The organism is Salinarimonas sp. NSM (assembly GCF_052380005.1).
Lineage (GTDB): Bacteria > Pseudomonadota > Alphaproteobacteria > Rhizobiales > Beijerinckiaceae > Salinarimonas.
Genome location: NZ_JBQTCJ010000013.1, coordinates 1 through 54,832 on the forward strand (window position 1 = coordinate 1; position 54,832 = coordinate 54,832).

Consider the following 54,832-nt stretch of genomic DNA (forward strand, 5'->3'; position numbering starts at 1 on the left):
ACAAGCCCGCCAAGATGTACGCCGCAGCCGGCCTCGACGCCCGCGGCATCGTCGCAAAGGTGTTCGAGGCGCTCGGCGGAGCGGAGGCGGGCGGCGCCGTCCTCGGCCGGCGCGCCTGAGCCGAGAAAGCGTCAGGCACACAGCGCCGGGGGCGCGGCCTCCACCCCGTCGGCGAGGTGCTCGGCCGGCAGGGCACGGGCGAAGTGCCAGCCCTGCGCGGACCCGATCCCCAAATCCGCCACGAGCGCGCGCTGGCCGCCGGTCTCGACTCCTTCCGCCACCACGTCGAGGCCGTAGCTCCGCGCGAGGCGGACGAGAGCTTCGAGCGCCACCCGCTCGCGCGGGTCGTGCGCGCGGCGTACGAGCGCGCCGTCGATCTTGATCGCGTCGATGGGCAGCCGCCCGATCTCCATCAACGGCGTGCGTCCGGTGCCGAAATCGTCGAGCGCGATGCGCACCCCGGCCGCACGTAGACTGGCGAGTGGCCCCGCGAGCGCGCCACGGCGCGCGTCGAACGCCTCCTCCGCGATCTCGAGCGTGAGCTCGCCGCCGCCGGAGAGGCCCTCGCGGGCGATGCCGGCTAGGACCCGCTCGGGGAACCCCGGGGCGCAGACCGTGGCAGCACCCATGTTGACCGAAAGCGCGCCGGCGTGCACGCCCTCGCGGCGCCAGCGCCCCGCCTGCGCGAGCGCGGCGTCGAGCACCCATTCGTCGAGGCGCCGGGCGAGGTCCGGGTCGCGCAGCGCCGCCGCGAAGCTCGCCGCGTCCGCGAGCGTCCCGTCCGCCCGGCGCCGGCGCAGCAGCGCCTCGAAGCCGCGCACCCGTCCGTCGAGGAGATCGACGATCGGCTGGTACACGAGGGCGAGGCGTCCTTCGTCGTGCGCCGCCGCCACTTCCGCGATGGTCTGCGACCGGGCGGTCCCGTCGACCCGCATCGTCGATTCGAAGCGTACGACGCGATCCTTGCCCGCGGCCTTCGCGGCATAGAGCGCGAGATCGGCCTCGCCCTGGAGGTCCGCGCAGGAGAGGCGGTCGGGCCCCGCACAGACCGCGATCCCCACCGAGGCGCCGATCTCGTAGGATCGGCCCGCGTGCCGGATCGGCTCGCGCGCGGCCGCGACGATGCGACGGCCGAGATCGCCGGCCGCGTCCTCCACCGCCGCACGGTCGCGCCCGTCGAGGAGGATCGCGAACTCGTCCCCGCCGATCCGCGCGACGAGCGCGGCCGTCGCGCAGGCGGCGCGCAGGCGCTCGGCGACCGCGACGAGACAGGCGTCGCCGGCGCCGTGGCCGAACGTGTCGTTGACGTCCTTGAAGCCGTCGAGATCGACGAGGAGCAGCGCCCGCGCGGCACCCGCCACGAGGGGCGCCGCGAGCGCGGCCTGGAAGCGGCTGCGGTTGGCGAGCCCCGTGAGGACGTCGCACTCGGCGAGGAAGCGCGTGCGGTCCTGGAGCGTCTTCTCCTCGGTGATGTCCTGCTTCATCCCGAAGATCCGCACGGGCACGCCGTCCTCGCGCTCGACCGTGGCGGTGATGCGCATCCAGCGCCGGGTCCCGCGCGCCGTCGTGATCCGCGCGTCGAGGGTGAAGCCGATCCCCTCGCGGATCGCCCGGCTGCGCAGGCGGTCGAGCTCTGCGAGGCAATCGGGATCGTAGTGGGTCACGGTTTGAGCGCGCGTCACCACCATGCCGCGCGGCAGCTCGAAGATGTCGTAGACGCCGTCGGTCCAGCTCAGCCGCTCGTCCGGAAGCGAGCACTCCCAGACGCCGATCTTCGCAACCTCGCAGGAGCGCGCGAAGATCTTGGCGCCGTGGGCCAGCGCAGCCTCCTGCGCGGCGACGAGCCGGTCCCGCTCGGCCAGCATCTCGCGAAGCCGCGCGACCTCGCTCTCCTGAACACCCACGCTCACGCCGCCCCGCTCCACTCCCGCTTCCCGGCCGAGGCCCGGGCTCGTTCGCCATGCTAGCGGGGCGACCCTTAAGCGAGCGTATGCGCGATGCGAGGCGCGGCGCGCGTCACCGCGTGCGCTCGATGACGGCGCAGGCGACGCGCCCCTCGGCACCGCCGATCGGCTGCGTGACGTGGTCGTCGGGGCTCTCGTGGATCACCAGCGCCGAGCCGTCGTCGTCGAGGAGCGCGGGATCGCCGTCGAAGGTCACGAGCGTGGTCGCGAACTCCGCCACCGCCGCGCCGCCCTCGCCGACGTGGAAGTTGGCGAGATCGCCGCCCTCGGGACCGTCGGGATGGAGGTGGCCGTGCATCGCGCCCTGCGACGTGATGTGGCCCTGCGACGCCTGGAACTCGGGCGCGTCGGAGCAGTCGCCGACGCTGTGGAAATGCGCCGCGTGCCAGCCGGTGGCGAGGCGGCCCTGGTCGATGGTGAGCTGCGCGACGACGCCGTTCTCGCCGCCGCGCAGCACGAGGAGGCCGATCTCGTCGCCCTCCGTGCCGACGACGGGAGTCTCGAGCGTCTCGATGTCCTGCTGATCCTGCGCCGTGGCGGAACCCGCGGCGACGCCACCGGCGAGGAGCGCGGCGAAGGCGAGCGACGTGCTGCGGCTCGTGGACGGTCTCATGTGCGGGCCTCGTCGGTCGGGGGTTGGGTCAGTCCCCGAAACGGCGTGCCCGCACATGCGTTCCGGAGCCATTCTCCCGCGCCCTCACGGATCGCGCGTGACCTCGAAGATCTCCTGCGCGCCGTCACCGTCGACGCGGAAGGTGCGCCGGCCCGCTTGCGGGTTCCGGTCCTCCGACCAGTTCTGCAGCCCGAGCGCCAGCTGGAGCGAGGTGTCCATCGACACGAACCGGTCCATCCCCACGCCGCACCGACCATCGGGTCCGGGCTCGTCTCCGAACGCCTCGCCGGGCTCGAGGTTGCGGAACCAGCAGGCCACCTGAGCCGGCGTCGCGCCGAACGGCGGAAGCACGCGCGCGCCGGCCGGATATTGCGCGGTCTGATGGCACGACAGGCATGCGGAATCGGGGTTGTCGACCGGGCCGTTCATGCGCCCGCCTCGACCGAAATCGCGGTCGAACCCCGCCTTCGACAGGATGATGCTCTCCAGGGGCTTTCGCTCCCCGGCCGCGCCGTCCGTAGAGCCCGGATCGTTCCCCCACATCAGGCCGATGGGGCGCAGGCGCCGCCAGGGGTCGGCATCCGGCATGCTCCCGTCGTAGACGAAGGTGCCGTAGACCCAGCCGGTCGGCGTGCCGTCCCGCGGGATCGTCGGATCGTCCGTCTCGGGGACCCTCACGGCGACGTCGAACTGCAGCAGCCGGAGCGTCTGCGGCGCGCGTACCGTTCCGAACGGGGGGCATTCCGTGGAGCCCGCCACGGGGACGTGGATGTTGGCGGTCCACTCCGGCGCTCCCACGAGCAGGGCGAGCTCGTCGGCGGGAGCCTCCGTGAACAAGAGCTTGACGAAGGTGGCACCGACGGGGAACCGCGCGGCCTGCGGCCGAGGGTCTCGCGTGCCGTCGCCCCAGACCCGACCGAACACCCATCCCGCGGCGGGGTCGGCGAGGCTCACGGCCCAGTTCTGGTAGCACCGGGACTGCAGCTCGCCCAGCTCGTTCGGCTCCCCCGGGTCGCCGAGGCGCGAGCTGCGCTCGCGGGTGAGGCCGCGCACGAACTCGCGTCCCTTCCTGCCCGTGTGGAGCCACGGTGCGTGGTACCACCGGCGGACCTCGTTGGTTGCTCCGTCCCACGTCTCCCGGTCCATCCCGTCGTAGGCGTAGTCGAGAACGGCCTGGAGGAAGGCCTCCGGCTGCTCGCGGAACGAGATCCGATCCCAGGGGCGCGTCGTGTCGGCCGGCGCCTGCGCCGGGAAGTCGAAGCTCGGATCGAAGACCGGCCCCGACCAGTCCGGCGGGACGGGGTCCTGGGTGACCGGAAACGGCTCGTCGGCCGATGCGGCCCCCGCGACGGTCAGGAGTACGGCTGCCAGAACTGCTCTCATCATCGTCTCCTCCAAGCTCGGATCGCCGCCTCGACCCGCCGCCCGATCGACGCGGCGATCGCGCCGGCACGACGGCGGGCGAGGCGGGGCCACGCAGCGCGCGCGGCCCCGCCTCCGGATCAGCTCGCCTTGCGCATCCCCTTGCGCTTCTGCGAGCGGAGCGGCACGGCGGCGGCGCCGGGGACCGGCTGGTAGCCGAGCTCGGCATCGACGAACTCGTGGCGCAGCGGCGAGCCGTCCGCGAGCGTCGTCGTCAGCACGCGGTAGCCGTTCACCACCTCGTCGGTGATCTGCAGCGGCAGGCCGCCCTCCAGCCAGCCGCCGTACCGGCTGCCGTTCGCGCCGTCCCGCAGCACGATCTCGAAGAAGGGCGCGTCGACCATCTGGAGGATCAGGTCGAGGTCCTCCTCGCGCTTCTGGGCGTTCTCGCCGGCGCGGAGCCACTGGGCGCCGAACTTGGCGCCGGCGAGGTTCCCGATGCCGTAGCCCCACGCGCCCTGGATGAAGTCGACGACGGCCAGGACCTCCACCGCCTTCTCGAAGTCCCTGACCTGGGAGCCGAAGTCGATGTAGACCCGGTTGAAGTTCGCGTTCCCGCTCATGACACGTCTCCGATCTGCGCGCCGGGTGTTCGACGCACGCGATCCATAGCGGCCCGGCGGGAACGCAGCGTGATCGGGCCGTGATCGTCGCGTCAACGCGGCGTCAAATCACGCGTGCGACCCCGTCCCGCTAGCCGGCACCGTCCAGGGCGGCCACGATCGCGTCGGCGACGTGGTCGGCGTGCGCGACGGTGTGGCGGTCGTGGAAGCGCAGCCCCAACGAGCTCTCGATCCACGCCTCGGCCTCGGGACAGGCCGCCGCCGCGTAGTCGTAGTGCCCCTCCGGCAGATCGGGATGCAGGTGGTGCGCGACCAGCTCCGCAGGCCAGATCCAGGCGGATCCTTCCCCGCCTGCCGCGACGGGGAAGAACCGCTTCTCGGCGAAGACCCTGGAGCGATAGAGCGGCTCGGGCACGTAAGGCCCCCAGGCGCTCATGCCGACGTCGGACGCCGCCTCGCGCATGGCGGCGAACACGGCCGCCTTCCTGGCCAGCGCGGCCTCCTCCAGCCGGAACATCTGGAAGAAGTACGTCGGGACCGCCTGCGGATGATGGCGCTGCGGCGCGACCCCGGGTATCGCGGCGAGACGCGCGTCCAGGTGCCGCCCCACCGCCGTGTACCCCGCGGCGACCGCGCGCAGCTTGGGGAGCTGCGAGAGGATCATGGCCAGCTCCAGGTCGCTGAGCCGGTAGTTGAGCCCGGAACCGGCGTAGCTCGCATGCTCGCCGTCCTCCCCCACGTAGCCCGTTCTGTTGCGGTGCTTGTCGGAGAAGCTCAGGCAGCGCTCGTACTCCTCCCGGCTCCGCACGAGGACGAACCCGCCTTCGCCGCAGGTGATGTGCTTCTGGGCGTTGAGGCTGAAGCAGCCGGCATCGCCGAGCGTCCCCAGCGGCCTGCCCCGATAGGTCGCGCCGAGCCCCTGAGCAGCGTCCTCGATCACCTTCACGCCGCGCGCGCGACACAGCGCGAGGATGGGGTCCATGTCCGCGGCCGACCCGGCGAGGTGGACGACGACGACCGCCGAGGTGCGCTCGGTCAGGGCGGCCGCGATGGTCTGCGCGGTCATCAGGCCGGTGTGCCGGTCGACGTCCGCGAAGACCGGGATCGCATTCTGGAAGATCACCGGCATCACGGTGCCCATGTCCGTGATCGGCGGGACGACCACCTCCGATCCCGCCGGAATGCGCAGGCCGCCGAGCGCCACGTGGATCGCCGCGGTCCCGGAGCTCGCCGGAACCGCCCAGAGCGGGTCGTGGGGAGACGCGCCGAAGCCGCGCTCGAGCGCCGCTCGTGCCTCCTCCCACAAGTTGCGCGCAGGGCTCCCTCCGCGTGAATAGGGCCACAGCTCCTGCCCGGCGAGCGCCGCGACCACCTGGGCCGCGTCGTTCAGGTCGAAGCGTATCGGTGTGGGCTTCTCGTCCATGCTTCCCTCCCACCGCCTCGCGCAGGCGGACGCCTCAATGCACGGCGTCGATCAGGGGCAGCCGACGCATCGTCGTCGCCGGGTAGTCCGGGTCCAGCAGCGCGGCGGGCCGGAAGCCCGGCTCGGACGCGCGCATCGCCCCGATCGCGGCGTGCAGTTCCGCGGCATCGCCGCGCTGCATCGCGAGCGCGACCTGATAGCGTCGGGTGGACACGAAATCGGGGCGATAGCGCAGCGCCATGCGGGCGTGCGTGGTCGCGGCGTCGTAGTCCAGGAGCGCGGTCGCCGCCATGCAGGCGAAATGCTCGAAGAAGAAGCATGTCCGTGCGCGCGTCGTGAGATCGACCGCCTTCCTCGCCGAGCGATACCCTTCGATCGCATCCCCGTTCGCCACCTGCACGTTGGAGAGCATCGCCCATCCGAGCGGGTCGCCGCCGTCGATCTCGACACTGCGTCGCACCATCCGGAGCGCGGTGCGCAGGTCGCCCTCGCGGACGTACTCGAGATGCGCCGCGATCGAGAGGACGAGCGGGTCCGCGGGTGCCGCCCTGACCGCCTCGGACAAGAGCTGCGGAGTCTCGAGGTCGCGGCGGAGGAACCCGTCGTCTCGGTGAACGAAGAAGGCGAGGTTGCGAATGAACGCGCACCAGGCCAGGTACTGGCCCCGCGGCTCCAGATCGTGGGCGCGGATCAGCCTGCGCTCCGCCTCGATCAGGCTCGCGCGGTCCAGCTCGAACGTCAGGCCGCGCGCGGAGCGGGCGAGAAGCCAGGCGCGCGGCCCGGCGTCCTGGTCGGCGTCCGCGTCGGACACGCATCGAAGCAGCTCGTCGACGGCCACGCTCGTCAGCCGCGACAGCTCCGAGGACGCCCGCAGCGCCTCCGGATGAACGGCCGTGACGACGCTGTCGGACCAGACCCAGCGCCCGCTGGCGGGCCGGTCGACGTGGCAGGAGGTGAAGACCTCGTTGTCGGATGCGATGGCCTTGATCCGCAAGCGGGCATGCTCGATCGGCGACGCCCCCCCGGCCGACGCGCCCGTCCCGTCCAGGAGGACCTCGATACCGCCGACGTCCCTCAGCGCGGCGCACACCCGATCCTGGAGCAGCGACGCCGCGACGGCGGAAAAGGGTGCGCCCCCGATTTCCTGCTCGATCACGACGACGCTGCGCCGGCTCGCCGCCCGCCGCGCGGTCGATACGCGCGGCGGGCCGGCCTTGCGGGATCGCTCCCGCACGCGCACCCTGAGGTCACGAATGTAGTCCTCGAATGCGGGATCGTTGACCTCGATGCCTTCGAACGGCTCGACGTCCTGCTCGTCGGTCCCGGCGGGCCAATCGTAGCGCACCTGAAGGCGGCCGCCGTCCAGGCAGACGTCGGTACGCGTCGCCGAGAGGACGTCGCGGTGTTCTCCCAAGGCGCATCGGATCTCGGAGAGGGCGCTGCGAAGGCTGCCGGCGGCCTGCGCCGGTGCGCGATCGCTCCAGAGCTTCGCCTGCAGCCACGCCCGAGTCCTCTTCAGCCCGGGCGCGACGCAGAGCAGGACCAGCAGCGCGCGGGCCTTCATGCCGCGCGGAGCCACGTCGCGACCGCGCGGGTCGAGCAGCATGAACGGACCGATCGCGTCGACACGCAGAGTCACGAGCGCTCTCCCCACATGTCTCACGCACCGCACGCACCGCGGCCTCGAATGCCGCGATCATTCATCGTGAGGGATCGCTGAATACTACATCGGAAAACCAGAGATTTCTAGTGAGAGATCAACTCTTCTGTCACCCTCGGTAGCGCACCGCGTCTCGATTGACGCTATTGGCTCACGACCAACTCTCGGATGATATCTCGCCCGCGCCGGTGATGTCCTCGCCGCATGCGCGGAGCCCCCCGGCCGCGGCCGACGGTCCTCGCCGCGCGGCGCCCGCCGTGATATCGGTTCAGCCCGAGGTCGGACGACGTCGGGCGACGCGGATCCGATGCGCAATGAGATCGCGAACCCGATGACCAGAGTTCGAGCCGACACGCTGCTCGTCGCGCGCGGCCTGTTCGAGAGCCGCGCCAAGGCGCAGGCGGCGATCGCCGCCGGGCTCGTCGTCGCCGACGGCGTCCGCGTGCGCAAGGCCTCCGAGACGCTGGTCGAGACGGCCGATATCGCGGCACAGGCGCCGCACCCCTGGGTGTCGCGCGGAGGCGTGAAGCTCGAGGCGGGCCTCGACGCCTTCGGCATCGACCCCACCGGCCTCGGCTGCCTCGACGTCGGCGCCTCCACCGGCGGCTTCACCGACGTGCTGCTGACGCGCGGCGCCGCGCGGGTCGCGGCCATCGACGTCGGGCGCGACCAACTCCACCCGCGGCTGCGGGCGGATCCCCGGGTGCTCTCGCGGGAAGGCTGCGACGCGCGCCGCCTCGATCTCGCGGCCCTGCCCTTCCCGGTCTCGCTGATCGTCGCCGACGTGAGCTTCGTGTCGCTCGCGGTGGCGCTCGCGCCCGTGCTCGACCAGGCGGCGCCCGGCACGCGGCTGGTGGCGCTCGTCAAGCCGCAGTTCGAGGCCGGCCGCGCCGCCCTCGACAAGCACGGCGTCGTGCGCGACGAGGCCATCCGCGCGCGGGTGACCGCGGACGTCGCCGCCTGGGTCGAGGGCCGCGGCTGGCGGGTCCTCGGCCGGGTCCCCTCCCCGATCGCCGGCGGCGACGGCAACCGCGAGAGCCTGATCGGAGCCGTGCGTGAGTGATCGAAACCAGCGCGAGCCGCACCCCGGCGAGACCGACCTCGTCACGGTCGAGATCGCGCGCCTCGGCGCGCGGGGCGACGGCGTCGTCGAGACGCCCCGCGGGCCGCTCTACGTGCCCTACGCGCTTCCCGGCGAGCGGGTGCGCGTCGCGCTCGGCGCCGGCGAGCGCGCGCGCCTCGTCGCGGTGGAGACGCCCTCGCCGGAGCGCGTGGCGCCCTTCTGTCCCCATTTCGGCCGTTGCGGCGGCTGCCTGACGCAGCACCTCGCCGCCGAGCCGGAGCGGGCCTGGAAGGCGGACATCGTCGCCGGAGCCCTCGCCGCCACGGGTGTCGCGGCGGGCGAGATCGCGCCGACGGTCGCGGCGCACGGCGCCGGACGCCGGCGGCTGACCTTCCATGCGCGCGCCGGCGACGGCGCCGCCCGCGTGGGCTTCATGGCGGCGCGCTCGCACGATCTCGTGGCGATCGACGCCTGCCCGGTGGCGGAGCCCGGCCTCGCCGGCGCGCCGAGGGCCGCGCATGGGCTCGCGCACCTCCTGCGCGGCTCGGGCAAGCCGCTCGACATCCAGGTCACGCTCACCGAGGCGGGGCTCGACGTCGACATCCGCGGCCACGGCCCGGTGGATGCGGGGCTTCGGGCCAAGCTCGTCGGCGCGGCGGGGCTCCTCGACCTCGCCCGTCTCTCGCTGCACGGCGAGATCCTCGTCGAGCGGCGCCCGCCGCTCGTGCGGATGGGCCGCGCCGCGGTCGCGATCCCGCCCGGCGGCTTCCTCCAGGCGACGGGCGCGGGCGAGGCGGCGCTCGCGGCGCTGGTTCTGGAGGCGGTGGGCAAGGCGCGGCGCGTCCTCGACCTCTTCGCCGGCGCGGGCCCCTTCGCCCTGCGGCTCGCGGAGCGCGCGCAGGTCCACGCGGTGGAGAGCGACGCGGCCGCGCTCGCCGCTCTCGACCGCGCCGCGCGGGGAACGCCGGGGCTTCGCCCCGTGAGCGTCGAGGCGCGCGATCTGTTCCGCCGCCCGCTCCTCTCCACCGAGCTCGCCCGGATCGACGCCGTGGTGCTCGACCCGCCGCGGGCGGGCGCGCAGGCGCAGGCCGTGCGCCTCGCCGAGACGCGGGTCGCGACGATCGCCTACGTCTCCTGCGACCCCGCGACCTTCGCGCGGGACGCGGCGATCCTCGTCGGCGCGGGCTACGACCTCGAGCGCGTGACGCCGGTCGACCAGTTCGCCCACGCGCCTCACGTGGAGCTCGTCGGCGTGTTCCGGGGACCGCGGGCGCGGCGCTGAGGCGGCTCAGGCTCAGGCGCCGGCCCCGGCGCGCGCGAGGGTCGCGTCCGCGCGCGTCTCGTCGTCGGCGGACGCGCCGCCGGCATCCCGCGGGCGGGGCTCGCCGAAATCGAGCTCGCCCTGCAGCTCCAGGAACTGCGCCTGTTCCGCCTGGACGACGGCGGCCTCGATCGCCTCCATCGTCTCGGCGGCGTGGGTGTGGGAGACGGTCGGCGAGACCTCCACCGTCTCCTCGCCGCGCGGATCGAGCGGCGCCGCGACGGGCGTCGTGCGCGGCAGGCTCTGGAAGCGCATCTGCTGGTCCGCCGGCACCGAGGGACGCGCGCGCAGGCGCCAGACCGCGAAGCCGATCGAGACGACGCCGATGACGCCCGAGAACACGAAGAGGCCCGAGGGGCCGAGCGCCCCCATCACCGCCGCCGCGATGGGCGGGCCGACCGTGGCGCCGGCGGAATAGGTGAGGACGAGGCCGCCGGAGGCGCCCACGCGCTCCTCGCGCTCGAGGTGGTCGTTGGTGTGGGCGACGCAGAGCGGATAGATCGCGAAGCCGATGCCACCGTAGAGCGCGCCGACGAGCAGCATCGCCCAGAAGCCGAGCCCGGGCGTCGGCAGCATCGCGAAGGAGACGACCGCGCCCGCCGCCATCGTGCCGACGATGACGAGGCGGCGGTCGTAGCGGTCGGACAGCCGCCCGAGCGGCCATTGCAGCAGCACGCCGCCGAAGATGATCGCCGACATGAAGGTCGCCGTGTCGGAGAGGTCGAGCCCCTGCCCCGAGGCGTAGACCGGGGCGAGCGAGTAGATCGCGCCGAGCACGAGCCCCGACGAGATGCACCCGAAGATGCCGAGCGGCGAGGCGATCCACAGCCGCTTGAAGCTGAGCGACGAGACGTTGGGAATCATCGGCGGCGCGCGCGGCGTCATGGCCACGGGCACCACGGCGAGAATGATCACCATCGCGATGAGGCTGAAGATCAGGTAGCCGCTCTCGTCGGGCACCGTCAGCACGAATTGTCCGCCTCCTTGCGCGAAATAGAGGCACGTCATGTAGACGGCGAGGATCGTCCCGCGGTTCTCCGGCGTCGCCGAATCGTTGAGCCAGCTCTCGATGCACACGAACAGGCCCGCGGCGCAGAAGCCCTGGGTGATGCGGTAGAGCGCCCAGAGCGGCTCGTCGACCACGACGGGATAGGCCAGCGTCGCCGCCGCCATGATCGCGGCGAAGGCCGCGAAGGCGCGCACGTGCCCCACCCGCGTGACGACGTGGAAGGCGAACAGGGCGCCGAGCGTCAGGCCGAGGAAGTTCGCCGCCATGACGAGGCCGATCACCAGGGTCGAGGCGTCGGTCTCGCCCAGCCGCACGCTGACCACGGTGCCCAGCGGCCCGGACCCCGCCATCAGCAGGACGACGGCGAGGAGCAGCGCGAGTACGGGCCGAACTGTGCGGGCCATGAGAACGTCCGGTGGGTGGTGGGCGGGAGCCTCGCCGCGCGGGCGCGCCCCCTGTGCGACGGGTCGCCGCGCGCTAGCTCTCGAATGCGGCGATGGCGCGGCGCCGGCGAGGCTCCCCGCGCCACTGCCGGAGTGGGTACGCGTCTTGCTTCCTTGTGGCGCGCGCGGCCCCGACGGGGGTACGCGCGCCGCAGGCCGCGACCAGTTCACCGCATCCGGCGCAGCGCGGATAGGCGCGCCGTCCCGGCTCCGTCACACTGGACTTCGGCACGACACGACGACGCGTGCGCCGGGTACCGATTCGAGGGACGAGCCGCCATGTGAGAGCCACGTGCGACCCGATGCCCGTCTATTCGCCGACGCATTCTCCCGGCAACCTTCGACAAGGCTCGGGGGTTGAAGTCAAGATGATGCCATGATGGGGCGAGCGATCATGTATCCGAACGACGACCTGTTCACCTCATTCGCGCAGATGTACGACCAGCGGCGCGAGACCGAGATGCCCCTGATGGACTATCTCGAGGGCTGCAAGTCGGATCCGATGATGTACGCGAGCGCGCCCGAGCGCATCCTCGCGGCCATCGGCGAGCCGCAGATGGTGGACACGGCGAAGGATTCGCGGCTCGGCCGCATCTTCATGAACCGCACCATCCGGGTCTACCCGGCCTTCGAGGAGTTCTACGGCATGGAGGAGACGATCGAGCGGATCGTCTCCTTCTTCCGTCACGCGGCCCAGGGGCTGGAGGAGCGCAAGCAGATCCTCTACCTGCTCGGCCCCGTCGGCGGCGGCAAGTCCTCGCTGGCCGAGCGCCTCAAGGCGCTGATGGAGGTGCACCCGATCTACGTGCTCAAGGCCGGGGGCGAGATGAGCCCGGTCTTCGAGAGCCCGCTCGGGCTGTTCGATCCCGAGCGCATGGGCGAGATGATCGAGGACCGCTACGGCGTCCCGCGCCGGCGCCTCACGGGCCTGCTCAGCCCCTGGGCGCTCAAGCGGCTCGACGAGTTCGGCGGCGACATCTCGCGCTTCAAGGTCGTGAAGGTGAACCCCTCGCGGCTGCGCCAGATCGGCATCGCCAAGACCGAGCCCGGCGACGAGAACAACCAGGACATCTCCTCGCTCGTCGGCAAGGTCGACATCCGCAAGCTCGAGACCCTCTCGCAGAACGATCCCGACGCCTACTCCTATTCCGGCGGCCTCAACCGCGCCAACCAGGGCGTGCTCGAGTTCGTCGAGATGTTCAAGGCGCCGATCAAGATGCTCCACCCGCTCCTGACGGCGACGCAGGAGGGCAACTACACCGGCACCGAGAACATCGGCGCGATCCCCTACCAGGGGATCATACTCGCGCACTCGAACGAGGCGGAATGGCAGTCCTTCCGCTCCAACAAGAACAATGAGGCGTTCATCGACCGCATCTACGTGATCAAGGTGCCGTACTGCCTGCGGGTCACGGAGGAGCAGCGGATCTACGACAAGCTGATCCGCACGTCCGAGCTCGCCGACGCGCCCTGCGCGCCCGGAACGCTCGACATGCTGGCGCGCTTCGCGGTGCTCTCGCGCCTGCGCGAGCACGAGAACTCGAACCTCTATTCGAAGATGCGCGTCTACGACGGCGAGAGCCTCAAGGAGGTCGACCCGCGGGCGCGCTCGATCCAGGAGTACCGGGACGCGGCCGGCGTCGACGAGGGCATGGACGGGATCTCGACCCGCTTCGCCTTCAAGGTGCTCGCCGCCACGTTCAACCACGACACGATCGAGATCGCGGCCGATCCCGTTCACCTGATGTACGTGCTCGAGCAGACGGTGCGCCGCGAGCAGCTGCCCGACGAGACCGAGAAGCGCTACGTCGAGTTCATCAAGGCGGAGCTCGCCCCGCGCTACGCCGAGTTCATCGGCAACGAGATCCAGAAGGCCTATCTCGAGAGCTACCACGACTACGGCCAGAACCTCTTCGACCGCTACGTGGACTACGCGGACGCCTGGATCGAGGACCAGGACTTCAAGGACCCCGACACCGGCCAGCTCCTCAACCGCGAGCTCCTCAACCAGGAGCTGACGAAGATCGAGAAGCCCGCCGGCATCGCCAACCCCAAGGACTTCCGCAACGAGGTCGTCAAGTTCTCGCTGCGGGCGCGGGCGAGCCACGGCGGCAAGAACCCGAGCTGGACCTCCTACGAGAAGATCCGCGAGGTCATCGAGCGGCGCATGTTCTCCCAGGTGGAGGAGCTCCTGCCGGTGATCAGCTTCGGCTCGAAGAAGGACTCCGACACCGAGAAGAAGCACTCCGATTTCGTGGACCGGATGACCGAACGGGGCTATACCGAGCGGCAGGTGCGACGTCTGGTAGAGTGGTACATGCGCGTGAAGCAGGCGGGCTGAGCCCAGCCCGCGCGAAAGAGGCGCCTTGATGCATATCGTCGACCGCCGGCTGAACCCGGGTGGCAAGAGCCTCGCGAACCGACAGCGCTTCCTGCGCCGGGCGAAGGCGTTGGTGAAGCGTGCCGTGCGCGACTCGTCCAAGGAGCGCTCGATCAAGGACCTGGAGGCCGGCGGCGAGGTCTCGATACCGCTCGACGGGGTGCGCGAGCCGCGGCTGCGGCGCTCCTCCGAGGGCGGCGTGCGGGACTACCTCCTGCCCGGCAACAAGGACTACGTCGAGGGCGAGCGCATCCCGCGCCCGCCCCGCGGCGGCGGGGGCGGCGGCTCGCAGGGCTCGCCCGGCGGCGAGGGCGAGGACGACTTCCGCTTCGCCCTCACGCACGAGGAATTCGTCGACCTCTTCCTCGAGGACCTGGAGCTGCCCGACCTCGCCAAGCGCAAGCTCGCGACGACCGAGCAGCTGAGCTGGCGGCGCGCCGGGTTCTCGGTGACGGGATCGCCGGCGAACCTGGCGCTCACCCGCACGATGCGCAACTCGCTGTCGCGTCGCATCGCCCTGCGCCGCCCGCGGCCGGACGCTATGGCGGCGCTCGAGGAGGAGATCGCCGAGCTCGAGCGCACGCACGACGACCCGATCCGGCTGGAGGAAGCGCGCGAGGAGCTCGCGCGCATGAGGAAGCGCACCCGGGCGATCCCGTGGATCGATCCGATCGACTTGCGCTACCGTCGGTCGGAATCGACGCCGCGGCCGGTGGCGCAGGCGGTGATGTTCTGCCTCATGGACGTCTCCGGCTCGATGACGGAGCACATGAAGGACCTCGCAAAGCGCTTCTTCACGCTGCTCTACCTGTTCCTCAAGCGCCGCTACAAGCACGTGGAGATCGTCTTCATCCGCCACACGCACGAGGCGTCCGAGGTCGACGAGGAGACGTTCTTCTACTCCCCGGAGACCGGCGGAACGGTGGTCTCCACCGCGCTCGAGGAGATGATCCGCGTCATGCGCGAGCGCTACCGGCCGGAGGACTGGAACATCTACGCCGCCCAGGCCTCGGACGGCGACAACACCTCCTCGGACAACGCCAAGACATCGGCGCTCCTGACCGAGGAGATCCTGCCGGCATGCCAGTACTTCGCCTACCTGGAGGTGGGGCGCGAGGACGACAGCCCGATGGGCTTCGGCTACCGGCAGAGCGACCTGTGGCGCACCTACGACCTCGCCCGCACGGCGGGCGCGCAGATCGCCATGCGCAAGGTCCGCCACCGCCGCGACATCTATCCCGTCTTCCGCGAGCTCTTCGCCAAGAAGGGCGAGCGGGCGACGGCCTGACCCGTCACGACAGCAAGGATGCGGGGGAGACGCGCATGAGCCTCGCCGAACCGACGACCCCCAAGCCCGCGCTTCGCCGCGGCGACCTGCCCGACGGCCTCCTCTTCGAGGGGGCGGACTGGGATTTCGACACCATCCAGCGCGTGTTCGACGCCTGCGAGGACGTGGCGGTGAACGAGCTGGGGCTCGACGTCTACCCCAACCAGGTCGAGGTGATCACCGCCGAGCAGATGCTCGACGCCTATTCGTCGATCGGGATGCCGCTGTTCTACAAGCACTGGTCCTTCGGCAAGCACTTCGCCGCGCAGGAGGCGAGCTATCGCAAGGGCATGCGCGGGCTGGCCTACGAGATCGTCATCAACTCCAACCCGTGCATCTCCTACATCATGGAGGAGAACACGGCGACGATGCAGACTCTCGTGATCGCGCACGCGGCGTTCGGCCACAATCATTTCTTCAAGAACAACTACCTGTTCAAGCAGTGGACAGACGCCGACGGCATCCTCGATTATCTCGAATTCGCCAAGGGCTTCATCTCGGACTGCGAGGAGCGCTACGGCCACGGGCCGGTGGAGATGATGCTCGACGCCGCGCACGCGCTGATGAGCCAGGCGGTGCATCGCTACCCGCGCAAGGTCCGCCCGGACCTGCGCACCGAGGAGAAGCGCGAGCGCGAGCGCCGGCTCCACGAGGAGCGGATGTACAATGACCTGTGGCGCACCGTCCCCACCAAGGACAAGGGCACGCCCGACGACGCCGAGCTCCTGCGCCGCCACGCGCTGCTTCAGCTGCCGCAGGAGAACATCCTCTACTTCCTGGAGAAGACGGCGCCCAAGCTCGCCCCGTGGCAGCGCGAAGCGCTGCGCATCGTGCGGCTGATCGCGCAGTACTTCTATCCCCAGGGCCAGACCAAGGTCATGAACGAGGGCTGCGCCACCTACGTCCACTACAAGATCATGAACCGGCTGCACGAGACCGGACGCATCTCGGACGGCGCGATGCTGGAGTTCCTGCGCTCGCACACGAACGTGGTCTACCAGCCGCAGTTCGACGAGCCGCATTACGGCGGCATCAATCCCTACGCGCTCGGCTTCGCCATGATGCAGGACATCGAGCGCATCTGCGAGACTCCGACGGACGAGGATCGGGAGTGGTTCCCCGACATCGCCGGCCGCGGCGACCACATGGCGGTGCTGCGCGACGTGTGGGCGAACTACCGCGACGAGAGCTTCATCCTCCAGTTTCTCTCGCCGCACCTCATGCGCAAGCTGAAGATGTTCCACGTCGTCGACGACGAGGACGAGCCCGATCTCGAGGTGCGGGCCATCCACGACGAGCGTGGCTACCGCAAGCTGCGCCGGTCGCTGGCCATGCAGTACGACGTGGCGCATACCGACCCCGACATCCAGATCGTCGACGTCGACCTCGCCGGCGACCGGCGGCTCATCCTCCAGCATACGATGCTCAATCGCGTCGGGCTCGAGGAGAGCGACACCCGCCGCACGCTCCAGCACCTCGCCGACCTGTGGGGCTACGACGTGCTCCTGCGCGAGGTCGATCCGGAGACCGAGATGGTCGTCAAGGAGCACACGGCCAGCGCCCGCCGCCGCCTGGTGTAGCGCCACCTCCCCGGAGGGTGAGCAGGGCGGCTGGCCGGCTCTCCAGGCTGTTCGAACGGCCCCACCGCCCGCGCTCCGCGCGGACTCCTACCCTCCCGGGAGGAAGCGGGGCGGCGCTCGTCGCCGGCCCCGCGCCCTACTCCGCAGCCGGGCGCTCCGCTCCCTCTTCCCCGTCCTCCTCCACGAACACCCGCGCCTCCTCGTTGAGCGCGCGACCCTTGCGCGAGGGCGGGCGCAGGGGCTCGGGGCGCATGGTCTTCTGGTGGAGGATGTCCTTGCCGGCCTCGATCCCGGCCAGCTTCTGCGCCTCGAGCCGCTCGAGGTCGCGCCGGCGCACGTCCTCCTCCACGACCGCCGCGCGGTCGGGCGAGACGCCGAGCGCGACGAGAACCTCGCGCCCCGCCCGCACCGCGCTCTCGAACGTGTCGCGCACCGAGAGCGCGATCCCCGCCTCGTCGAGGGCGATCGTGTGGGTGCGGTCGTAGGCGCGCGCGTAGATGGTGAGGAGCGGATATTCCTCCCGCAGCCGCCGGCAGATCGCGAGCGAGGTGTCCGGGTCCTTGATGCACACGAAGACGAGCCGCGCCTGCTCGACGCCGGCGGCGCGCAGCACGTCGAGGCGGTTGCCGTCGCCGAAATAGACCTTGAAGCCGAAGCGCGCCGCATTGCGCACGCGGTCCGGCGCGCGGTCGATCAGCGTCGTCTCGACGCCCTCCGCGAGCAGCATCTGCGAGGCGATCTGGCCGAAGCGGCCGAAGCCGATCAGGATGGCGGAGCCGCCGGCCCCCTCGAAATCCTCCTCCATCCGCTCCCGCGGCGCGGTTGCCGCGAGGAGTCGCTGGCCGGCCGCCGCCAGCGGCGGGCAGGCGACCATGGAAAGCGCCGCGAGCGCGATCATCAGACCGACGTCCTCCGCCGAGACGAGGCCGAGCGCGCCCGCCAGCGGTGCCAGCACGAAGGCGAACTCGCCCGCCGCCGACAGCACGAGCCCGATCTTGATCGCCTCGCGCGTGGTCGAGCCGGAGAGCCGCGCGACGAGGGCGGTCGCGGCGATCTTGACGGCGAGGTACAGCGCGAGGAGTCCGAGCACGAGATCGATGCGGGCCGCGAGGTCGCCGAGGTCGATCAGCATGCCCACCGACATGAAGAACAGCGCGAGCAGGAGCCCGCGGAAGGGCTCGACGTCGGCCTGGAGCTGGTGGCGGTAGGAGGAGCCCGCGAGCATCACCCCCGCGAGGAAGGCGCCGAGCGCCATCGACAGTCCCGCCGTTCGGGCCGCGAGCGCGGCGGCGAGCACGACGAGAAGCGCCGCGGCCGTCATCACCTCCCGCGCCCCGGCGGAGGCGACGATGCGGAAGAGGTGATCGAGGACGTAGCGTCCCGCGAGCACGATGCCGGCGACGACGCCGAGCGCCAGCGCCGCGTCGCCCCAGGCCGAGCCCGTGGCGCTCGCGCCCATCGCGCCCGCCCCGAGCAGGATCGGCGCGAGCGCCAGAACGGGCACCGTCAGCACGTCCTGCGTCAGCAGCGCGGCGAAGCTGCGCCGGCCGTAGGGGCAGCCGAGCGCGGCGCGCTTCTCGAGGATCTGCAGCGCGATGGCGGTGCCCGAGAGCGCGAAGGCGAAGCCGACGAGTGCCGACGCGGCGGGCGCGAGGCCGAGCCCCCAGGCGATCGCCCCGAGCAGGGCGCCGGCGACGGCGACCTGCCCCAGCCCGAGCCCGAGCATGTCGGCCTTCATGGCGACGAGCCGCGACAGGCGCGTGTCGAGCCCGATGACGAAGAGCAGCAGCACGACGCCCAGCTGCGAGATCCCCATCACGGCGTCGGCATCGTCGAACACGGCGAGCACGGAAGGCCCGATCACCACCCCCGCCACGAGATACCCCACCGCCGTCCCGAGCCCCAGCCGCTCGAACAGCGGCGGGGCGAGTATGGCGCCGAGGAGGAAGGCGAAGGCCTGGGGGAGGTAGGCGTCCATGGGGGCTCCGGGGGCCGCGGGGAACGCTCAAGGTCGGACGGCGGGAAGCGTGGTGCAAGGGGACACCGTCGAGCGCCGCGCGATGTGGAAGCGGATCAGCCTCGCCTCATCGGCCCGGGACGAGGTGTCGGCGCAGGACGGTGCGCGCTTTGATGGATACCACCCCCTCGATGCACGCAATCTGCTCGTAGGTGTCCTCCAGTTCCAGCCGTGTAGACGCGCGCGCGAGTACCAGGAACTCGCTCGTGTCGGAAAGCGCCCAGACGCCGACGACATGGGCTGAACGACGAATTCTGTTCCAGACCTTGGACCGCGATCTCTCGTCCACGGCCGCGAAGAAGAAGATCTCCTCGCCCGGTGCCTCGAGACCGTCGTCGGCGGCCCCGTTGACGATCGTGAAACCGCCGATCACGCCGCATTCGCACATCATCTCGATGCGTTCCTTCACGGTCATGCGCGACGCGGAGACCTCGCGTGCGATGCCCGTGATCGACATGCGGGCATCCTTGGTGAGCAGCGACAGGATGTCCCTGTCCCGCGGCGTCAGCTTCATCCCTGGGCTCCGTCATGCACGATCTTCTCGAACGCATTCTAAGATTGCTCATCCCGTGTGACCGTTTCGCCGAATCGACGCCGGAATGCAAGCTTGAATTGATCGATTTGGGGGTGCATTCCGATCCGAAACGTTCTTGGGAGGGAAGCCATGCAACTCTACAGCGCCGAGGAGGCGACGCGGGAGTTCGCCCCCGACGACTGGCGACGGCACGCGTTCGTGGATTTCGCACAGCGGATGACCGCGAGCGATCTGCCGTTCCCCTGCATCTACGGCGTGTCCGCCTTCGCGGCCGACGAGCTGCGGTTCGTCTTCTGCGAGGAGATGACGGCGGATGCGCTGACCGACGCGCTGGGCGCCTTCGTTCCCCGCGCGCGCTCGTTCGGCAGGCACACGTCGCTCGTCGCGTTCTCGCGGCCGTGCGAGAGCCTCGGCGTGGCGCAGTACCGGCAGCGCTTCTGGTCGCTGCTGGCGGGCATCGCCGCGCGCGATCGGGCACCGTGGCCGGCCGGCGTGCCGCGGGAGCTCGACGATCCCGACTGGGAGTTCTGCTTCGCCGGCGAGCCCCTGTTCGTCGTGTGCAACACGCCGGATCATCGAGCGCGGCGCAGCCGCTACTCGCCCGCCCTGACGCTCACGTTCCAGCCGCGCTGGGTCTTCGACGGCATCCTCGGGACAGACGACCAGGCGAGGCGCGCCTTCGCCGCGGTGCGCGCGCGCCTGCAGCGCTACGACGACACGCCCGTGGCCGCGGTGCTCGGACGCTACGGCGACCCCGGCAACCGCGAGTTCGCGCAGTACTTCCTGGACGACGGGGCAGGCGACGATCGGCGCTGCCCGTTCCACACCCTGCCGATCGAGGAGAGCGTGACATGACGACGATCGAGATCCTGAGGGAGAAGGTCGACCCCGCGCGCGCATGGAGCCTGATCTCGGCCGCTCTGCCCGAGCAGGGTTGCGTCGAGGTGCAGCGCGACCAGGCGGGCAAGGAGCACGCCTGGCACATGCACGGAACGGACGAGACGATCGTCGTGCTCGACGGCTCGCTGCGCTTCTACTGGGAAGACGGCGAGGAGATCTGCGGCCCCGGGGACGTGATCCGGCTGCCCTCGGGCGCGCGGCACGGCTCGATAGCTCTTGACACGGGCGCAATATACATGATTGCGATGCGTGACGTCGAACTCTGACCGACTCGGCGCTGCGCTGCGATGCGAACGAAGGGGCCTCTTGCCATGCCGCGATCCGAGGCACGTACCGACCTGCGCCGCACCCTCGGCGTGCTGCGCGGGACGTCCGTGCTGCTGACGATCGTGATCGGCGCGGGGCTGCTCACGCTGCCGGGGCTCGCGGTCGGCGCGGCGGGCGATCATGCGCTCGTCGCCTGGCTCGCCTGCGCGGTCCTGGCGCTGCCGCTGCTGGCGATCTTCATCCTCCTCGGGCGGCGATATCCGGAAGCCGGCGGCATCGCGGCCTATGCGGACCGGGCCTTCGGGCGGGCCGGGCGCGAGATCGCCGGCATCCTCTTCCTCGGCGCGGTGGCCTTCGGCCTGCCCTCGATCGCACTCGTGGGGGGCCACTACGCGGCGTCCGCCCTCGGCGGCGCGCCGCATCCGTGGGCAGCCGCACTGATCGTCGGCGCGCTCGTGCCGCACCTGATGCCGGGCGACGGCGCGGCGCGCGCGATGAGCGTCGTGGCGTCCGCCGTGCTCGGCGTGATCCTGCTGTTCCTCGCCGTCGGCTTCCTCGGCACGGAGCCCTCGCCCGCCGGCTTCGCGCCGTGGCCGGCGCAGATCGAGGCCGCGCGGCTGATCGCGCCGATGATGATGATCTTCTTCGCCTTCACCGGCTGGGAGGTCGGCGCCGGCATCGCGGAGGAGTTCCGCGACCCGCGCCGGGACTACGCGCGCGCGATGCTCGCGTCCTTCGCGATCGCCGTGGCGCTCTACGCCGCCATCGCCTGGCTCGCGCAGACGCGGGACCTCGCCGGGCTTCACGAGGCACCCTTCGTCGCCATACTCCGGCCGATGCTGGGGGACGCCGGTGCGATCGCGGTGGCCGCGACGGCGGTGCTGATCGTGCTCGCGAACCTCACCGGCGCGGTCTGGGGCGTGTCACGGATGGTCTTCGGCCTCGCCCGCGAGGGGACGCTGCCCGCTGGCCTCGCGGCGACGAAGGGCGGGCGGCCGCTCGTCGCGGTCGCCGCGACGGTGGCGACGCTGCTCGCCGTGCTCGCGGCGGATGCGATCGGCGCCTTCGGCCTCGATCGCCTTCTCGCGCTCGCGGGCCAGAACTTCGTCGTCCTGTTCGCGATCGCCGCCGCCTGCCTCGTGGTGATCGCCGATCGCCCGGCCGAGCGCGTCCTCGGCGCGGCCGTGGTCGTGATCGTCGGCGCGCTCCTCGCGCTCCAGGGCGCCGCCCTCGCCTACCCCGCCGCGCTCGCGCTCCTCGCGGTCGGAGCGGCGATGCTGCGGCGCAGGCGCCGCCGGCACGGAGCGTGACCGGGTCAGGCCGCCGCGACCCGCTCCAGGAAGCGATCGATCGTCTGCGAGAGCCGGCGCGTCTCCTCCGCGGCGGCGCGGGAGGCCTCGTCGACCGCGTCGGCGGAGCCGGTGGCGCGGGCCGTCGAGGCCTGGACGGTGCCGATGTTGCGCGCCGCCGCCTCGCTGGTGCGCGCCGCCGCCTCGACGTTGCGGGAGATCTCGCTCGTGGAGGCGCCCTGCTCCTCCACCGCCGCGGCGATCGCGGTGGTGTGCACGTCGACCTCCTTCATGATCGACGCGATGCGCTCGATCGAGGAGACCGCCTCACCGGTCTCGGCCTGGATGCCGGCGATCTGCTGGCCGATCTCGGCGGTGGCCCTGGCGGTCTGGTCGGCGAGCGACTTCACCTCGCCCGCCACGACCGCGAAGCCCTTGCCCGCCTCGCCCGCGCGCGCCGCCTCGATGGTGGCGTTGAGCGCCAGCAGGTTCGTCTGCTCGGCGATCGAGCGGATCAGCTCGACGACGTCGCCGATGCGGCGGGCGGCCTCGGCGAGACCGGCGACGCGCCCGCTCGTCTCGTCTGCGGTGCGGGTCGCGCGGGAGACGACCTCGGTCGTCTCGCCCACGGTGCGGGCGATCTCGTCGATCGCCGCCGCGAGGCTCGCGGCCGCCTCCGCCGCGACGGTGGCGGTCTGGGCGCTCTCGCGGCTCTCGGTCGCCGTCTCGTCCGTCGTGCGGGCGGTGGCGGCGGCGATGGCGCTGAGCGTGCCCGCCGTCTCGCGCATGCGCTCCATCTGGTCGGACACGCGGGCGAGCAGCGAGCCGACCTCGCCGCGGAACTCGCCCACCAGCGTCTCGACCGCGCGCTGGCGCGCCGCGCGCGCCTGCGCCTCCGCCTCGGTCTCCCCCGCGAGGCGGGCGCGCTCGATGGCGTTCCTGCGGAAGATCTCCACCGCCGCGGCCATGGCGCCGATCTCGTCGCGGCGGTCGCGGCCGGGGACCTCGACGGTCGTGTCGCCGTGGGCGAGCCGGTTCATCGCGTCCGTCATGGCGGAGACGGGCTTTGCGATCGAGCGGCCGATCAGCACGGCGATGGCGATGCCGAGCACCGCGAGGCCCGCCGACGTCGCGAGCGTCAGGCCCACCGTGGTCGCGGCGGACGCCGTCGTCCCCTCCCCGATCGCCGCCGCCTCGCGGGCGGCGTCCGCGGCGATGGCGGCGGAGGCCTCGCCGACGGCGCGCTCGGCGGCGCCGAGCACCTCGAGGCGCAGCGCGGCCTGCGCGTCCGAGAGCGCCACCGCCTGCTGCATGCCGCGGCGGAAGGTCTCCATCTGCCCGAGCACCTCGCCGAGCTGCGCCTTGCGCCCCGCGTGAGACACGCCGGCGTACAGGCCGCCGGCGCGATCGAAGGCGAGGTCGATGCTGGTGACGGCGAGCTGCGGATCGTCGCTCGTGCCCGACAGGTAGCGCCCGAGCGCCACCTGCGCGGTGAGCAGGTCCTTCATGGCGATGGAGAGCCCGGTCGAGGCCTGCATGTCCTGGTCCATCGATGCCGTGTAGATCGCGAGGTTCATCGTGCCGATGGCGCTCTCGACCGCCGGGTCGATCACGTCGGCGACGACGGCGTCGAGCGCTGCGCTGTCGGCGAAGAGCCGGTCGAGCCCCTCGGAGAAGGCGGTGAAGCGGGCGGCGATGTCCTCCACCAGGGCGCGCCGGCGCGGATCGGCGGTGGCGGCGAGCGCATCGCCGATCATCGCGTCGAGAGCGGCCCTGCGGGCAGCGATCCCGGCGAGGGCCTCTTCATCGCCGCTCACCAGCGCGTCGCGCGCGGCGAGAGAGATCTCCACGAGGGCGAGGTTGATCGCCTGCGCCCGCTCGCTCTCCGAGACGACCTCGGCATAGGTGTCGAAGTCGCGCGTGAGGCTCGACACGTTCCAGGCCGCGAACAGCGCGACGCCGAGCGCCAGCACGAGCAGCGCCGCGAAGCCGGCGGCGATGCGGATGCGGATGCCGCCGCGGGACGCGGTCTCGTCGGTGGCGGCGGATCGGATCTCGTGCGTCTCGGTCGATGCGTTCACGGCGTGCGGTCTCCGTCGATACGGGCATGTTCCGTTTCGTAAATCGGAAACCTGAATGGAGGGTTGATCGGCGCCGGCTCCGCGCCGGAGGGGAGCGAACGCCCCGAAGAGCCACTTGGGCCTGTGCTACACCCGCCGCCGCGCGACGAGGCGCGCCAGGTGGGGGCGCAGGGGCAGGAAGCCGCGATAGGCCAGCTCCAGGAGCCACCCTACCCCCGGCAGGCGCGCGACCGCGGCGGCCGGGCGCCAAGCCGGGAGAACGCGCCAGAGCCGGGCGAAGCCCTCGGCCCCCGACACGAGGCCTCCCTGCGCGTCGCGCACGTGGAAGCGCGCGAGCGCCGCCTCGCGGGGCAGGTCCGGCCCGGGATCGGCAGCGGCGTCGGAGACGTCGACGAAGGCGATGCGCTCCGCGCCGCGGCAGCGGGAATAATGCCCGATCTCGGTCCGGCAGAGCGGACAGGCGCCGTCGTAGTAGACGGTGAGCTCGGGGGCCCGCCCCGGGGCCGTCGTATCCTCGTTCCGGCTCATCGGCTCGCCTCCCCCAGAACCGCGCGGGCGAGCGCGCGACCGCTGTCGTAGGCCGCCTCGACGCGCCCGCCGAGGCACCAGTCGCCCGCCGCACCGAGGCCGCTCTCGGCATCCCACAGGCAGGCACGCCCGACCGGCTCCTCCACGAGGGCGTAGCGCCACCGATGCGCGACCGCGTGGAGCGGCGCGGCGCTGGCCGCGAGCAGCGGCGCGGCCTCGGCGAGGAGCGCCTGCGCGATCGCCTCGGGCGTCTCCTCCAGGTGCGCGCGCGACCAGGCCGGCGTCGCGTGCACGACGATGCGGCGCGGCGCCCCCGTGGCGCGTCCGGGCTTCGACGCCTCCTCGGCCATCCAGGCGATCGCGCCATGGTCCGGGCGCTGCGCCGGGACCGGCGCATCCGCGAGCGCGTCGGGCGGGTAGGCGAGCATCAGGGCGAGGCAGGGCGCGTAGCGCACGCCACCCGCGGCCTCGGCGAGCGCGGGGGCGACGGGAGCGAGGAGCGTCGCCGCCTGCGGCGCGGGCGCGGTGACGAGCACCGCCGCGACGGGGCCGAGCCGCCCGCCATCCGCGAGCGTGAGCTCCCAGCGTCCGGGCGCGCCCGTGATCGCGCCGACGGCGCTGCCGACCGCGAGGGGCAGGCCGGCGACGAGCGCCTTCACCGGGACGTTCATCGCCGGGGCGCCGACGAAGCGACCATCCGCGCCCCAGGGCGCCGCGAGGCCGCGGGCCGCCCACGCCGCGATCTCGGCCCCGAAGTCGGGACCGTGCGCACGGAAGAACTGCGCGCCGTGGTCGAAGGAGAGGCCTTCCGGCGTCCTGCGGGTCGCCATGCGCCCACCCGCGCCGCGGCTCTTCTCGACAATGTGAACGCGCCGCCCCGCCGCCGCGAGATCGCGCGCGACGATCCCGCCCGCGAGCCCCGCGCCGATCACCGCGATGCCCGGTTTTCCTTGCTCCGCCACGCCTTCTCCGCTCCTCACCCGACCCGTCGACATGCCCTCGCCTACGCGCGCGCGCTCCCCGCGGACCTGCGACGCGGCGTCGCTCGCACGCCAGAACGGAGCCGATCGCGCTTGGCGGACGGTGCGACGCGGTCCACACTCGCGAAGACGGGTCGTGCGCCGCGCGCGTCGGCTCAACGAAGGACGACACCCATGCAGACCCGACAGAAGGCTCGCCGCTTGCTCGATCTCGCCCGCGTCATGGTCAAGCAGGCTCGCATCCTGCGCGACGAGGGCTTCACCGCCCGCGCCACGGAGGTCGCGCGCCGCGCCATCGCGCTCGATCGGCTGGGCTGGACGCTGATGCGTCCGCAGCCCGCGCCCGTACGAATCGTGGCGAGCCGCCGCCTCCACTGAGTGCGGCCCGGCCGAGGGGTGACGACGACCCCGCGCCGCGGTCAGATCAGCTTGAGCCCCTTGAGGCTCGCATGCCCGTCGCGGCCCACGATGATGTGGTCGTGCACGACCACGCCGAGCGGACGCGCGGCATCCGCGATCTCGCGCGTCATGCGGACGTCGGCGGAGGACGGTGTCGGGTCGCCTGACGGGTGATTGTGCACGAGGATGATCGCCGTCGCGGAGACCTCGAGCGCGCGCTTCACCACCTCGCGCACGTAGACCGGCGTATGATCGACCGTCCCCGATTGCTGCACCTCGTCGGCGATGAGCGCGTTCTTCTTGTCGAGGAACAGGATGCGGAACTGCTCGCGCTCGGAAAAGGCCATCGCGGTTCGGCAATATTCCAGCACCGCCGCCCAGGACGACAGCACCGGCCGCTTGGCGATCGCCCCGCGCGCGAGCCGGCGGCTCGCCGCCTCGACGATCTTCAGGTCCAGGATCGTCGCCTCCCCGAGCCCGCCGACCTCCGACAGGCGCCCGCGCGAGGCGCCGAGCACCTCCGCGAAGCCGCCGAAGCGGCGGATCAGCTCCTTGGCCAGCGGCTTCACGTCCCGCCGCGGGATCGAGCGGAAGAGCACGAGCTCCAGCAGCTCGTAGTCGGGCAGCGAATCGCCGCCCACGTCGACGAACCGCGCGCGCAGGCGGTCGCGATGGCCGTGAAAATGCGGCGGGTCGTCGTCGAGCATCGAATCGCGTCGCGGGAAAGAGGGTCGGCGGCTCGACGTTAGCCGTTTCCTGCCGGATGCATCAACAGCCATGAGTCGCTGCGCCCGGCGCGGCGCGCGCGCGGCGTGCCGGAGGGCGCGGCGACGCCGCGTCTGACGCTGCGGCATGCGTAAACTCCACGAGACATCGGAAACCATCGGGCGACAACGTCCTGGACGGCACGCCGCGAGACGCTATCCTTACGGTCACGGAAATCGAGGAGGTGGCCATGGGCTACACCGTCACCTGGCGCGTGGTGGGACCCGACGGGCGGACCGTCGAGAGCGACGCGTTCCCCGACGCGTTCGGGCGGCACGAGGACGCCGTCGCCTTCATCCTCGACAAGCTCTCCGCCTTTCCCAGCCTCGGCTACGAGAAGGGCCGCGGGTTCTGGGGGCGTACCGCGCCGGACCGGCGGATCGAGACCCGATTCGCGGTCGAACGCGTGCCGGCCTACTCGGACGCGGTGCCGCCCACCTGATTTTACAGCATAGGAAGTAGTGAGCGGGCCATTTCCACGGTCGCGACGTGGTCGATCTTGCCCGATCCGAGCACAGGAACGGCGGCGACGACCAGCACGGCGCGCGGCGCCCACAGCTCCGGGAAGCCCCGCTCGCGCGCGTGCGCGAGCACCGCGTCGCGGTCGGCCTCCGGCTTGTCGGACACGAGGACGAGCTGCTCGCCCTTGCGGGCGTCCGGCAGGGCGACGACGACGTGGTTGTACTCGGGCCAGAGCTCCTGGACCATCGTCTCCACCGCCGCGAGGGAGATCATCTCGCCCCCGATCTTGGCGAAGCGCTTGGCGCGCCCGCGGATCGTCACGAACCCGTCCTCCACGGATACGATGTCGCCGGTGTCGTACCAGCCGTCCACGGGCCGATCGATGCGCCCCGACCCGTCGGGCGCGAGATAGCCGGCCATGACGTTGGGCCCGCGCACCAAGAGCCGACCCGCCTGCCGGATGCCCTCGACCGGCTCGAGCTTCCATTCCATAGCGGGCAGGAACGGACCGACGGAGCCGTGGCGGTTGCGGTCGGGCAGGTTGCAGGCGAGCACCGGCGCGCACTCGGTGGCGCCGTAGCCTTCGAGGATCTCCGCCCCCGTCCCGGCGTAGAGCCGGCGCGTCTCCTCCTTGATCCGCTCGGCGCCGGCGATGACGTAGCGCAGGCTCGCGAGATCGCCCTCCCCCGCCGCCCGGGCATAGCCCTGCAGGAACGTGTCGGTGGCCAGCAGGAACGTCGCCTTCGTCCCCGCGATCAGCTTGGGGATCAGGCGGTAGTGCAGCGGGCTCGGGTAGAGCACGACCTTGTAGCCGTTGAGCAGCCCGAGCACGAGGCCGGCCGTGAGCCCGAAGGAGTGGAAGATGGGCAGCGGGGAGAAGATCGTGTCCGCCGGCGTCAGCGCGTCGCCCGCGTGCTCGGCGATCTGCACGGCGTTCGCGATGACGTTCGCGTTGGTCAGGCATACGGCCTTGGGCGCGCCCTCCGCCCCGGAGGTGAACAGGATCACAGCGGGATCGTCGGGGCTGCCGGAGCGCTTCGCGATGGCCTTGGCGCGAAACAGCGCGTCGATGAGGGCGCGGATCTTGTCGAGGCTCGTGATCCCGGCGCGCACGTCCTCCAGGTAGACGACCCGGCGCCCTTCGGCGATCGCCGCGAGCGGCTCGTCGAGCCCGCCGTCCTGGATGAACTTGCGCGAGGTGACGATGGTCGAGATGCCCGCCGTCTCGCAGGCGGCGCGCAGGTTTCGCGCGCCGGCGGTGAAGTTGAGCATCGCCGCCGCGCGGCCCATGGCGTTGAGCCCGAAGAGTGCGACCGCGGCCGCCTGCACGCTCGGCATCATGAGCGCCACGCGCTCGCCGGGCCGCGTGCCGACTGCGAGCTTGCGACCCAGAAGCAGCGCGCCCAGCACGAGGCGCTGGTACGTCAGCGGCTGGCGCTGCTGGTCCTCCAGGATGACGAAGGTCTTGCCGAACCGCCCGCGCGCGGCGACGAGCGCGCCGAACAGGGTGCGGCGAAGGCGGTCGGGGCGGCGGAGCGGGTCTGTCTGCGGCATGATCCCATCTTATGGCGACGGTCCGCTGCGACAACCACCAAAGCGGAACCGTCGTTCCGCCGCCGACCGTGCAGCCGATCGGGGCGGCGGCGTACCGCCGCCCCGTCGCGTTCCGACGGACCGATCAGGCGGCCCGGCGCCGGCGCGCGGAAGCCTCCGCGCCGGCGTCGTCCGAGGCGACCGCGCCGAGGAAATCCTCGACCGCTTCGGAGAGCTCCGCGGCGACGGCGGAAAGCCGGTCGGAGACGTCGCGCACGTCCCCCGCGCGGCCGGACGTCTCGTGGATCGCCGTCGTCACGGTCTCGACGTTCGTCGTGGCGTCTCCGGAGCCCCTGGACGCGACGGCGATCGAGCGCGAGATCTCCTTCGTCGCCCCGTCCTGCTCCTGCACGGCCCCGGCGATCGCCTGCATGAAGCTCTCGATCTCGTGGACGGCGCCGGCGATCTCACGGATCGCGTCGACGCTCTCGCGGGTCGAGCCCTGGACCGCCGTGATCTGCTCGGCGATCTGGTCCGTCGCCTTCGCCGTCTGCGAGGCGAGCTGCTTCACCTCGGCGGCGACGACGGCGAAGCCCTTGCCGGCCTCCCCGGCCCGGGCGGCCTCGATCGTCGCGTTGAGTGCCAGGAGGTTCGTCTGCTCGGCGATGGTGCGGATCATGTCGACGACGGCGCCGATGCGCTCGGCCGCCTCCGCGAGGCTGGCGACCTTGCCGTTGGTGCGCTGCGCGGTGCTCGTCGCGCGCGACACGACGTCGGAGGCGCGCCCCGCCTGGTTCGCGATCTCGCGGATCGAGGCGGAGAGCTGCTCGGCGGCGCTCGCCACCGCCTGGACCTCGGACGCCGCCGTGGTGGAGGCGTCGCGCGCGGCGTTCGCCTTCCCGGCGGCGGTGCCGGCGACATCGCTCAACGCGACCGCCGTCGTGCGCATCGTGCGCGTGCCGTCGTCGACGCTCGCGAGCGTGCGCTGGACCACCTCGCGGAAGCGCGCGATGAGCGCCTCGAGCTGCGCCTGGCGGTCGCGCGCGCGGACCCGCTCGGCATCGGCGGCGCTCTGGAGGCGGGCGCGCTCGAGCGCGTTGTCGCGGAATACGACCACGCTGCGGGCCATCTCGCCGATCTCGTCACGGCGCGCCTCGCCGGGGATCTCCACTGCGTTCTCGCCGGCGGCGAGGCGTCGCATGACCTCGGTGAGGCGTGCGACGGGAACGGTGATCGAGCGGCCGACGAGGGTCGCCGCCGCGATCGCGAGCGCGGCCGCGACGAGGAGCGCGACGAGGGCGGTCGTCTGGAAGCCGCTGGCGGACTCGCTCACCCGCGCGCCGATGCGCTGGCTCTGGGCCTCCTGGAAATCGATGAAGCGGTTGATCGCCGCGAGCCAGTCCGTGAACAGGCCGCTGACCTCCCCGAGCAGGATGGCGCGGGCCTCTTCCCCGTTGCCCGCCTGCTGCAGCCGGACGATCTCCGCGACGAGCGGGTTCGTGCGCGCCTGGATCGCCGCGATGTCGTCGAGGATCGCCCGCTCCTGCGCGGAGGCGTCGACCTCGGAAACCAGCGCAGCCATGGCCCGCTCGTTCTCGGCATAGGTCGCGGCGAGGGCGGCGATGAGGTCGATCGCCGCGCGCCGGTCGCCAGCCTCCTCGACGAGGACGACGTCGCGGATGGCGATGGCGCGGTCGTGCACCGAGCCGCGGAAGTTGATGGCGTAGCGCTGCAGGACGCTGTTGACGTCGTTGATCTGTGCGAGGTTGCGGTCGAGACGGTTGATCTCGGTGACGGAGCTCCAGGTCAGCAGGCCCATCAGGACCAGCAGGAACCCGAAGCCCAAAGCCAGGCGCGCGGCGATGCCGCGGCGGTTCATCGACATGTCGTTCAGCCCCTAATTTCGGATCGCAACCGGTCGGCGCTCGTCTACCACCGCGGGCCGGCCGCGCCGTCATTAGGGTCTCATCGGATTAACTGGTGGTGAATTTCGGTGGCCGCGGATACGCGACCGCCGCGCGAGAGCGATGAATTCGTTCCGAAAGATCAACGAATAACGCTGTCGTCGAGACCGCGTGCTCGTCACCCGGCCGCGCCGTCGCGGATCGGCGGCTGGAACGCGTAGCCGAGATCCCAGGGGAAGTAGATCCAGGTGTCCTGGCTCACCTCGGTGATGAACGTGTCGACGAGCGGGCGACCGGCGGGCTTGGCGTAGACGGTGGCGAAATGCGCATTCGGCAGCATGTCGCGCACGACGCGGGCGGTCTTGCCGGTGTCGACGAGATCGTCGATCACGAGCACGCCCTTGCCCTGCCCGTCGCCGAGCGCACGCACGGCCGGCGCGATCTCCTTGAGGACCTGGAGCCCGCCCTGGCTCTTGTAGTCGTGGTAGCTCGCGATGCAGACGCTCTCGATCATGCGGATCTCGAGCTCCCGCGCCACGATCGCCGCCGGCACGAGCCCGCCGCGGGTGATGCACACGATCGCCTCGAACGGACCGCTCTCGGCGAGGCGCCAGGCGAGCGCGCGGGCGTCGCGGTGAAACTGGTCCCAGGAGACGGGGAAGGCCTTGGGGGTGGGAGGCGTCATGGCGGCGGGCTTTCTCTCTCGGGCGGGCGGTGGCGGTTCCGGGTCAGATGGGTGCGTTGTCCGACGTGAGGCGGGAGAGGAGCGCGCGCACGTCCGCGGCCGCCGCCTCCACCGCCCCCGCCTCGCGCCCGCGCAGGACGATCTGGTTGCGGAAGCCCCCGCCCGTGAAGGACGGATAGGAGCCGATCGAGACCCCCGGATGCGACGCCGCCAGCGCTCCGAGCGCCTCGGCGTAGCTCCCCTCGGCGAGGCCGCCGGCGTCGAGCGTCTCGACGACCATGCGCGCGCCGGTGCGCAGCCGCGGCGCGACGGCGTCGAGCATCGCCTGCATGATCGAGGGCACGCCCGCCATCACGATGACGTTGTCGACCATGAAGCCCGGCGCCTTCGAGATCGGGTTCTCGATCAGCTCGGCGCCCTGCGGGATGCGCGCCATGCGCAGGCGCGCGGCGTTGAGCTCGCCCTCGGCGTAGCGCTCGCGCATCATGGCGACCGCCCGCGGATCGACGTCGATCGACCGCCCGAGCGCCTTCGCGACGCTGTCGGCGGTGATGTCGTCGTGGGTCGGGCCGATGCCCCCGGTGGTGAAGAGGTAGGTGTAGCGGGCGCGCAGCGCGTTCACGGCCGCCACGATCTCGTCCTCGACGTCGGGGACGACGCGCACCTCGCGCAGGTCGATGCCGAGCGCGGTCAGGTACTCGGCGATGTGGCCGATGTTCTTGTCCTTGGTCCGCCCGGACAGGATCTCGTCGCCGATCACCAGGATCGCCGCGTTGACGCTCTCGCCGACGCTCTCGCTCATGCTTGGCACCTCGTGGAGAGGCTTTAGCGCCGGGCGCGGCGGGCGGCAAGGGCGCGCAGCGGCCTCCTGGCCGAGCCCCCCTCCGGGGAGGATCCGGGTCGGCGGATGATGCGACGTGCGCGGACGCGCTCCGACCGCCACCTCCCCGGAGGGGAGGACGGAGGCCGAAGGCCGGAGGGTGGGGAGGATGGCGACGCCGCTCGCCAGGATATCGAGCGGCCCCACCGCCCGCGCTGCGCACGGACTCCTCCCCTCCGGGGAGGAAGCGGGTCGGCGGTTCCATTGCTCTCCCCCACCTCACCGCGCTACCACTGCGCCCATGCGCTTTCCCGCCCCCCTCGTCGAAGCCCGCCTGATCCGCCGCTACAAGCGCTTCCTCGCCGACGTCGCCCTCCCCGACGGCTCCGAGGCGACCGCGCACGTCGCCAATCCGGGGTCGATGCTCGGGCTCGCCGAGCCGGGCGCGCGGGTGTGGCTGTCGGCGTCGACGAACCCCAAGCGCAAGCTCGCCTGGTCCTGGGAGATCGTCGAGGCCGCGCCCATGAAGGGCGGCGCGGCGCGGCTCGTCGGCGTCAACACGGGCACCCCCAACCGCCTCGTCGCCGAGGCGCTGGCGGCCGGCGCGCTGGCGCCCTTCCGGGACTATGCCCGCGTGAGGCCGGAAGTGGCCTACGGCGCGCGCAGCCGCGTGGACTTCCTGCTCGACGGGGACGGCCTCCCGCCGCTCTATCTCGAGGTGAAGAACTGCCACCTGATGCGCGAGGACGGCCTCGCCGAGTTCCCCGACTGCATCGCCGCCCGCTCCGCCCGCCATCTCGACGAGCTCGCCGCCATGGTCCGCGCCGGCGCCCGCGCCGCCCTCGTCACCATCGTGCAGATGGAGGCCGACCGATTCACCCCCGCCGCCGACATCGACCCCGCCTACGCCGCCGCGTATGCGCGGGCGCGGGAGGCCGGCGTCGAGACCCACGCCTTCGTCTGCCGTGTGACGCCGCAGGAGATCGTGGTGGAGCGGGAGATCCCCGTCGTCATGCCGCTCACCCCCGCCGGCTCACCCGCATCGGCATCCCCTCGCGGGGCCTGAGCGTGACGCGCTGGACCGGCTCGACGCGGGCCTCGGGGGCGAGGTCGAGGCGGGCGACGCGGACGATCTCGGCCAGCGCCAGCACCGCCTCCTGGAGCGCGAACGTGTTGCCGATGCACACCCGCGGGCCGGCGCCGAAGGGCAGGTAGGCGTATCGGTCGATCCGCGCGCGGGCCGCGCCGAGGAAGCGGTCGGGATCGAACGCGGCGGGGTCGTCCCAGAGCAGCGCGTGGCGGTGCAGCACCCAGGGCGCGATCATCACGATCGTGCCCGCCGGCAGGCGGATGCCGGCGACGCGGTCCTGCGCGATGGCCTCGCGGCTCATGAAGGCGGCGGGCGGATAGAGCCGCATCGTCTCCTCGACCACCGCCCTGACGTAGGGCAGCGCCGCCGCGTGCTCGGCCGCGACGGGAGCGTCGCCCGCGACCGCATCGACCTCGGCCTCGAGCCGCGCACGCACGTCGGGAGCCTGGGAGATCAGGTAGAGCGCCCAGGTGAGCGCGTTCGCCGTCGTCTCGTGGCCGGCGCCGATGAAGGTGACGATGTTGGCGCGCACATCGAGGTCGTCGAGCCCCTTCCCGGTCTCGGGGTCGCGCGCCTCGAGCAGCAGCGTCAGCAGGTCGCGCGGCGCAGGCGCGCCGCTCTCGACGAGCGCACGGCGCCCGCCGATCAGCGCGTCGACGACGCGGGCGAAGAAGTCGATCGCCGGGCGCGCCCGGACGCGCCCGATCCGCGGCAGCCATTCGGGCAGGCCGAGCACGTCGAGCGGGTCGACCGGGCCGATCGCGGCGAAGAGCTGCGTGATCGCCCGCCCCAGCGCGTCCGGGTCCTGCTTCAGGCCGTGGGTGAAGATCGTGCGCTCGAGCACGTCGAGCGTCAGCCGCGTCGTCTCGACCGCGACGTCGACGGTGCGTCCCTCGCGGCGCACGAGCCGGCGGCCGAGCACGTGGGCGGCCTGCGCCATCGGCCCGCCGAAGGAGGCGACGTGGCGAGGCGAGAACATCGGCGCGAGCGTGCGGCGCAGCATGCGCCAGTCTTCGCCCTCCGCCGTGAACAGGCCCTGGCCGAGGCCCGGCGCCAGCACGCGGCGGGTGAGCTGGTCCTTCTTGTAGTTCTGCGCGTTCTCGACGAGCACGTGGCGGATCGCGCGCGGCTCGCTCACGACCATGACGCGCCCGAGCACGCCCTTGCCGTAGACGACGGGCTTCTCGAAATGCTCCTTCGTCCAGGTGGCGAGGGGATTGTCGCGGGCCTGGCGCAGGAAGGCGAACAGGTCGGGCGGCGCGCGCCCGGGCGTTGGCGCCGGCGGGCGGAAGCGGGGTCTCGCGAGGATCGGCTCGTCCATGCGCTCTCCGTGGGCGGATCGGCGGCTCCGGGGGGTGCCGCGCGGGCCCGTCCCGGGTTACATGTGGGGCTTCGATCGGCCGAGAGGAGACCGCGCCATGTCGTCTGGGATGGGTCGAGAGGACGCGGGGGCGAGCCCCGCGACGCGCACGGAGACCGACACGTTCGGGCCGATCGCCGTGCCCGCCCACCGCTATTGGGGCGCGCAGACGCAGCGCTCGCTCGAGAACTTCCGCATCGGCGAGGAGCGCATGCCCGCCCCGCTGGTGCGGGCGCTCGGCCTCGTCAAGCAGGCCGCCGCCATGGCTAACAAGGAGCTCGGCGAGCTGCCCGCCGAGATCGCCGACGCCATCGCCGACGCCGCCGCCGACGTCGCGCAGGGCAAGCTCGACGACGAGTTCCCCCTCGTCGTCTGGCAGACGGGCTCGGGCACGCAGTCGAACATGAACGCGAACGAGGTGATCGCCAACCGCGCCAACGAGGCGCTCGGCCACCCGCGCGGCGGCAAGGCGCCGGTCCATCCCAACGACCACGTCAACCGCGGGCAGTCCTCGAACGACACGTTCCCCACCGCGATGCACGTCGCCGCCGTGCTTGAGATCACGAACCGGCTGATCCCGGCGCTCCAGCACCTCCACGACGCGCTCACCGCCAAGGCGGACGACTTCGCGGAGGTGGTGAAGATCGGGCGCACGCACATGCAGGACGCCACGCCCGTGACGCTGGGCCAGGAGCTCGGGGGCTGGGCGGCGCAGGTGCACCTCGGCATCGCGCGCATCGAGGCCACCCTGCCCTCGCTCCTCGACCTCGCCCAGGGCGGCACGGCGGTGGGGACGGGGCTCAACGCCCATCCCGAGTTCGCCGAGCGCTTCGCCATGACGATCGCCGATCTCACCGGCCTGCCCTTCCTCTCGGCGGCGAACAAGTTCGAGGCGCTCGCCTCCCACGACGCGCTCGTCTTCGCCCACGGGGCGCTGACCGCCATGGCGGCGGGCCTGTTCAAGATCGCCAACGACGTGCGCCTGCTCGGCTCCGGCCCGCGCTCGGGGCTCGGCGAGATCGCGCTGCCGGAGAACGAGCCCGGCTCGTCCATCATGCCGGGCAAGGTCAACCCGACGCAGGCGGAGGCGCTCACCATGGTCTGCGCCCAGGTGACCGGCAACAACGCCACGATCGCCCTCGCCGGCACGCAGGGGCACCTCGAGCTCAACGTCTTCAAGCCGGTGATCGCGCACGCCTTCCTGCAGAGCGTGCGCCTCCTCTCGGACGCGGCGATCTCGTTCACCGACAAGTGCGTGGTGGGCATCGAGCCGCGGCGCGAGCGCATCGCCGACCTGCTCGAGCGCTCGCTCATGCTGGTGACGGCGCTCGCGCCGCGGATCGGCTACGACGCGGCGGCGAAGATCGCCAAGGCCGCGCACGCGAACGGCACCACCCTGCGCGAGGAGGCGCTCGCCTCGGGCGCCGTGACGGAGGCGGAGTTCGACGCGCTGGTGCGCCCCGAGACGATGATCGGGCGCAGCCGGGACGGGGGATGAGCATGAGCGCCGAGATCGTCAACCTGCGCCGGGCGCGCAAGGCCAAGGCCCGCACGGCGGCGGAGGCCGCCGCGGCGGAGAATCGCGTCCTGTTCGGGCGCACGAAGGCGCAGCGCACCGCCGAGGCCGCGCGCGACGAGCAGGATCGCCGCCGGCTCGAAGGCCACCGCCGCGAGACGGAGGGCGGCGCGCCCCCGCCGGACGAGACGCCGTGACGACGCCGCCCGGCCCGGTCGAGAAGCGCTCGCTCGCCATCGCCGGCCACCGCACCAGCGTCTCGCTCGAGGCGCCCTTCTGGGAGGCGCTCGTCGCGCTCGCGGCGGCACGCGGCGTCTCCGTTCAGCGCCTCGTGGGCGAGATCGACGCGGCGCGCGGGGAGGCGAACCTCTCCTCGGCGATCCGCGTCGCGCTCCTCGACGCGGCGCGCCGCGGCGCCCTGCCGCTCGACGCGCGGGAGCGTCCCGAAACGGAGCGAACCGCCCCCGGCGCATGAGGCCGCTCTTAACGATTCGGTGGCAGGTTGGGCGCGATTGGGTGCGCGAATCGATCGCGCGGCCCGTGGGTGCGCGTTCGAGGACCATGGCGGACATCGCGGGGCAGGACGACAGGCGCGAGACGGAGAGCGTCGCCGGGGAGGTCAAGCACCGCCGGCGCGTCGCGCAGGACGTGCGCGCCGCGCGCGAGAAGCTGACCTCGTCCTCGGGCCTGGAACGCGCCTTCGAGACCGAGCTCGTCCGGCTGTTCGCGCAGTACCGCGTGGGGGCCGCGATCCCGCTCTACGTGCTCGCCGCGGCGATCGCGGGCGCGGCCACGACCTGGCTGCCGATGCCGGCGGTGATGATCTGGCTGGCGCTGACGCTGCTCGCCATGACGATCATGAACGTGCTCGCCCGCAACCATCTGCGCGCGAGCGAGGACGACGAGCGCACGCTCGGAGTCTGGCGCCGCGTCTTCGCCTGCGGCGAGATGCTGCACGGCGCCGCCTGGTGCTATCTCATCCAGCTGCTCTCGCAGGTCCCCTCCGAGGACATGCGGATCTTCGTCCTGTTCTGCGCCGTCATGATCACGGCCGTCATCGCCACGCTGTCCGCGACGATTCCCGCCGCGGTCTACGCCGGGCTGGCGCCGCTGCTGCTGGTGGTCGGCCTCGCGACGATCGGGGCGGCGGCGCCCCAGGCGCTCACGCTCACGGTGATGATCGTCTCCGCGCAGGTGTTCTTCGTGCTCCTGGCCCGCCACCTCTACGCGAGCGCCGTCTCGACGCTGCTGTCACGGGCGGAGAAGGACGCGCTGTTCGTCGAGCTCGAGCAGGCCAAGGCCAATTCCGACGAGGCGCGCCGGCGCGCGGAGGAGGCGAACCTCGCCAAGTCGCGCTTCCTCGCCACCATGTCCCACGAGCTGCGCACGCCGCTCAACGCCATCCTCGGCTTCTCCGAGGTGATGAAGGGGGAGGTCTTCGGCCCCCACGCCTCCGAGAGCTACAAGGAGTATTCCTCCGACATCCACGCGTCCGGCCAGCACCTGCTCAACCTGATCAACGAGATCCTAGACCTCTCGCGCATCGAGGCCGGGCGCTACGAGCTCAACGAGGAGGCGATCGCCCTCGCCCACGTCATCGACGATTGCGCGCACATGATGAACCTGCGCGCCAAGGCCAAGGGCCAGGCGATCCGCAGCCACGTCGACGAATCGCTTCCGCGGATCTGGGCGGACGAGCGCGCGATCCGCCAGGTCGTGCTCAACGTGCTCTCGAACGCGATCAAGTTCACGCCGCAGGGCGGCGAGATCGTCATCAAGGTCGGCTGGACCTCCTCGGGCGGGCAGTACGTCTCGATCAAGGACACGGGGCCGGGCATCCCCGAGGAGGAGATCCCCGTCGTGATGTCGAGTTTCGGCCGCGGCACCTGGGCGATCAAGACCGCCGAGCAGGGCTCGGGCCTGGGACTGCCCATCGTGAAGGGCCTCGTCGACCTCCACGGCGGCGGCTTCCAGCTGCGCTCCAAGCCCCGCGAGGGCACCGAGGTGATCGTCACGCTCCCCGCCTCGCGCGTGATGAACGCGCTGCCGCCGGTGGCGCAGGAGAAGAAGAGCGCGGCGTGAGGGTGAGGGGTCTCGATGGCGTGAGACCCGGGCCCGGCCTACCTCTGCTCGGGCGAGCCGCGCCTCCGTCCTCCCCACCCTCCCGCGTGCGGCCTCCGTCCTCTCCTCCGGGGAGGTGGCGGTCGGCGCGTGTCGACGACGTTCGCGACATCGCAGCCTCCCCGGAGGCGAGGAGTCCGCGCGGCACGCGCGGGCGGCGGCGCCGTTCGACGAGGAAGGCGCGGCAGCGCGGGGAGCCCACCCGGTTGCGCCGCGGTCGGGCCGCTCAGTTCCGGAAGAGCTTCTGGACGATGCGGCCGATTGGGCCCGTCAGCGTCAACGGCGCGTCGGTGACGGCGAAGCAGAAGCAGTCCGCGTCGGGGTCCGCGACCGGCTGGTGGTCGACGTCCATGTCGGCGATGGCGATGTCGCCGCGCCGGTAGTGGCCGTGAATGTCGGAGAACGCACCCTTGAGCACGAGCGTGTATTCCGAGCCCTCGTGCGTGTGCGACGGGATCTTGCGGCCGCCGCGGATCCAGTAGAGCGTCGCCTCGCCGTCCTCGTTGTCGCTGACGCGATACTCCTTCACGCCCGGCAGCAGGGTGCGCCAGGGCGTGTCGGCGAGGCTCGCGCCGAGAAAGCGCGCGAGCGGATAGGGCACGACGTCGTCGCCCGCGAAGCCGCGCGCGACGGCGCGGATCGGCTCCTCGCCGGCCGCGAAGATCGCCGCGAGCCGCGCGTCCCGGTCGTCCAGCGGAGCGGGATCGAGCCGCTCGATCTCGCCGGCGCTCGCGGTCTCGAGCAGCGAGACGAAGCGTCGGCTCTCGGGGCGGATGGCGAGATGCGTCGCCACGAGCGTGTGCAGCGGCGCGCTCAGCACGCCGCGCGCATAGCCGGCGAGGAGCGTGTCGAGCGGTTGTTCGTGCGTCTGCCCGGTGGGAGTCACTGCAGTCACCTCGAGCGGCCGAGACACCAGAAGGCCGCGTCCTCCGATGTACGCGACCGACCCGCGCCCGGATCAACGCGGCGATCGAACTTTCACCATCGGCGACAATGAATTACCGCCCGTCGGGGCGGAATACGTAGATTATCGGAAGGATTCGCGCAAGCACGCGTGCGCCGCGGCGAGCCGGCTTGCGGACGCGGCCGATCCGTGATTTGCGACGGCGGCTCACGAGAGAGGACCCGTCACCTTGGGCGACATCGCCGTGCTCGCGGCCCTCGCGCTCTCCGCCTTCACCTCGGCGACGCTGCTGCCGGGAACCTCCGAGGCCGCGCTCGTGGGCGTGCTCGCGCTCGGCGAGGCGGCGGCGTGGCTCGCGGTCGCCGTCGCGACGATCGCCAACGTCGCCGGCTCGCTGGTGAACTGGGGCATCGGCCGCTTCCTCGTTCGCTTGCGTCACCATCCGCGGTTCCCCGTCTCACCGGAGCGCTTCGCGCGCACCGAGGCGCTCTACCGGCGCTGGGGCGTCGCCTCGCTGCTCCTGTCGTGGACGCCGATCGTCGGCGACCCGCTCACCGTGATCGCGGGCGTGATGCGCACGCCGCTCCTCGTCTTCCTGCCGCTCGTCGTCCTGGCGAAGGGGGCGCGCTACGTGGTGGTGGCGCTGGTGGCGCTCGGGCTCATGTGAGACCGGCGTGCGCGGGCGTGGCGCGAGGCCCGCCGCTCCGCTACAGATCGCGGCGACAGACGCCCGACCCCCGTGACACCCCAGACAGGCACCCCAGAGGCTCGCCGATGACCTTCGTCTTCCCCGCCCCCGAGACCCCGGCGATCCCCGTCGCCGGCGCGAGCGCGCTGTTTCCCGTGCGCCGGGTCTACTGCGTCGGGCGCAACTACGCCGCCCATGCCCGCGAGATGGGCCACGACCCGGACCGCGAGCCGCCCTTCTTCTTCATGAAGCCCGCGGACGCGCTCCAGCCCGTGCCGGCGGACGCGATCGCCGAGCACGCCTACCCGCAGATGACGCAGAACTACCACTTCGAGGTGGAGCTCGTCTGCGCGCTCTCGCGCGGCGGGCGCGACGTGACGACGGAGGAGGCGCTCGGCCTCGTCTACGGCTACGCGGTCGGCCTCGACATGACCCGGCGCGACCTGCAGGACGAGGCGAAGAGCCTGCGCCGGCCCTGGGCGCTCGCGAAGGGCGCGGACTTCTCCGGGCCGATCGGCCCGATCCACCCGGTCTCCCAGGTGGGCCACGTCGCCCAGGGAGAGATCCGGCTCGAGGTGGACGGCGCGCCGCGCCAGTCGGGCGACCTCGGCGACATGATCTGGTCGGTCGCCGAGCAGATCACCTACCTGTCGCGCTACAACGAGCTCTTCCCCGGCGACGTGATCTTCACCGGCACGCCCGACGGCGTCGGCGCGGTCTCCCGAGGGGAGACGATGCGCGCGACGATCGCCGGGCTCGGGGCGATCACGCTCCGGGTCGTGTGAGCCTCACGACTGCATCGCGCCCGCCGCGCGGCGCATGACGACCCGCGGCAGGAAGCGGTTGAGCTCCATGACGAGCTTGTTGCGCGTGCCGGGCGTCGAGACCGCGTGGCCGGCGCGGTAGGCCTCGACGCCGATGCGCGCCACCTTCTGCGCGTCCATCCGCCCGCTGCGGAACAGGCGCGAGCCCTCCATGCCGGCGCGCGCGCCGAACTCGCTCTCGGTGGCGCCGGGGCACAGCGCGGTGACCGTCACGCCGAAGGGCTTGGCCTCCTCGTGCAGCGCCTCCGACAGCGAGAGCACGTAGGCCTTGGTGGCGTAGTAGACCGCCATGTGCGGCCCCGCCTGGAAGGCGGCGAGCGAGGAGACGTTGAGGATCCCGCCCTGCCCGCGCTTGATCAGGTCGGGCAGGAACAGCCGCGAGAGCCGCGTCAGCGACGAGACGTTGAGCTCGATCATCGCCATCTGCTCCTCGAGCCCGAGGTCGACGAAGTCGCCGCGCAGGCCGAAGCCCGCGTTGTTGACGAGCGTGTGGATCGGCAGCCCCTTCTCTCCCACCGCCGCGTGCAGTTCCGCCGGCGCCTCGGGCCGGGCGAGGTCGAGCTCGATCACCTCGACGGCGCCGCGGTCGGCCGTGGTCAGCTCGGCGGCGAGCGCCTCGAGCTTCTCGCGCCGGCGTGCCACGAGGACGAGGTTGTGCCCGATCGCCGAGAACTGGCGCGCGATCTCGGCGCCGATTCCGCTCGAGGCTCCCGTGACGATGGTCCAGCGCGTGTACGGCATCGGCTCGCATCTCCCTCTTTCCCGCGGTGCAATGACGAAACGTAGAGCCTCGCGGCGCGCCTGCCAATGCGACGGGTGTCGAGCGGTTCCGATATCGTCGCTGCAACGCCGCCCCTTCGCCGGCTCCGCGACCCTTCCCACCGCGCGGTGCTTGGTCTATAGACCCCCACACATCGCGATCCTGGCCGCTCCGCGCGGCCGGGCCGCTCGGCACGAGGCTCACGCGTTCGCGCGCGGGCCTCTTTTCATGACGACCGGGTCATGACGCGCGGGCGGCCCCTTCGAGCACGAGACCGTCATGCCCAAACGCACCGATATCTCCTCGATCCTCATCATCGGCGCGGGGCCGATCATCATCGGCCAGGCCTGCGAGTTCGACTATTCGGGCACGCAGGCGGTCAAGGCCCTCAAGGAGGAGGGCTACCGGATCGTGCTGGTGAACTCGAACCCGGCGACGATCATGACCGATCCGGAGCTGGCGGACCGCACCTACGTCGAGCCGATCACGCCCGAGATCGTCGCCAAGATCATCGAGAAGGAGCGGCCCGACGCGCTGCTCCCCACGATGGGCGGCCAGACCGCGCTCAACTGCGCGCTCTCGCTGCAGCAGATCGGCGTGCTCGACAAGTTCGGGGTGGAGATGATCGGCGCCAAGGCCGAGGCCATCGACATGGCCGAGGACCGCCAGCTCTTCCGCGAGGCCATGGCGCGAATCGGGCTCGCGACGCCCGCCTCGCGACTCGCCAACGCCTCCGCGCTGAAGAAGAAGTACAAGGACCAGCACCGCGCCGAGATCGCGCGCATCGAGGCCATGGCCATCGACGCCGACGAGAAGGCCCGCCTCGTGGCCGAGTTCGAGCGCGGCTGGGCCGCCGGCGACATCGAGCGGCGTAAGCGCACCATCGAGTACGCGCTCGGCGAGGCGCTGATGGCGCTCGCCGAGATCGGCCTGCCGGCGATCATCCGCCCGTCCTTCACGCTCGGCGGCACCGGCGGCGGCATCGCCTACAACCGCGAGGAGTTCCTCGACATCGTCGAGCGCGGGCTCGACGCCTCGCCGACCGGCGAGGTGCTGATCGAGGAGAGCGTGCTCGGCTGGAAGGAGTACGAGATGGAGGTCGTCCGCGACAAGGCGGACAACTGCATCATCATCTGCTCGATCGAGAACATCGACCCGATGGGCGTGCACACGGGCGATTCGATCACGGTGGCGCCGGCGCTGACGCTGACCGACAAGGAATACCAGATCATGCGCGACGCCTCGATCGCGGTGCTCCGCGAGATCGGCGTCGAGACCGGCGGGTCGAACGTGCAGTTCGCCATCAACCCGGCGAACGGCCGCATGGTCGTGATCGAGATGAACCCGCGCGTGTCGCGCTCCTCCGCGCTCGCCTCGAAGGCGACGGGATTCCCCATCGCCAAGGTCGCGGCGAAGCTCGCCGTGGGCTACACGCTCGACGAGATCGCCAACGACATCACGGGCGGCGCGACGCCGGCCTCCTTCGAGCCGACGATCGACTACGTCGTCACCAAGATCCCGCGCTTCGCCTTCGAGAAGTTCCCCGGCGCCGAGCCGACGCTCACCACCGCGATGAAGTCGGTTGGCGAGGCGATGGCGATCGGCCGCTCCTTCCCCGAGAGCCTGCAGAAGGCGCTGCGCTCGCTCGAGACCGGGCTCACGGGTCTCGACGAGATCGAGATCGAGGGCATCGGCAAGGGCGACGACGAGAACGCCATCAAGGCGGCGCTGGGCACGCCCACGCCCGACCGCCTGCTCAAGGTCGCCCAGGCGCTGCGGCTGGGGACGTCGATCGAGGACGTGCACGCCTCGTGCATGATCGACCCGTGGTTCCTCGAGCACCTGAAGGACATCGTCGACACCGAGGCGAAGGTCCGTACCCTCGGCCTGCCGACGACGCCCGGCGCGCTGCGCCGCCTCAAGGCGATGGGCTTCTCGGACGCGCGCCTCGCGGTGCTCGCGAACCTGGAGGAGGCGGAGGTGACGGCGAAGCGCCGGGCGCTCGGCGTGCGGCCGGTGTTCAAGCGCATCGACACCTGCGCGGCCGAGTTCGCCTCCCCCACCGCCTACATGTACTCGACCTACGAGGCGCCCTTCGGGGCCGCTCCGGCCGACGAGGCGCAGCCGAGCGACCGGAACAAGGTCGTGATCCTCGGGGGCGGGCCCAACCGCATCGGGCAGGGCATCGAGTTCGACTATTGCTGCTGCCACGCCTGCTTCGCGCTCGGCGACGCCGGGTACGAGACGATCATGATCAACTGCAACCCGGAGACCGTCTCGACGGACTACGACACGTCCGACCGGCTCTACTTCGAGCCGCTCACCGCCGAGGACGTGCTCGAGATCCTCGAGACGGAGCGCGGGGCGGGGCGGCTGCACGGCGTCATCGTGCAGTTCGGCGGGCAGACGCCGCTCAAGCTCGCCCGCGCGCTCGAGGACGCCGACGTGCCGATCCTCGGCACCTCGCCCGACATGATCGACCTCGCGGAGGACCGCGACCGCTTCAAGCGCCTGCTCGACAAGCTCGGCCTCAAGCAGCCCAAGAACGGCATCGCCTACTCGGTCGAGCAGTCGCGCCTGATCGTGCAGGACCTCGGCCTGCCCTTCGTGGTTCGCCCCTCCTACGTGCTCGGCGGGCGCGCGATGGCGATCATCCGCGACGAGAGCCAGTTCGAGGACTACCTGCTGGGCACCCTGCCCTCGCTGATCCCCTCCGACGTCAAGGCGCGCTACCCCAACGACAAGACGGGGCAGATCAACACGGTTCTGGGCAAGAACCCGCTCCTGTTCGACCGCTACCTGACCGACGCGACCGAGATCGACGTCGACGCCGTCTGCGACGGCGCGGACGTCTTCATCGCGGGCATCATGGAGCACATCGAGGAGGCGGGCATCCATTCGGGCGATTCGGCCTGCTCGCTCCCGCCCCGCACCCTGTCCGCCGAGACCGTGGCCGAGCTCGAGCGCCAGACCAGGGCGCTCGCGCTGGCGCTCGACGTCGGTGGGCTGATGAACGTGCAGTACGCCATCAAGGACGGCACGATCTACGTCCTCGAGGTCAACCCGCGCGCCTCGCGCACGGTGCCGTTCGTCGCCAAGGTGATCGGCGAGCCGATCGCCAAGATCGCCTCGCGCATCATGGCCGGCGAGTCGCTCGAGAGCTTCGGGCTCGGCGAGCGCGCACCCGCGCGAGAGCACATCGCGGTCAAGGAGGCCGTGTTCCCCTTCGCCCGCTTCCCCGGCGTCGACGTGCTGCTCGGGCCGGAGATGCGCTCGACGGGCGAGGTGATCGGCCTCGACCGCTCGTTCGGCATCGCCTTCCTCAAGAGCCAGCTCGGCTCGGGCACCATGCTGCCGAAGGCCGGCACCGTGTTCGTCTCGGTGCGCGACGAGGACAAGCCGGGAATCCTTCCTGCGGTGCGCATGCTCGCGGATCACGGCTTCACCATCCTCGCGACGACGGGCACGCAGCGCTTCCTCGCCGCGCAGGGCGTGAAGGCCAAGCGCGTCAACAAGGTGCTGGAGGGGCGCCCCCACATCGTCGATTCGATCAAGAACGGCGACGTCCACCTCGTGTTCAACACGAGCGCGGGCGCGGGTGCCCTCTCCGACTCGCGCTCCCTGCGCCGGGCGGCCCTCTTGCATAAGGTGCCGTACTACACCACTCTCGCAGGAGCGATCGCGTCCGCGGCAGGCATCGAGGCCTATCTCGGCGGCGATCTCGAAGTGCGGGCGCTCCAGGACTATTTCACCTGAAGCGCACCCCGCGCCCGGTGCACCGGCGCGCGGCTCCCGCCACATCCCCAACCGCCACAGCGCGGAGCGCCCGGTTCGGCCGCTCCGCGCTACGGCTTTTTCGCGTCGGTGAGACAAGACATGGACAAGGTCCCGATCACGGCCCCGGGCTACAGGAAGCTCGAGGAGGAGCTCAAGCAGCGCCAGCAGGTCGAGCGCCAGCGGATCATCCAGGCGATCTCCGAGGCGCGCGCGCTCGGCGATCTCTCCGAGAACGCGGAATACCACGCGGCCAAGGAAGCGCAGTCCCACAACGAGGGCCGCATCCTGGAGCTCGAGAGCCTGATCTCGCGCGCCGAGGTGATCGAGCCGGCGAAGCTCGGCGGCGATCGCGTCAAGTTCGGCGCGACGGTGAAGCTGATCGACGAGGACACCGAGGAGGAGAAGGTCTACCAGATCGTCGGCGAGCCGGAGGCGGACGTGCATTCCGGCCGCGTCTCGATCGGCTCGCCGATCGCCCGCGCGCTCATCGGCAAGACCGTGGGCGACACCGTCGAGGTCCACACTCCCGGCGGCGGAAAGTCCTACGAGGTGATGAGCGTCGAGTTCCGCTGATCGCCTGCGCCTCCGAGGCGTCGATCCGGCCCGAACCCCGCGCGCGGCGCGGGGTTGAGCCTCCCGAGCAACGCCGCGCGCGTGCCCCGCACGCGCCCGGCGCCACCAGGAGGAAGACGCCATGCCCGCCCGCCCCTTTCCCGTGGCCCGCCCCTTTCCCGTGGCCCTCCCTCGGCTCGTGCTGCAGGCGCTCGCCGCGCTCGCCCTCGCTTTCGGCGTGCTCGCCGGCCAGGCCACGGCGCAGCCGGCCGCGCTGATCGGCGAGATCCGGGTCGACGTGTCGCCGCTGCGGGCGAAGGGTGTCGGCAACTACGCCGACCTGCTCCAGACGAGCCTCGAACGCGCGCTGGAAGAGCGCTTCGCCGGCCGGCTCGGCGCGGGCGGCTCGCGGCTCACCGTCGTGCTCGAGCGCTTCGAGCTGCGGGGCTACGGCTCCGGAGAGAGCGACGACGGGCCGCTCGGCTTCGGCATGCCCGGCGGCGGCTCGCTCGCCGCCGACGAGCTCGTCGGCACCGCGACGCTCAGCGAGGGTGGCCGCGTGCTCGCCCGCGAGCCGCTGCGCGTCGCCCTCCCGCCCGGCCAGTCCGGCCCCTGGCAGACGCCCGATTTCGAGCAGCGCCGCGCGGTCGCGCTCGCCGAGAGCTTCGCCGGCTGGCTGGCCCGGCGGCTGTGACCGCTCAGCCCGGTCGTCGCAGGCGCAGGAGCGGGTGCGGCCGGCCCTGGTCGTCCGTCTCGCGCCGTCCCGCCTCGACGAAGCCGAGCCGCGCGTAGAAGGCGCGCGCACCCGCATTCGCCTCGTAGACCTCGACGTCGAGCGCACCCTTGCGCTCGGCGGCGTGGAGAACGAGCGCTCGGCCGATCCCGCTCCCGTGATGCGCCGGATCGACGAACAGGCCGCCGACGACCGCGTCGAGCAGCGCCACGAATCCCACGAGTCGCCCCTCCTCCTCCGCGACCGCGATCTCGGCCTTCGGCAGGTAGACGTCGCGCACGAGGACGGCGTCGGCCGCGAGCGCGGTCTCGCCGAGGAACGGATGCCCGGACCGTGAGGCGGCGCGCCAGACGGCGAGGCAGGCGTCGGCGTCGCGCACGGCGTCGTAGGGTCGGATCGTCATGGTGCTATGCATCTCTCGTCTCGATGCCGCGCAGGATGAGCGCGATGCCGTCACGGAAGGCCTCGTCGACGTCGCCCCCGAGGCGAAACAGCCCCGCATTCTCGATCGAGACGAATCCGTGCAGGTAGGCGGTGAGCGTCCGCGCGGCGGGGAGCGCCCTATCCGCGCCGACCAGCCCGGCGAGGGCCTCCATCGCGGGAGCGACGGCAGCCCGCCGGGCCGCGTCGACCTCCACGCCGCGTGCCGCCTCCGGCGCGTAGATCTGCGCGTAGGCGTGCGGGTTGTCGCGCGCGAAGCGCCGGAAGGCGTGGGCCTGCGCCTCCAGCGCGGCGAGCGGCGCGCGCCCGCGGGCGGCCTCCCGCAGCAACGCCCCCAGGCGCGCGAGCGTGTCGGCCTCCAGGGCAGCGAGCAGCGCCTCACGGCGCTCGAACCGCTTGTAGAGCGACGGCGGGCGCACCCCGACCGCCTCCGCCACGGCCTGCATCGTCAGCGCGCCGAGCCCGTGCGCCTCGAGGATCCGGCGCGCGGCCACGAGAATCGCGGCGTCGCTCGTCTTGGCGGGCGCGGGCATCGGTCACGCCCGCGGCGCGCGGCCGGCGCGCCCGATCCGGCCCAGATGCGTGTCGGCGAAGCCACTCGCATGCTTGAGGCCGTAGCCGAGCGCCCGGTCGAAGCCGATGTGCGCCGCCCAGACGGCCGCCGCCGCGACGAGGGCCGGGCCGGACTGGAGGTCGACGTGGAGGCCGACGAGGCCGAGGGCCACCGGCCCGAGATAGGTGTGGGCGAGGTTGTAGCCGAGGGCGCCGACGCGGGCATTCGCCAGATACGCGAGCATGGCCACGTCCGGCAGCAGGAACCCGGCCGCGAACGCCCACCACGGCGCATCGAGCCAGGCGTAGAGCGCGACCGCCGCGCACAGCGCGGCGAGCCCCTCCGCACGCAGAAGAATCCGCATCGCATGCTCCGGAGCCACTGCCACCCTCCCTCACCGATGGCGAAGGCTAATATACATACCCTTCGTCTCCGTCAAGAGTCGTGCAGCCGCTCGCTCGAGGAACGCGCGCGGGCCGGGCGTCCGGCCCACGCGTCGCCCTCACTTCCCCGTGTCGTCCCGCCGCCCGGACCATCCCGCCGCCGCGCGCTCGACCGCCGCGTCCGCGGAGCCCTCGCGGCCGGCTTCCTCCGGCCTGGCGCCGAAATGCAGCGCGCCCTCCTCGCGGGAGGGGCGCTTCAGGGCCTCGTCGAGCGCCTCGAGGTCGCCGTGCCCGGGCGCGGGTGCGCGCCGGCCCTCGGCCTCGTCCGCCTGGCCCCGCTTCGCGCCGACGCCCGACGGGTCGGTCGCGTCCTCGCCCGCGGCGGCGGGATCGGCGCGGTTCTGCGGCGTGAGGCGCGGGCGCGCGACGTCGTCGACGGGCTTCGTCGCGTCCTGCTCGATCGCCTGCGCAGCCGCGCGCCGCGCGGCGTCCTCGGATGTCCGTTCGGCCATGATGCTCGCCTCCTCGGTTGGAAACGGGCGAACGCGGGCGCGTGCGCGGGGTTCGACTGCGCTCCCCCGGGGGCCGGCTCAGAACCGCAGGGCGACGCCGGCGCTGACGGTGTGGGCGCTCGCCTCCTCCTGGAAGGCGCCGTCGTAGGCCACGAAGCCGGAGAGCCGGTCGCCGGGCGCGGCGAGCCGCAATGCGCCGCCGACACGGAGCCGGTCCGCGCCGACCTCCATCGTCCGGCCGGTGATCCGCCGACCGAGCAGGGTGACCTCCGTCTCGTGCGCGAGATCGCCGGTGAGGCGCTCGTAGGCGACGTCGGCCTCGAGCCGCAGGGTGGCGCCGCCGGCGCCGAGGGCGAGCGGCGCCGAGGCGAAGCGGACGCCCGGGCCGAACGACAGCTGCTCGGCGCTCTGCGACGGGCCGCGCAGCGCGAAGATGCCCGCGCCCGTCTCCTGGAAGGCGTCGGACTCCTGCCAGCGCGCGGCGAAGGCGGCGTAGGGCGTGACCTGCGCACCGTCGGCGACCTCGAAGGTGTAGCCGAGCCGGACGTCGCCCTCGAACGCCGTCGTGTCCGTGGAGCTACGCCCGATCGGCGCGCGCGCCGTGCCGGCCGCGCCGGCGATGTCCCGTCGCGTCAGCGTCTGGTCGATGAAGGCCAGTTGAGCCGTCCCCTGCAGGCTCCAGGCGCCGAAGGTGGAGGAGCCGTAGAGGCCGACATGGACGCTGTCCGCCTCGCCGCCGTCGGCGGACCCCTTCACGTCGAGATCCGTGCGCGCGAAGCCGCCGGCGATGCCGAAGCGCAGGTCCGTGCGGTCGACGAGGTCGAGGCCGACCATGAGCCCGGCGGTCTCGCTCGTCACGCCCCGCGTCGTCGGGCCGGCGCCGATCGAGGCGCGGCCGTAGAACGGGCTCGCCCACAGGCCCGACAGGAGCGGGTTGGCGAGCGTGACGCCCGCCCCGGCGTCGGACGCTCCGGCCAGCGAGGCGTAGCCCGCGGCGGGACCGGCGGCGGCGGAGGCGTCGGGCGCGGCCTGCGGCATCGCCGCGCCCGGCGCGCCGAGCCGGCCCCTCAAGGTCGTGCCGGCATGCGCGAGCGTGGAGAAGCGCGAGAACGAGGCCGCCGCGAAGCTGCCAGCCGTGCCGGGGTCAGTGGAGGCGAGGAGGTTGCCGACGTTGAGCACGCCCCAGCCGTAGACGCGGTCGATGCCCGGCGCGCCCGCGTCCGTCGCGGTCTGCAGGACGAGCTGGGCGAGCTCGCCCGGCGTCGCCGCCGGGTAGAGCTGCCGCGCGAGCGCGACCGCGCCGCTGACGTGAGGCGTCGCCATCGAGGTGCCCGTGAGGGGCGCGTAGCCACCGCCGACCACGCTCGAGACGATCCGCGTGCCGGGCGCGGCGAGGCAGAACTCCGCCGCCGAGCCGCATCGCACGCTGATCACCTCGCCCGCCTGGTTCACGTTGACGACGGCGATCCAGGCCTCGCGCAGCGCGGGGATCGCCAGCGGGAGCGCGGCGGAGATGTCGATGTCGGGCAGGGTCGGGTCGTTGGAGCCGGCGAAGACGATGACGCCGACCCGCTGCGCCTCGCGCATGGCGGCGACGAAGTCGCGCCACTGGGCGGCGGTGGCGACACCGGGGATCGCGTCGGCGATGGCCTGGTAGGGGTCGGCGGCGAAGCCGGAGGCCCGCAGGATGTCGTTGACGTCGGTGTCGAAGCCCCAGCTGTTGCTGAAGGCGACCGAGCCGCGCGCGGCTCCGGCCCGGAACGCAGCCGCATTGCCGTCGAACGTCGCCGGGGCCGTCCCGAACGTGTAGAGCGCCAGGCGCGCGTCCGGCGCGACGCCCGACGCGATGCCCGCCACGTGGGTTCCGTGGTTGAGCGCCGGCATCGGCGCGCCCGGGGCGCCCGCCGTGTGGATCGCCTCCAGTATCTTGCCCGCGAGCGCTGGATGAGCGAGGTCGAAGCCGTCGTCGATCACCGTGATCACGGTGCCCGCACCGGTGATCCCGGCGGCCGTGGCCTTCGGCAGGCCGATCCGGGCGACGCTGTAGTTCGCCAGGAACTGCGCGGGCGCGGTGGCGCGCACGAAGCTCGGGGCCGGGGCGGTGGCGGGGTCTTGCGCGAGGGCGGGGGCGGACAGGAGCGCGACCAGGGAGGCGCTCAGGAGCAGACGCGACATGTCGGTGGGGCCTCGAGACACAACGACGAGGAGGACTCCACGAGCCGCGCCGCCGGGCAAGCCACGACGCCGGCCGGCGAGTCGGTCGACGCCTGTCTGTTGCATTGACGCAACAAGAGCCAATTCCCTACGATGCTGCAACATCGCCGCCACGCCCGGCGGCGGCAGCGGATCGGGCATCCGTCCCCGTTATTCATCTGTTTACCATGATCCGGGAGCATGCTCCCGTCATGATCAAGCGACCTCCCCTCCCCCGCGCGCTCGGCGCGCTCCTCGCCCTCGGCCTCGCTGCGACGGCCGGCGCGACCGCCCTTCCCGCCCCTGCCGCGGCGCAGGCGCAGTTCCGCTCCTGCCTGGGCGAGCTGCGCGGCCAGGCGTCGCGCAACAATGTCTCGGCAGCGACGTTCGACCGCGCTCTCGCGGGCGTCGAGCCGGACATGAGCCTGCTCGAGCTGCTCGATCGCCAGCCCGAGTTCCGCACCGCGATCTGGGACTACATCGCGGGGCTGGTCGACGAGGAGCGCGTGGAGGACGGCCGGCGCGCCATGGCACAGTACCCCAACGCGCTGGCGGTGGCGCAGGAGCGCTGGGGCGTCGACCGCCACGTGATCGCTGCCATCTGGGGCGTCGAGTCGAACTACGGCCGCAACATGGGCAAGCGCCCGCTGCTGCAGTCGCTTTCCACCCTCTCCTGCTTCGGGCGCCGCCAGAGCTTCTTCCGCGGCGAGCTGTTCGCCACGCTCCAGATCCTCGAGCGCGGCGAGATCCCGGTCGAGCAGCTCACCGGCTCCTGGGCCGGCGCCTTCGGCCAGACGCAGTTCATCCCCTCCACCTACCAGCGCATCGCGGTCGACTTCGACGGCGACGGCAAGCGTGACATCGTCGGCTCGACGGTGGACGCGCTGGGCTCGACGGCGAACTACCTCGCGCGCTCGAGCTGGCGGGCGGGCGAGCCGTGGGGCTACGAGGTGCGCCTGCCGTCAGGCTTCCCGGAGAGCCGCACCGGGCGGCGCAACAAGCGGGCGTTGTCCGATTTCGCCGGCATGGGCGTGCGGCGGATCGACGGCGGCGCGCTCACCGGGCCGGGCCAGGCGGCGATCCTCGCGCCGGCGGGCACGAACGGGCCGGCCTGGGTCGTGTTCCGGAACTTCGACGCGATCTACTCGTACAACCAGGCCGAATCCTACGCGCTCGCCATCGCGCTCCTCTCGGACCGCCTCGCCGGCCGGCCGGGGATTCAGACTCCATGGCCGACGGACGACCCGCCGCTGTCGCGCGAGGAGCGCCGCGAGGTGCAGGTCCAGCTGCTGCGCCGCGGCTACGCCATCGGCGACGTGGACGGCATCATCGGCTCGAAGACCCGCGAGGCGATCAAGGAGATGCAGGCCCGCCTCGGCCAGGAGCCCACCGGCCGCGCCGGGCGGCGCTTCCTCGACGCGCTTCGCGCGGGGGGGTGAGCCCCGCCGCGGTCGCGCTCAGCGCGCCCGCTCGATGGCCCGGGCGACGACGGCGCGCACGTCCGGGTCGCGCAGGAAGAGGTCGTGGTTGAGGACGCCCGAGCCGAACTCGGAGGCGTCCGCCACGCGCACGCCGAGACCCGCGAGCCGCTCGCGATCCGCCGCTCCCGCCCGCACCACGCCGCCGGCGAGGCGCCGGGAGAGCGCGAGCGCGCGGTCGTTCTGCGCCGTGATCACCGTGATGCGCTGGGCGTCCACCCCGAGGCGCTCGACGCCCTGCGCGAACAGGTCGATGTCGACGTCGGGCGAGGCCAGCACCACGGCGCCGATCCGCGCCATCGCCGCGTCGCCCCCGCTGGCGCGCACGAAGCGCAGGGTCTCGAGCGTGAGCAGCGAGCCCATGGAATGGGCGACGAGGTGCACGCGCCCGCCGCTCTCGCTGCGCGCGAGCGTGAGGATCAGCTCCTCCAGCGCATCGCGCGACCACAGCGCGCTCTCGCGGTCGTAGCCGTAGTCGAACGTGGCTCCGCCCGATGGCCAGGTGAACAGGCCGCTCGCGCCGCGAAAGCCGATGCCGGCCGCGAGCTCGGCGGCGCCGGACGCCGCCGTCTCGAAGGTCTCGCGGTAGCCGTGGACGTAGATCAGCACGTCGCGCCCCACCGCGGCGCGGGCGAAGGCCTCCGCCGGCTCGGCGCGCACGACGGGGCCGACGCCGGCGACGCCCCAACGCGCGTCGAAGGGCGAGAGCGTGGCGAGCACGCCTTCGCTGGGGGGCAACAGCGTCGCCTGGGCGAAGGCGAGGCCCTCGCCGCGCTCGGCAGAGAAGAACGGGGACGCGCCGGGATCGGCCGCGGCCGCGCGGGTCGTCGCCACGAGCAGCGTCTGCGACCCGGCCCCCGCCGCGATCGGAGCCGACGCGCCGGCGAGGTTGCAGGCGCCGAGCGCGAGCGCGAGGCCGAGCGCGGCGAGGCGCGTCGCCAGGGGCTGCCGCCACGCGACACGCGGGGCAGAGATCGTCGGAGAGGTCATGGTGCGGCGGCCGTGGATACGCAGGAACGCGGGAACACGCGCTCCTTGCGCCGCGATCGTGGCGAGGGTGCGGCCGTGGCGTGGCGCGTCAGACGAGCGCCGACATCCGCTGGGGATGGGCGGCGGGCTCCGTCGAGATCTCGTGCCACCAGGTCCAGCACTCTGTCTCCACCGCGGCCATCACCGGACGCGAGGAGGGGAAGCGCTTGTCCGTGTTGAACGCGTCGCGCAGCAGCGCCAGCCGGGCGTTGGCGGCGTTGCGCTGGTCCTCGGAGCCGACCTCGCGGACGTAGAGCAGGCGGGCGAAGATCTCGCGGTTGGGGGCGCGCGCCGCCATGCTCAGGCCTCCTGCTGGAAGTTGTTGACATACTGCGAGGTGATGTCGTCCGCGTTGCGGGCGGACCAGGCCGTGTAGCCGGCGGCGATGGTCGTCGACGGGACGTTCTGCGGCGCCGCGGACGCCTGCTGCACGGGCGCGCCGGCGACCAGCGGACCCTGGCGCGGCGGCTCGGCCCCCTGCGTCGCCTGCGGCTGCGACAGCGCCTGCTGGAACTCGGCATCCGACGGCCGCTCGCCGGGCAGCCGAGGGCTCCCCGTGTAGCCCGGGACGGCGATCCCGAGCGGATTGAACAGCTTGTCGTTGCTCATCGCCCTACAATGCTCTTGCTGCATCGAAAACTCTAGACTACATAAACGAAGGCGTGCCGATATGCAAGATGCGACGTTCGCCCAACCCGCTCGCCCGCTCCCGCACACCTCAGCGTAGCGCCCTGGCGGATACGATGCGAATCAGCGGGGCGCCGAATAACCAAAACGCATTCTACGCGTCGCAGGCGCATGACGCTTCGCATGATGCCATTGCCCCGACGGGGCGCAACGGCTCTCGCGCTCCGGCGCCCGACGCGCTAACTCGGGGGGCGGTGCCGCGTTCCGCGGCGGAGGAGGCGCGGGCCATGGCTGTGGCGGACAAGCCCGAGGTCGACATCGCGGGCCTGGAGCAGAAGCTCCTCGCGGGGGACCGCGCGGCGCTCGCCCGGGCGATCACGCTCGTCGAATCGAAGCGGGCCGACCGCCGCGCCGCCGCCGCGACCCTGCTCGATCGGCTGCTGCCGCGCACCGGCGGCGCCGTACGGGTGGGAATCACGGGCGTGCCGGGGGTGGGCAAGTCGACCCTCATCGATTCGCTCGGCACGATGCTGACGGCCCGCGGCCACCGGCTGGCGGTGCTCGCGGTCGACCCGAGCTCGTCGCGCACCGGCGGCTCGATCCTCGGCGACAAGACGCGGATGGCGCGCCTCGCGGTCGACCCGAACGCCTTCGTGCGCCCCTCCCCCTCCTCGGGCACGCTGGGCGGGGTCGCCGCGCGCACCCGCGAGACGATGCTCCTGTGCGAGGCCGCCGGCTTCGACGTCGTGCTGGTCGAGACGGTCGGCGTCGGCCAGTCCGAGACGGCAGTGGCGGACCTCACCGACTTCTTCCTGGTGCTCATGCTGCCCGGCGCGGGCGACGAGCTCCAGGGCATCAAGAAGGGCGTGCTCGAGATCGCCGACATGATCGCCGTCAACAAGGCGGAGGCGGAGAACGAGACGCGCGCGCGCCGGGCGGCGGCGGAGTACCGCACCGCCCTCTCCATCCTCGCACCGGCGTCGCCCCTGTGGACGCCGCCCGTCGTGACCTGCTCGGGTCTCTCCGGCGCGGGGCTCGACGACGTCTGGGCGCGCATCCTCGACCATCGCGCCCGCCACGAGGCGAAGGGCCTCCTCGCCGAGCGGCGCCGGCGCCAGGACGTGAAGTGGATGTGGGCGCTCGTCGACGACCGCCTGCGTGCCCGCCTCACCGGCGACGCGGGGACCCGCGACCTCCTCGCGCGGCTCGAGACCGCGGTCGGTGCCGGCGAGACCTCGCCGACGGCGGCCGCCGAGGAGGTGGCGCGCCATCTCGGCCTGTGATCGCGTCCGTTTGGGCGGCCGAGTTAACCGGAGATTCGAGAAGATCGTCTAGTCCGGTACACATAGGTTATCCCG

50 protein-coding genes are annotated in these 54,832 nt (G+C 72.2%); 22 read left to right on the top strand and 28 right to left on the bottom strand.

The window, feature by feature from the left end:
* Positions 1–131 precede the first annotated feature (131 nt).
* The 6 genes from ACTZWW_RS07335 to ACTZWW_RS07360 form a co-directional block, all read right to left on the bottom strand.
* Entirely contained in the window at positions 132–1,910 is a 1,779-nt protein-coding gene (locus tag ACTZWW_RS07335; protein ID WP_444780292.1) for a putative bifunctional diguanylate cyclase/phosphodiesterase, read from the bottom strand.
* Between the two features lie 106 nt (positions 1,911–2,016).
* Positions 2,017–2,577, bottom strand: coding sequence for a superoxide dismutase family protein (locus tag ACTZWW_RS07340; protein ID WP_444780293.1), 561 nt, complete (start codon positions 2,575–2,577; stop codon positions 2,017–2,019).
* 84 nt (positions 2,578–2,661) lie between these two features.
* The gene (locus ACTZWW_RS07345; protein ID WP_444780294.1) at positions 2,662–3,963 is read right to left on the bottom strand and encodes a hypothetical protein; all 1,302 of its coding nucleotides are present in this window, start codon (positions 3,961–3,963) and stop codon (positions 2,662–2,664) included.
* 116 nt (positions 3,964–4,079) lie between these two features.
* On the bottom strand, positions 4,080–4,562 hold the full coding sequence (locus ACTZWW_RS07350) for a hypothetical protein (RefSeq protein ID WP_444780295.1): 483 nt from the start codon (positions 4,560–4,562) through the stop codon (positions 4,080–4,082).
* A gap of 130 nt (positions 4,563–4,692) precedes the next feature.
* A complete protein-coding gene (locus ACTZWW_RS07355; RefSeq protein WP_444780296.1) occupies positions 4,693–5,985 on the bottom strand; it encodes a DegT/DnrJ/EryC1/StrS family aminotransferase in 1,293 nt (430 codons plus the stop codon).
* A 34-nt stretch (positions 5,986–6,019) separates the two neighbouring features.
* Complete coding sequence (locus ACTZWW_RS07360) at positions 6,020–7,624, bottom strand: hypothetical protein (protein WP_444780297.1); 1,605 nt, start codon at positions 7,622–7,624, stop codon at positions 6,020–6,022.
* A 352-nt stretch (positions 7,625–7,976) separates the two neighbouring features.
* Between ACTZWW_RS07360 and ACTZWW_RS07365 the strand changes: the two genes are divergently transcribed.
* Together ACTZWW_RS07365 and ACTZWW_RS07370 are read left to right on the top strand one after the other, a co-directional pair.
* On the top strand, positions 7,977–8,708 hold the full coding sequence (locus tag ACTZWW_RS07365) for a TlyA family RNA methyltransferase (RefSeq protein ID WP_444780298.1): 732 nt from the start codon (positions 7,977–7,979) through the stop codon (positions 8,706–8,708).
* On the top strand, positions 8,701–9,990 hold the full coding sequence (locus ACTZWW_RS07370) for a class I SAM-dependent RNA methyltransferase (RefSeq protein WP_444780299.1): 1,290 nt from the start codon (positions 8,701–8,703) through the stop codon (positions 9,988–9,990). The genes ACTZWW_RS07365 and ACTZWW_RS07370 overlap by 8 nt, the downstream gene beginning before the upstream one ends.
* 12 nt (positions 9,991–10,002) lie before the next feature.
* On the opposite strand, the gene ACTZWW_RS07375 is transcribed toward ACTZWW_RS07370, so the two are convergent.
* Entirely contained in the window at positions 10,003–11,442 is a 1,440-nt protein-coding gene (locus tag ACTZWW_RS07375) for an MFS transporter (protein WP_444780300.1), read from the bottom strand.
* A gap of 433 nt (positions 11,443–11,875) precedes the next feature.
* On the opposite strand from ACTZWW_RS07375, the gene ACTZWW_RS07380 reads away from it, so the two are divergent.
* Genes ACTZWW_RS07380 through ACTZWW_RS07390 form a run of 3 tightly spaced genes read left to right on the top strand, consistent with a single transcriptional unit; the run spans position 11,876 to position 16,768 of the window.
* Entirely contained in the window at positions 11,876–13,822 is a 1,947-nt protein-coding gene (locus ACTZWW_RS07380) for a PrkA family serine protein kinase (protein ID WP_444780355.1), read from the top strand.
* A gap of 28 nt (positions 13,823–13,850) precedes the next feature.
* Positions 13,851–15,149 (top strand): YeaH/YhbH family protein, encoded by a 1,299-nt coding sequence (locus ACTZWW_RS07385; protein ID WP_444780301.1) that lies wholly within the window; start codon positions 13,851–13,853, stop codon positions 15,147–15,149.
* A gap of 35 nt (positions 15,150–15,184) precedes the next feature.
* Positions 15,185–16,768 carry a SpoVR family protein gene (locus ACTZWW_RS07390; RefSeq protein ID WP_444780302.1) on the top strand — a complete coding sequence of 528 codons (1,584 nt, stop codon included), beginning with the start codon at positions 15,185–15,187 and terminating at the stop codon, positions 16,766–16,768.
* A 136-nt stretch (positions 16,769–16,904) separates the two neighbouring features.
* Here the strand turns inward: ACTZWW_RS07390 and ACTZWW_RS07395 are convergent, their stop codons facing one another.
* Together ACTZWW_RS07395 and ACTZWW_RS07400 are read right to left on the bottom strand one after the other, a co-directional pair.
* A complete protein-coding gene (locus ACTZWW_RS07395) occupies positions 16,905–18,746 on the bottom strand; it encodes a cation:proton antiporter domain-containing protein (RefSeq protein WP_444780303.1) in 1,842 nt (613 codons plus the stop codon).
* A gap of 106 nt (positions 18,747–18,852) precedes the next feature.
* The gene (locus ACTZWW_RS07400; protein WP_444780304.1) at positions 18,853–19,299 is read right to left on the bottom strand and encodes an Lrp/AsnC family transcriptional regulator; all 447 of its coding nucleotides are present in this window, start codon (positions 19,297–19,299) and stop codon (positions 18,853–18,855) included.
* 150 nt (positions 19,300–19,449) lie between these two features.
* On the opposite strand from ACTZWW_RS07400, the gene ACTZWW_RS07405 reads away from it, so the two are divergent.
* From ACTZWW_RS07405 to ACTZWW_RS07415, 3 genes are read left to right on the top strand one after another with little or no spacing between them, the layout of a single operon-like run.
* Positions 19,450–20,175, top strand: a complete 726-nt coding sequence (locus ACTZWW_RS07405) for a YqcI/YcgG family protein (RefSeq protein ID WP_444780305.1) — start codon at positions 19,450–19,452, stop codon at positions 20,173–20,175.
* The gene (locus ACTZWW_RS07410; protein ID WP_444780306.1) at positions 20,172–20,486 is read left to right on the top strand and encodes a cupin domain-containing protein; all 315 of its coding nucleotides are present in this window, start codon (positions 20,172–20,174) and stop codon (positions 20,484–20,486) included. Before ACTZWW_RS07405 ends, ACTZWW_RS07410 begins: the two co-directional genes overlap by 4 nt.
* A gap of 45 nt (positions 20,487–20,531) precedes the next feature.
* The gene (locus ACTZWW_RS07415; RefSeq protein WP_444780307.1) at positions 20,532–21,797 is read left to right on the top strand and encodes an APC family permease; all 1,266 of its coding nucleotides are present in this window, start codon (positions 20,532–20,534) and stop codon (positions 21,795–21,797) included.
* 5 nt (positions 21,798–21,802) lie between these two features.
* Here the strand turns inward: ACTZWW_RS07415 and ACTZWW_RS07420 are convergent, their stop codons facing one another.
* The 3 genes from ACTZWW_RS07420 to ACTZWW_RS07430 form a co-directional block, all read right to left on the bottom strand.
* Positions 21,803–23,857, bottom strand: coding sequence for a methyl-accepting chemotaxis protein (locus ACTZWW_RS07420; protein WP_444780308.1), 2,055 nt, complete (start codon positions 23,855–23,857; stop codon positions 21,803–21,805).
* A gap of 126 nt (positions 23,858–23,983) precedes the next feature.
* Positions 23,984–24,385: a thiol-disulfide oxidoreductase DCC family protein gene (locus tag ACTZWW_RS07425; protein ID WP_444780309.1), complete on the bottom strand. Its 402-nt coding sequence runs from the start codon at positions 24,383–24,385 to the stop codon at positions 23,984–23,986.
* Positions 24,382–25,347 (bottom strand): NAD(P)/FAD-dependent oxidoreductase, encoded by a 966-nt coding sequence (locus tag ACTZWW_RS07430; RefSeq protein WP_444780310.1) that lies wholly within the window; start codon positions 25,345–25,347, stop codon positions 24,382–24,384. The genes ACTZWW_RS07425 and ACTZWW_RS07430 overlap by 4 nt, the downstream gene beginning before the upstream one ends.
* A gap of 192 nt (positions 25,348–25,539) precedes the next feature.
* Between ACTZWW_RS07430 and ACTZWW_RS07435 the strand changes: the two genes are divergently transcribed.
* Positions 25,540–25,743: a hypothetical protein gene (locus ACTZWW_RS07435; RefSeq protein ID WP_372422565.1), complete on the top strand. Its 204-nt coding sequence runs from the start codon at positions 25,540–25,542 to the stop codon at positions 25,741–25,743.
* Between the two features lie 41 nt (positions 25,744–25,784).
* On the opposite strand, the gene radC is transcribed toward ACTZWW_RS07435, so the two are convergent.
* Entirely contained in the window at positions 25,785–26,471 is a 687-nt protein-coding gene (gene radC, locus ACTZWW_RS07440; RefSeq protein WP_444780311.1) for a RadC family protein, read from the bottom strand.
* Between the two features lie 248 nt (positions 26,472–26,719).
* On the opposite strand from radC, the gene ACTZWW_RS07445 reads away from it, so the two are divergent.
* Positions 26,720–26,971 carry a hypothetical protein gene (locus ACTZWW_RS07445; RefSeq protein ID WP_444780312.1) on the top strand — a complete coding sequence of 84 codons (252 nt, stop codon included), beginning with the start codon at positions 26,720–26,722 and terminating at the stop codon, positions 26,969–26,971.
* A 2-nt stretch (positions 26,972–26,973) separates the two neighbouring features.
* Here the strand turns inward: ACTZWW_RS07445 and ACTZWW_RS07450 are convergent, their stop codons facing one another.
* From ACTZWW_RS07450 to ACTZWW_RS07465, 4 genes are all read right to left on the bottom strand, one after another.
* The gene (locus tag ACTZWW_RS07450) at positions 26,974–28,545 is read right to left on the bottom strand and encodes an AMP-binding protein (protein ID WP_444780313.1); all 1,572 of its coding nucleotides are present in this window, start codon (positions 28,543–28,545) and stop codon (positions 26,974–26,976) included.
* A gap of 124 nt (positions 28,546–28,669) precedes the next feature.
* Positions 28,670–30,409, bottom strand: a complete 1,740-nt coding sequence (locus tag ACTZWW_RS07455) for a methyl-accepting chemotaxis protein (protein WP_444780314.1) — start codon at positions 30,407–30,409, stop codon at positions 28,670–28,672.
* 197 nt (positions 30,410–30,606) lie between these two features.
* Positions 30,607–31,113, bottom strand: coding sequence for a xanthine phosphoribosyltransferase (gene gpt, locus ACTZWW_RS07460; RefSeq protein ID WP_372422556.1), 507 nt, complete (start codon positions 31,111–31,113; stop codon positions 30,607–30,609).
* A 43-nt stretch (positions 31,114–31,156) separates the two neighbouring features.
* Positions 31,157–31,915 (bottom strand): competence/damage-inducible protein A, encoded by a 759-nt coding sequence (locus ACTZWW_RS07465; RefSeq protein WP_444780315.1) that lies wholly within the window; start codon positions 31,913–31,915, stop codon positions 31,157–31,159.
* A gap of 319 nt (positions 31,916–32,234) precedes the next feature.
* On the opposite strand from ACTZWW_RS07465, the gene sfsA reads away from it, so the two are divergent.
* Positions 32,235–32,999: a DNA/RNA nuclease SfsA gene (sfsA, locus tag ACTZWW_RS07470; RefSeq protein ID WP_444780316.1), complete on the top strand. Its 765-nt coding sequence runs from the start codon at positions 32,235–32,237 to the stop codon at positions 32,997–32,999.
* On the opposite strand, the gene ACTZWW_RS07475 is transcribed toward sfsA, so the two are convergent.
* Positions 32,953–34,344, bottom strand: coding sequence for a cytochrome P450 (locus tag ACTZWW_RS07475; protein ID WP_444780317.1), 1,392 nt, complete (start codon positions 34,342–34,344; stop codon positions 32,953–32,955). The genes sfsA and ACTZWW_RS07475 overlap by 47 nt on opposite strands.
* A 97-nt stretch (positions 34,345–34,441) precedes the next feature.
* Between ACTZWW_RS07475 and fumC the strand changes: the two genes are divergently transcribed.
* From fumC to ACTZWW_RS07495, 4 genes are all read left to right on the top strand, one after another.
* Entirely contained in the window at positions 34,442–35,881 is a 1,440-nt protein-coding gene (gene fumC, locus ACTZWW_RS07480; protein WP_444780318.1) for a class II fumarate hydratase, read from the top strand.
* Positions 35,882–35,883: 2 nt separating this feature from the next.
* A complete protein-coding gene (locus tag ACTZWW_RS07485) occupies positions 35,884–36,096 on the top strand; it encodes a DUF4169 family protein (protein WP_444780319.1) in 213 nt (70 codons plus the stop codon).
* Positions 36,093–36,374: a ribbon-helix-helix domain-containing protein gene (locus tag ACTZWW_RS07490; RefSeq protein WP_444780320.1), complete on the top strand. Its 282-nt coding sequence runs from the start codon at positions 36,093–36,095 to the stop codon at positions 36,372–36,374. Before ACTZWW_RS07485 ends, ACTZWW_RS07490 begins: the two co-directional genes overlap by 4 nt.
* An 86-nt stretch (positions 36,375–36,460) precedes the next feature.
* Positions 36,461–37,981: a sensor histidine kinase gene (locus ACTZWW_RS07495; protein WP_444780321.1), complete on the top strand. Its 1,521-nt coding sequence runs from the start codon at positions 36,461–36,463 to the stop codon at positions 37,979–37,981.
* 265 nt (positions 37,982–38,246) lie between these two features.
* Here the strand turns inward: ACTZWW_RS07495 and ACTZWW_RS07500 are convergent, their stop codons facing one another.
* On the bottom strand, positions 38,247–38,906 hold the full coding sequence (locus tag ACTZWW_RS07500) for a ChrR family anti-sigma-E factor (RefSeq protein ID WP_444780322.1): 660 nt from the start codon (positions 38,904–38,906) through the stop codon (positions 38,247–38,249).
* A gap of 247 nt (positions 38,907–39,153) precedes the next feature.
* Between ACTZWW_RS07500 and ACTZWW_RS07505 the strand changes: the two genes are divergently transcribed.
* Positions 39,154–39,591: a YqaA family protein gene (locus ACTZWW_RS07505; RefSeq protein ID WP_444780323.1), complete on the top strand. Its 438-nt coding sequence runs from the start codon at positions 39,154–39,156 to the stop codon at positions 39,589–39,591.
* A gap of 107 nt (positions 39,592–39,698) precedes the next feature.
* Positions 39,699–40,397 (top strand): fumarylacetoacetate hydrolase family protein, encoded by a 699-nt coding sequence (locus ACTZWW_RS07510; RefSeq protein WP_444780324.1) that lies wholly within the window; start codon positions 39,699–39,701, stop codon positions 40,395–40,397.
* A 3-nt stretch (positions 40,398–40,400) separates the two neighbouring features.
* On the opposite strand, the gene ACTZWW_RS07515 is transcribed toward ACTZWW_RS07510, so the two are convergent.
* A complete protein-coding gene (locus tag ACTZWW_RS07515; RefSeq protein WP_444780325.1) occupies positions 40,401–41,177 on the bottom strand; it encodes an SDR family NAD(P)-dependent oxidoreductase in 777 nt (258 codons plus the stop codon).
* 298 nt (positions 41,178–41,475) lie between these two features.
* On the opposite strand from ACTZWW_RS07515, the gene carB reads away from it, so the two are divergent.
* From carB to ACTZWW_RS07530, 3 genes are all read left to right on the top strand, one after another.
* Complete coding sequence (carB, locus tag ACTZWW_RS07520; protein WP_444780326.1) at positions 41,476–44,952, top strand: carbamoyl-phosphate synthase large subunit; 3,477 nt, start codon at positions 41,476–41,478, stop codon at positions 44,950–44,952.
* Positions 44,953–45,072: 120 nt separating this feature from the next.
* The gene (gene greA / locus ACTZWW_RS07525) at positions 45,073–45,546 is read left to right on the top strand and encodes a transcription elongation factor GreA (protein WP_444780327.1); all 474 of its coding nucleotides are present in this window, start codon (positions 45,073–45,075) and stop codon (positions 45,544–45,546) included.
* A gap of 121 nt (positions 45,547–45,667) precedes the next feature.
* Complete coding sequence (locus ACTZWW_RS07530; RefSeq protein ID WP_444780328.1) at positions 45,668–46,219, top strand: hypothetical protein; 552 nt, start codon at positions 45,668–45,670, stop codon at positions 46,217–46,219.
* Positions 46,220–46,223: 4 nt separating this feature from the next.
* Here the strand turns inward: ACTZWW_RS07530 and ACTZWW_RS07535 are convergent, their stop codons facing one another.
* The 5 genes from ACTZWW_RS07535 to ACTZWW_RS07555 all read right to left on the bottom strand — a co-directional run bounded on the left by ACTZWW_RS07535 (position 46,224) and on the right by ACTZWW_RS07555 (position 50,322).
* The gene (locus ACTZWW_RS07535) at positions 46,224–46,661 is read right to left on the bottom strand and encodes a GNAT family N-acetyltransferase (protein ID WP_444780329.1); all 438 of its coding nucleotides are present in this window, start codon (positions 46,659–46,661) and stop codon (positions 46,224–46,226) included.
* 4 nt (positions 46,662–46,665) lie between these two features.
* Positions 46,666–47,232, bottom strand: coding sequence for a TetR/AcrR family transcriptional regulator (locus tag ACTZWW_RS07540; RefSeq protein WP_444780330.1), 567 nt, complete (start codon positions 47,230–47,232; stop codon positions 46,666–46,668).
* A 3-nt stretch (positions 47,233–47,235) separates the two neighbouring features.
* On the bottom strand, positions 47,236–47,616 hold the full coding sequence (locus ACTZWW_RS07545) for a DUF4260 family protein (RefSeq protein ID WP_444780331.1): 381 nt from the start codon (positions 47,614–47,616) through the stop codon (positions 47,236–47,238).
* Positions 47,617–47,754: 138 nt separating this feature from the next.
* Entirely contained in the window at positions 47,755–48,147 is a 393-nt protein-coding gene (locus tag ACTZWW_RS07550) for a hypothetical protein (RefSeq protein ID WP_444780332.1), read from the bottom strand.
* Between the two features lie 78 nt (positions 48,148–48,225).
* Positions 48,226–50,322 carry a S8 family peptidase gene (locus ACTZWW_RS07555; RefSeq protein WP_444780333.1) on the bottom strand — a complete coding sequence of 699 codons (2,097 nt, stop codon included), beginning with the start codon at positions 50,320–50,322 and terminating at the stop codon, positions 48,226–48,228.
* A gap of 230 nt (positions 50,323–50,552) precedes the next feature.
* On the opposite strand from ACTZWW_RS07555, the gene ACTZWW_RS07560 reads away from it, so the two are divergent.
* Positions 50,553–51,779, top strand: coding sequence for a lytic murein transglycosylase (locus ACTZWW_RS07560; protein ID WP_444780334.1), 1,227 nt, complete (start codon positions 50,553–50,555; stop codon positions 51,777–51,779).
* An 18-nt stretch (positions 51,780–51,797) separates the two neighbouring features.
* Here the strand turns inward: ACTZWW_RS07560 and ACTZWW_RS07565 are convergent, their stop codons facing one another.
* The 3 genes from ACTZWW_RS07565 to ACTZWW_RS07575 all read right to left on the bottom strand — a co-directional run bounded on the left by ACTZWW_RS07565 (position 51,798) and on the right by ACTZWW_RS07575 (position 53,456).
* Positions 51,798–52,808: an alpha/beta hydrolase gene (locus tag ACTZWW_RS07565; RefSeq protein ID WP_444780335.1), complete on the bottom strand. Its 1,011-nt coding sequence runs from the start codon at positions 52,806–52,808 to the stop codon at positions 51,798–51,800.
* 88 nt (positions 52,809–52,896) lie between these two features.
* The gene (locus ACTZWW_RS07570; protein ID WP_444780336.1) at positions 52,897–53,145 is read right to left on the bottom strand and encodes a hypothetical protein; all 249 of its coding nucleotides are present in this window, start codon (positions 53,143–53,145) and stop codon (positions 52,897–52,899) included.
* Positions 53,146–53,147: 2 nt separating this feature from the next.
* The gene (locus ACTZWW_RS07575; protein ID WP_444780337.1) at positions 53,148–53,456 is read right to left on the bottom strand and encodes a hypothetical protein; all 309 of its coding nucleotides are present in this window, start codon (positions 53,454–53,456) and stop codon (positions 53,148–53,150) included.
* A 305-nt stretch (positions 53,457–53,761) separates the two neighbouring features.
* Between ACTZWW_RS07575 and meaB the strand changes: the two genes are divergently transcribed.
* A complete protein-coding gene (gene meaB / locus ACTZWW_RS07580; protein ID WP_444780338.1) occupies positions 53,762–54,757 on the top strand; it encodes a methylmalonyl Co-A mutase-associated GTPase MeaB in 996 nt (331 codons plus the stop codon).
* The last annotated feature ends 75 nt before the right edge of the window (positions 54,758–54,832 follow it).

What these genes read in the sequence shown, in the direction of transcription:
- ACTZWW_RS07340 (WP_444780293.1), bottom strand. Translation starts at nt 2,577, where the DNA reads ATGAGACCGTCCACGAGCCGCAGCACGTCGCTCGCCTTCGCCGCGCTC.
- ACTZWW_RS07345 (WP_444780294.1), bottom strand. Translation starts at nt 3,963, where the DNA reads ATGATGAGAGCAGTTCTGGCAGCCGTACTCCTGACCGTCGCGGGGGCC.
- ACTZWW_RS07350 (WP_444780295.1), bottom strand. Translation starts at nt 4,562, where the DNA reads ATGAGCGGGAACGCGAACTTCAACCGGGTCTACATCGACTTCGGCTCC.
- ACTZWW_RS07355 (WP_444780296.1), bottom strand. Translation starts at nt 5,985, where the DNA reads ATGGACGAGAAGCCCACACCGATACGCTTCGACCTGAACGACGCGGCC.
- ACTZWW_RS07365 (WP_444780298.1), top strand. Translation starts at nt 7,977, where the DNA reads ATGACCAGAGTTCGAGCCGACACGCTGCTCGTCGCGCGCGGCCTGTTC.
- ACTZWW_RS07375 (WP_444780300.1), bottom strand. Translation starts at nt 11,442, where the DNA reads ATGGCCCGCACAGTTCGGCCCGTACTCGCGCTGCTCCTCGCCGTCGTC.
- ACTZWW_RS07380 (WP_444780355.1), top strand. Translation starts at nt 11,876, where the DNA reads ATGTATCCGAACGACGACCTGTTCACCTCATTCGCGCAGATGTACGAC.
- ACTZWW_RS07385 (WP_444780301.1), top strand. Translation starts at nt 13,851, where the DNA reads ATGCATATCGTCGACCGCCGGCTGAACCCGGGTGGCAAGAGCCTCGCG.
- ACTZWW_RS07390 (WP_444780302.1), top strand. Translation starts at nt 15,185, where the DNA reads ATGAGCCTCGCCGAACCGACGACCCCCAAGCCCGCGCTTCGCCGCGGC.
- ACTZWW_RS07395 (WP_444780303.1), bottom strand. Translation starts at nt 18,746, where the DNA reads ATGGACGCCTACCTCCCCCAGGCCTTCGCCTTCCTCCTCGGCGCCATA.
- ACTZWW_RS07400 (WP_444780304.1), bottom strand. Translation starts at nt 19,299, where the DNA reads ATGAAGCTGACGCCGCGGGACAGGGACATCCTGTCGCTGCTCACCAAG.
- ACTZWW_RS07405 (WP_444780305.1), top strand. Translation starts at nt 19,450, where the DNA reads ATGCAACTCTACAGCGCCGAGGAGGCGACGCGGGAGTTCGCCCCCGAC.
- ACTZWW_RS07410 (WP_444780306.1), top strand. Translation starts at nt 20,172, where the DNA reads ATGACGACGATCGAGATCCTGAGGGAGAAGGTCGACCCCGCGCGCGCA.
- ACTZWW_RS07415 (WP_444780307.1), top strand. Translation starts at nt 20,532, where the DNA reads ATGCCGCGATCCGAGGCACGTACCGACCTGCGCCGCACCCTCGGCGTG.
- ACTZWW_RS07425 (WP_444780309.1), bottom strand. Translation starts at nt 24,385, where the DNA reads ATGAGCCGGAACGAGGATACGACGGCCCCGGGGCGGGCCCCCGAGCTC.
- ACTZWW_RS07435 (WP_372422565.1), top strand. Translation starts at nt 25,540, where the DNA reads ATGCAGACCCGACAGAAGGCTCGCCGCTTGCTCGATCTCGCCCGCGTC.
- radC (WP_444780311.1), bottom strand. Translation starts at nt 26,471, where the DNA reads ATGCTCGACGACGACCCGCCGCATTTTCACGGCCATCGCGACCGCCTG.
- ACTZWW_RS07445 (WP_444780312.1), top strand. Translation starts at nt 26,720, where the DNA reads ATGGGCTACACCGTCACCTGGCGCGTGGTGGGACCCGACGGGCGGACC.
- ACTZWW_RS07450 (WP_444780313.1), bottom strand. Translation starts at nt 28,545, where the DNA reads ATGCCGCAGACAGACCCGCTCCGCCGCCCCGACCGCCTTCGCCGCACC.
- ACTZWW_RS07455 (WP_444780314.1), bottom strand. Translation starts at nt 30,409, where the DNA reads ATGTCGATGAACCGCCGCGGCATCGCCGCGCGCCTGGCTTTGGGCTTC.
- gpt (WP_372422556.1), bottom strand. Translation starts at nt 31,113, where the DNA reads ATGACGCCTCCCACCCCCAAGGCCTTCCCCGTCTCCTGGGACCAGTTT.
- ACTZWW_RS07465 (WP_444780315.1), bottom strand. Translation starts at nt 31,915, where the DNA reads ATGAGCGAGAGCGTCGGCGAGAGCGTCAACGCGGCGATCCTGGTGATC.
- sfsA (WP_444780316.1), top strand. Translation starts at nt 32,235, where the DNA reads ATGCGCTTTCCCGCCCCCCTCGTCGAAGCCCGCCTGATCCGCCGCTAC.
- ACTZWW_RS07475 (WP_444780317.1), bottom strand. Translation starts at nt 34,344, where the DNA reads ATGGACGAGCCGATCCTCGCGAGACCCCGCTTCCGCCCGCCGGCGCCA.
- fumC (WP_444780318.1), top strand. Translation starts at nt 34,442, where the DNA reads ATGTCGTCTGGGATGGGTCGAGAGGACGCGGGGGCGAGCCCCGCGACG.
- ACTZWW_RS07485 (WP_444780319.1), top strand. Translation starts at nt 35,884, where the DNA reads ATGAGCGCCGAGATCGTCAACCTGCGCCGGGCGCGCAAGGCCAAGGCC.
- ACTZWW_RS07495 (WP_444780321.1), top strand. Translation starts at nt 36,461, where the DNA reads ATGGCGGACATCGCGGGGCAGGACGACAGGCGCGAGACGGAGAGCGTC.
- ACTZWW_RS07510 (WP_444780324.1), top strand. Translation starts at nt 39,699, where the DNA reads ATGACCTTCGTCTTCCCCGCCCCCGAGACCCCGGCGATCCCCGTCGCC.
- ACTZWW_RS07515 (WP_444780325.1), bottom strand. Translation starts at nt 41,177, where the DNA reads ATGCCGTACACGCGCTGGACCATCGTCACGGGAGCCTCGAGCGGAATC.
- carB (WP_444780326.1), top strand. Translation starts at nt 41,476, where the DNA reads ATGCCCAAACGCACCGATATCTCCTCGATCCTCATCATCGGCGCGGGG.
- greA (WP_444780327.1), top strand. Translation starts at nt 45,073, where the DNA reads ATGGACAAGGTCCCGATCACGGCCCCGGGCTACAGGAAGCTCGAGGAG.
- ACTZWW_RS07530 (WP_444780328.1), top strand. Translation starts at nt 45,668, where the DNA reads ATGCCCGCCCGCCCCTTTCCCGTGGCCCGCCCCTTTCCCGTGGCCCTC.
- ACTZWW_RS07535 (WP_444780329.1), bottom strand. Translation starts at nt 46,661, where the DNA reads ATGACGATCCGACCCTACGACGCCGTGCGCGACGCCGACGCCTGCCTC.
- ACTZWW_RS07540 (WP_444780330.1), bottom strand. Translation starts at nt 47,232, where the DNA reads ATGCCCGCGCCCGCCAAGACGAGCGACGCCGCGATTCTCGTGGCCGCG.
- ACTZWW_RS07545 (WP_444780331.1), bottom strand. Translation starts at nt 47,616, where the DNA reads ATGCGGATTCTTCTGCGTGCGGAGGGGCTCGCCGCGCTGTGCGCGGCG.
- ACTZWW_RS07550 (WP_444780332.1), bottom strand. Translation starts at nt 48,147, where the DNA reads ATGGCCGAACGGACATCCGAGGACGCCGCGCGGCGCGCGGCTGCGCAG.
- ACTZWW_RS07555 (WP_444780333.1), bottom strand. Translation starts at nt 50,322, where the DNA reads ATGTCGCGTCTGCTCCTGAGCGCCTCCCTGGTCGCGCTCCTGTCCGCC.
- ACTZWW_RS07560 (WP_444780334.1), top strand. Translation starts at nt 50,553, where the DNA reads ATGATCAAGCGACCTCCCCTCCCCCGCGCGCTCGGCGCGCTCCTCGCC.
- ACTZWW_RS07565 (WP_444780335.1), bottom strand. Translation starts at nt 52,808, where the DNA reads ATGACCTCTCCGACGATCTCTGCCCCGCGTGTCGCGTGGCGGCAGCCC.
- ACTZWW_RS07570 (WP_444780336.1), bottom strand. Translation starts at nt 53,145, where the DNA reads ATGGCGGCGCGCGCCCCCAACCGCGAGATCTTCGCCCGCCTGCTCTAC.
- ACTZWW_RS07575 (WP_444780337.1), bottom strand. Translation starts at nt 53,456, where the DNA reads ATGAGCAACGACAAGCTGTTCAATCCGCTCGGGATCGCCGTCCCGGGC.
- meaB (WP_444780338.1), top strand. Translation starts at nt 53,762, where the DNA reads ATGGCTGTGGCGGACAAGCCCGAGGTCGACATCGCGGGCCTGGAGCAG.